60 protein-coding genes, 7 tRNA genes and 2 rRNA genes are annotated in these 56,155 nt (G+C 50.7%); 52 read left to right on the top strand and 17 right to left on the bottom strand.

From position 1 onward, the window contains the following. Positions 1-144 precede the first annotated feature (144 nt). From AWM70_RS03060 to AWM70_RS03100, 9 genes are all read left to right on the top strand, one after another. Positions 145-3,222 (top strand): 23S ribosomal RNA (locus AWM70_RS03060). Positions 3,223-3,432: 210 nt separating this feature from the next. Beyond that, positions 3,433-3,549, top strand: a 5S ribosomal RNA gene (rrf, locus tag AWM70_RS03065). A gap of 37 nt (positions 3,550-3,586) precedes the next feature. Next, a tRNA-Ile gene (locus AWM70_RS03070) sits at positions 3,587-3,663 on the top strand. A gap of 97 nt (positions 3,664-3,760) precedes the next feature. Continuing rightward, positions 3,761-3,836: transfer RNA gene (locus AWM70_RS03075), tRNA-Ala, on the top strand. Between the two features lie 17 nt (positions 3,837-3,853). Then, a tRNA-Met gene (locus AWM70_RS03080) sits at positions 3,854-3,927 on the top strand. A gap of 10 nt (positions 3,928-3,937) precedes the next feature. Beyond that, a tRNA-His gene (locus tag AWM70_RS03085) sits at positions 3,938-4,013 on the top strand. An 18-nt stretch (positions 4,014-4,031) separates the two neighbouring features. After that, positions 4,032-4,106: transfer RNA gene (locus AWM70_RS03090), tRNA-Gln, on the top strand. Positions 4,107-4,119: 13 nt separating this feature from the next. Beyond that, positions 4,120-4,192 (top strand) — tRNA-Lys (locus AWM70_RS03095). Positions 4,193-4,206: 14 nt separating this feature from the next. After that, positions 4,207-4,281, top strand: a tRNA-Gly gene (locus AWM70_RS03100). A 138-nt stretch (positions 4,282-4,419) separates the two neighbouring features. On the opposite strand, the gene AWM70_RS03105 is transcribed toward AWM70_RS03100, so the two are convergent. Then, positions 4,420-5,493, bottom strand: a complete 1,074-nt coding sequence (locus AWM70_RS03105; RefSeq protein ID WP_068694262.1) for a permease — start codon at positions 5,491-5,493, stop codon at positions 4,420-4,422. A gap of 179 nt (positions 5,494-5,672) precedes the next feature. Between AWM70_RS03105 and selD the strand changes: the two genes are divergently transcribed. Together selD and mnmH are read left to right on the top strand one after the other, a co-directional pair. Continuing rightward, entirely contained in the window at positions 5,673-6,722 is a 1,050-nt protein-coding gene (gene selD / locus AWM70_RS03110) for a selenide, water dikinase SelD (protein ID WP_068700323.1), read from the top strand. Between the two features lie 75 nt (positions 6,723-6,797). After that, entirely contained in the window at positions 6,798-7,835 is a 1,038-nt protein-coding gene (gene mnmH, locus AWM70_RS03115) for a tRNA 2-selenouridine(34) synthase MnmH (RefSeq protein WP_068694264.1), read from the top strand. Between the two features lie 75 nt (positions 7,836-7,910). Here the strand turns inward: mnmH and AWM70_RS03120 are convergent, their stop codons facing one another. After that, a complete protein-coding gene (locus AWM70_RS03120; protein ID WP_068694266.1) occupies positions 7,911-9,608 on the bottom strand; it encodes a M3 family oligoendopeptidase in 1,698 nt (565 codons plus the stop codon). Positions 9,609-9,835: 227 nt separating this feature from the next. Here AWM70_RS03120 and AWM70_RS03125 point away from each other — a divergent pair, with 227 nt between their 5' ends. Further along, a complete protein-coding gene (locus AWM70_RS03125; RefSeq protein ID WP_068694268.1) occupies positions 9,836-10,399 on the top strand; it encodes a DUF420 domain-containing protein in 564 nt (187 codons plus the stop codon). 94 nt (positions 10,400-10,493) lie between these two features. On the opposite strand, the gene AWM70_RS03130 is transcribed toward AWM70_RS03125, so the two are convergent. From AWM70_RS03130 to AWM70_RS03140, 3 genes are read right to left on the bottom strand one after another with little or no spacing between them, the layout of a single operon-like run. Then, positions 10,494-11,228 (bottom strand): 3-ketoacyl-ACP reductase, encoded by a 735-nt coding sequence (locus AWM70_RS03130; protein WP_237167816.1) that lies wholly within the window; start codon positions 11,226-11,228, stop codon positions 10,494-10,496. Positions 11,229-11,282: 54 nt separating this feature from the next. Then, on the bottom strand, positions 11,283-12,131 hold the full coding sequence (locus AWM70_RS03135; RefSeq protein WP_068694270.1) for a DegV family protein: 849 nt from the start codon (positions 12,129-12,131) through the stop codon (positions 11,283-11,285). 40 nt (positions 12,132-12,171) lie between these two features. Further along, the gene (locus AWM70_RS03140; RefSeq protein WP_068694272.1) at positions 12,172-12,600 is read right to left on the bottom strand and encodes a hypothetical protein; all 429 of its coding nucleotides are present in this window, start codon (positions 12,598-12,600) and stop codon (positions 12,172-12,174) included. A gap of 168 nt (positions 12,601-12,768) precedes the next feature. On the opposite strand from AWM70_RS03140, the gene AWM70_RS03145 reads away from it, so the two are divergent. After that, the gene (locus AWM70_RS03145) at positions 12,769-13,155 is read left to right on the top strand and encodes a DUF423 domain-containing protein (RefSeq protein ID WP_068694274.1); all 387 of its coding nucleotides are present in this window, start codon (positions 12,769-12,771) and stop codon (positions 13,153-13,155) included. 62 nt (positions 13,156-13,217) lie between these two features. Here AWM70_RS03145 and AWM70_RS03150 read toward each other — a convergent pair whose 3' ends face one another. After that, positions 13,218-13,601, bottom strand: a complete 384-nt coding sequence (locus AWM70_RS03150; RefSeq protein WP_169823394.1) for a hypothetical protein — start codon at positions 13,599-13,601, stop codon at positions 13,218-13,220. Between the two features lie 525 nt (positions 13,602-14,126). Here AWM70_RS03150 and AWM70_RS03155 point away from each other — a divergent pair. From AWM70_RS03155 to AWM70_RS03200, 10 genes are all read left to right on the top strand, one after another. Further along, positions 14,127-14,600, top strand: coding sequence for a Dps family protein (locus AWM70_RS03155; RefSeq protein WP_068694278.1), 474 nt, complete (start codon positions 14,127-14,129; stop codon positions 14,598-14,600). A 52-nt stretch (positions 14,601-14,652) separates the two neighbouring features. Next, the gene (locus AWM70_RS03160; RefSeq protein ID WP_068694280.1) at positions 14,653-15,243 is read left to right on the top strand and encodes a DUF1802 family protein; all 591 of its coding nucleotides are present in this window, start codon (positions 14,653-14,655) and stop codon (positions 15,241-15,243) included. 334 nt (positions 15,244-15,577) lie between these two features. Continuing rightward, positions 15,578-16,366 (top strand): Fe-S cluster assembly ATPase SufC, encoded by a 789-nt coding sequence (gene sufC / locus AWM70_RS03165; RefSeq protein ID WP_068694282.1) that lies wholly within the window; start codon positions 15,578-15,580, stop codon positions 16,364-16,366. A gap of 20 nt (positions 16,367-16,386) precedes the next feature. Further along, on the top strand, positions 16,387-17,685 hold the full coding sequence (sufD, locus tag AWM70_RS03170) for a Fe-S cluster assembly protein SufD (protein WP_068694284.1): 1,299 nt from the start codon (positions 16,387-16,389) through the stop codon (positions 17,683-17,685). Next, complete coding sequence (locus AWM70_RS03175) at positions 17,682-18,896, top strand: cysteine desulfurase (RefSeq protein ID WP_068694286.1); 1,215 nt, start codon at positions 17,682-17,684, stop codon at positions 18,894-18,896. The genes sufD and AWM70_RS03175 overlap by 4 nt, the downstream gene beginning before the upstream one ends. Continuing rightward, positions 18,896-19,309 (top strand): Fe-S cluster assembly sulfur transfer protein SufU, encoded by a 414-nt coding sequence (gene sufU / locus AWM70_RS03180; protein ID WP_068694288.1) that lies wholly within the window; start codon positions 18,896-18,898, stop codon positions 19,307-19,309. The genes AWM70_RS03175 and sufU overlap by 1 nt, the downstream gene beginning before the upstream one ends. 13 nt (positions 19,310-19,322) lie before the next feature. Continuing rightward, positions 19,323-20,720, top strand: a complete 1,398-nt coding sequence (gene sufB / locus AWM70_RS03185) for a Fe-S cluster assembly protein SufB (protein ID WP_068694290.1) — start codon at positions 19,323-19,325, stop codon at positions 20,718-20,720. 78 nt (positions 20,721-20,798) lie between these two features. Then, on the top strand, positions 20,799-21,245 hold the full coding sequence (locus AWM70_RS03190) for an ASCH domain-containing protein (protein WP_068694292.1): 447 nt from the start codon (positions 20,799-20,801) through the stop codon (positions 21,243-21,245). 220 nt (positions 21,246-21,465) lie between these two features. Next, entirely contained in the window at positions 21,466-21,750 is a 285-nt protein-coding gene (locus AWM70_RS03195; RefSeq protein WP_068694294.1) for an SDR family NAD(P)-dependent oxidoreductase, read from the top strand. Positions 21,751-21,892: 142 nt separating this feature from the next. Beyond that, the gene (locus AWM70_RS03200) at positions 21,893-22,420 is read left to right on the top strand and encodes a Rossmann-fold NAD(P)-binding domain-containing protein (RefSeq protein ID WP_068694296.1); all 528 of its coding nucleotides are present in this window, start codon (positions 21,893-21,895) and stop codon (positions 22,418-22,420) included. 22 nt (positions 22,421-22,442) lie between these two features. On the opposite strand, the gene AWM70_RS03205 is transcribed toward AWM70_RS03200, so the two are convergent. Both AWM70_RS03205 and AWM70_RS03210 read right to left on the bottom strand, forming a co-directional pair. Beyond that, complete coding sequence (locus AWM70_RS03205) at positions 22,443-22,934, bottom strand: ImmA/IrrE family metallo-endopeptidase (RefSeq protein WP_237167817.1); 492 nt, start codon at positions 22,932-22,934, stop codon at positions 22,443-22,445. 15 nt (positions 22,935-22,949) lie between these two features. Then, the gene (locus AWM70_RS03210; protein ID WP_068694298.1) at positions 22,950-23,390 is read right to left on the bottom strand and encodes a helix-turn-helix domain-containing protein; all 441 of its coding nucleotides are present in this window, start codon (positions 23,388-23,390) and stop codon (positions 22,950-22,952) included. 276 nt (positions 23,391-23,666) lie between these two features. Between AWM70_RS03210 and AWM70_RS03215 the strand changes: the two genes are divergently transcribed. The 19 genes from AWM70_RS03215 to AWM70_RS03300 all read left to right on the top strand — a co-directional run bounded on the left by AWM70_RS03215 (position 23,667) and on the right by AWM70_RS03300 (position 36,609). Beyond that, the gene (locus AWM70_RS03215; protein ID WP_237167818.1) at positions 23,667-24,185 is read left to right on the top strand and encodes a sigma factor-like helix-turn-helix DNA-binding protein; all 519 of its coding nucleotides are present in this window, start codon (positions 23,667-23,669) and stop codon (positions 24,183-24,185) included. Between the two features lie 234 nt (positions 24,186-24,419). Then, positions 24,420-24,917 carry a phage neck terminator protein gene (locus AWM70_RS03220; RefSeq protein WP_068694300.1) on the top strand — a complete coding sequence of 166 codons (498 nt, stop codon included), beginning with the start codon at positions 24,420-24,422 and terminating at the stop codon, positions 24,915-24,917. Then, the gene (locus AWM70_RS03225; RefSeq protein ID WP_068694303.1) at positions 24,904-25,908 is read left to right on the top strand and encodes a DUF3383 family protein; all 1,005 of its coding nucleotides are present in this window, start codon (positions 24,904-24,906) and stop codon (positions 25,906-25,908) included. The genes AWM70_RS03220 and AWM70_RS03225 overlap by 14 nt, the downstream gene beginning before the upstream one ends. 27 nt (positions 25,909-25,935) lie before the next feature. After that, on the top strand, positions 25,936-26,337 hold the full coding sequence (locus tag AWM70_RS03230) for a phage structural protein (RefSeq protein ID WP_068694305.1): 402 nt from the start codon (positions 25,936-25,938) through the stop codon (positions 26,335-26,337). Positions 26,338-26,428: 91 nt separating this feature from the next. Continuing rightward, entirely contained in the window at positions 26,429-26,731 is a 303-nt protein-coding gene (locus tag AWM70_RS03235; RefSeq protein ID WP_068694307.1) for a hypothetical protein, read from the top strand. Next, entirely contained in the window at positions 26,697-26,879 is a 183-nt protein-coding gene (locus AWM70_RS03240) for a hypothetical protein (protein ID WP_068694309.1), read from the top strand. Before AWM70_RS03235 ends, AWM70_RS03240 begins: the two co-directional genes overlap by 35 nt. 14 nt (positions 26,880-26,893) lie before the next feature. Beyond that, positions 26,894-29,017, top strand: a complete 2,124-nt coding sequence (locus AWM70_RS03245; RefSeq protein ID WP_068694311.1) for a phage tail tape measure protein — start codon at positions 26,894-26,896, stop codon at positions 29,015-29,017. After that, on the top strand, positions 29,017-29,565 hold the full coding sequence (locus AWM70_RS03250; RefSeq protein WP_068694313.1) for a phage baseplate protein: 549 nt from the start codon (positions 29,017-29,019) through the stop codon (positions 29,563-29,565). Before AWM70_RS03245 ends, AWM70_RS03250 begins: the two co-directional genes overlap by 1 nt. A 2-nt stretch (positions 29,566-29,567) precedes the next feature. Further along, positions 29,568-29,903 carry a phage baseplate plug family protein gene (locus AWM70_RS03255; protein ID WP_068694316.1) on the top strand — a complete coding sequence of 112 codons (336 nt, stop codon included), beginning with the start codon at positions 29,568-29,570 and terminating at the stop codon, positions 29,901-29,903. Then, the gene (locus AWM70_RS03260; RefSeq protein ID WP_237167819.1) at positions 29,890-30,696 is read left to right on the top strand and encodes a phage protein; all 807 of its coding nucleotides are present in this window, start codon (positions 29,890-29,892) and stop codon (positions 30,694-30,696) included. Before AWM70_RS03255 ends, AWM70_RS03260 begins: the two co-directional genes overlap by 14 nt. After that, positions 30,678-31,085 (top strand): Gp138 family membrane-puncturing spike protein, encoded by a 408-nt coding sequence (locus AWM70_RS03265; RefSeq protein WP_068694318.1) that lies wholly within the window; start codon positions 30,678-30,680, stop codon positions 31,083-31,085. Before AWM70_RS03260 ends, AWM70_RS03265 begins: the two co-directional genes overlap by 19 nt. Further along, positions 31,073-31,423: a contractile injection system sheath initiator gene (locus AWM70_RS03270; protein WP_068694320.1), complete on the top strand. Its 351-nt coding sequence runs from the start codon at positions 31,073-31,075 to the stop codon at positions 31,421-31,423. Before AWM70_RS03265 ends, AWM70_RS03270 begins: the two co-directional genes overlap by 13 nt. Beyond that, complete coding sequence (locus AWM70_RS03275; RefSeq protein WP_068694322.1) at positions 31,413-32,588, top strand: baseplate J/gp47 family protein; 1,176 nt, start codon at positions 31,413-31,415, stop codon at positions 32,586-32,588. The genes AWM70_RS03270 and AWM70_RS03275 overlap by 11 nt, the downstream gene beginning before the upstream one ends. Beyond that, positions 32,581-33,222: a hypothetical protein gene (locus tag AWM70_RS03280; RefSeq protein ID WP_068694324.1), complete on the top strand. Its 642-nt coding sequence runs from the start codon at positions 32,581-32,583 to the stop codon at positions 33,220-33,222. Before AWM70_RS03275 ends, AWM70_RS03280 begins: the two co-directional genes overlap by 8 nt. Positions 33,223-33,243: 21 nt before the next feature. Further along, positions 33,244-34,800: a phage tail protein gene (locus tag AWM70_RS03285; protein WP_068694326.1), complete on the top strand. Its 1,557-nt coding sequence runs from the start codon at positions 33,244-33,246 to the stop codon at positions 34,798-34,800. A gap of 14 nt (positions 34,801-34,814) precedes the next feature. Then, complete coding sequence (locus AWM70_RS03290) at positions 34,815-35,129, top strand: hypothetical protein (RefSeq protein WP_068694327.1); 315 nt, start codon at positions 34,815-34,817, stop codon at positions 35,127-35,129. Then, positions 35,122-35,235 (top strand): CD1375 family protein, encoded by a 114-nt coding sequence (locus AWM70_RS24080; protein ID WP_252100477.1) that lies wholly within the window; start codon positions 35,122-35,124, stop codon positions 35,233-35,235. The genes AWM70_RS03290 and AWM70_RS24080 overlap by 8 nt, the downstream gene beginning before the upstream one ends. Before the next feature lie 521 nt (positions 35,236-35,756). Continuing rightward, positions 35,757-35,981 carry a hypothetical protein gene (locus AWM70_RS03295; protein WP_068694328.1) on the top strand — a complete coding sequence of 75 codons (225 nt, stop codon included), beginning with the start codon at positions 35,757-35,759 and terminating at the stop codon, positions 35,979-35,981. A gap of 7 nt (positions 35,982-35,988) precedes the next feature. Continuing rightward, positions 35,989-36,609 carry a lysozyme gene (locus tag AWM70_RS03300; RefSeq protein ID WP_068694329.1) on the top strand — a complete coding sequence of 207 codons (621 nt, stop codon included), beginning with the start codon at positions 35,989-35,991 and terminating at the stop codon, positions 36,607-36,609. A gap of 114 nt (positions 36,610-36,723) precedes the next feature. On the opposite strand, the gene AWM70_RS03305 is transcribed toward AWM70_RS03300, so the two are convergent. After that, a complete protein-coding gene (locus AWM70_RS03305; protein WP_068694330.1) occupies positions 36,724-37,770 on the bottom strand; it encodes an HD-GYP domain-containing protein in 1,047 nt (348 codons plus the stop codon). 88 nt (positions 37,771-37,858) lie between these two features. After that, positions 37,859-38,584: a molybdenum cofactor biosynthesis protein gene (locus tag AWM70_RS03310; protein WP_068694331.1), complete on the bottom strand. Its 726-nt coding sequence runs from the start codon at positions 38,582-38,584 to the stop codon at positions 37,859-37,861. Positions 38,585-38,686: 102 nt separating this feature from the next. Here AWM70_RS03310 and AWM70_RS03315 point away from each other — a divergent pair, with 102 nt between their 5' ends. The 8 genes from AWM70_RS03315 (at position 38,687) to AWM70_RS03350 (ending at position 46,259) form a co-directional block, all read left to right on the top strand. Further along, complete coding sequence (locus AWM70_RS03315; protein WP_068694332.1) at positions 38,687-40,153, top strand: bifunctional metallophosphatase/5'-nucleotidase; 1,467 nt, start codon at positions 38,687-38,689, stop codon at positions 40,151-40,153. Between the two features lie 39 nt (positions 40,154-40,192). Further along, positions 40,193-41,023: an undecaprenyl-diphosphate phosphatase gene (locus tag AWM70_RS03320; RefSeq protein ID WP_068694333.1), complete on the top strand. Its 831-nt coding sequence runs from the start codon at positions 40,193-40,195 to the stop codon at positions 41,021-41,023. Between the two features lie 74 nt (positions 41,024-41,097). Then, positions 41,098-42,207 carry an HD-GYP domain-containing protein gene (locus AWM70_RS03325; protein WP_068694334.1) on the top strand — a complete coding sequence of 370 codons (1,110 nt, stop codon included), beginning with the start codon at positions 41,098-41,100 and terminating at the stop codon, positions 42,205-42,207. 170 nt (positions 42,208-42,377) lie between these two features. Beyond that, the gene (gene yfkAB / locus AWM70_RS03330) at positions 42,378-43,508 is read left to right on the top strand and encodes a radical SAM/CxCxxxxC motif protein YfkAB (protein WP_068700332.1); all 1,131 of its coding nucleotides are present in this window, start codon (positions 42,378-42,380) and stop codon (positions 43,506-43,508) included. 16 nt (positions 43,509-43,524) lie between these two features. Then, positions 43,525-44,892 (top strand): hemolysin family protein, encoded by a 1,368-nt coding sequence (locus tag AWM70_RS03335; protein ID WP_068694335.1) that lies wholly within the window; start codon positions 43,525-43,527, stop codon positions 44,890-44,892. Positions 44,893-45,148: 256 nt separating this feature from the next. Then, positions 45,149-45,367, top strand: a complete 219-nt coding sequence (locus AWM70_RS03340) for a spore coat associated protein CotJA (protein ID WP_068694336.1) — start codon at positions 45,149-45,151, stop codon at positions 45,365-45,367. A gap of 4 nt (positions 45,368-45,371) precedes the next feature. Continuing rightward, positions 45,372-45,641, top strand: a complete 270-nt coding sequence (locus AWM70_RS03345; protein ID WP_068694337.1) for a spore coat protein CotJB — start codon at positions 45,372-45,374, stop codon at positions 45,639-45,641. A gap of 48 nt (positions 45,642-45,689) precedes the next feature. Beyond that, the gene (locus AWM70_RS03350) at positions 45,690-46,259 is read left to right on the top strand and encodes a manganese catalase family protein (RefSeq protein ID WP_068694338.1); all 570 of its coding nucleotides are present in this window, start codon (positions 45,690-45,692) and stop codon (positions 46,257-46,259) included. Positions 46,260-46,354: 95 nt separating this feature from the next. On the opposite strand, the gene AWM70_RS03355 is transcribed toward AWM70_RS03350, so the two are convergent. Beyond that, positions 46,355-47,428: a GGDEF domain-containing protein gene (locus AWM70_RS03355; RefSeq protein WP_237167820.1), complete on the bottom strand. Its 1,074-nt coding sequence runs from the start codon at positions 47,426-47,428 to the stop codon at positions 46,355-46,357. 209 nt (positions 47,429-47,637) lie between these two features. Between AWM70_RS03355 and AWM70_RS03360 the strand changes: the two genes are divergently transcribed. Both AWM70_RS03360 and AWM70_RS03365 read left to right on the top strand, forming a co-directional pair. Continuing rightward, a complete protein-coding gene (locus AWM70_RS03360) occupies positions 47,638-48,348 on the top strand; it encodes a metallophosphoesterase family protein (protein ID WP_068694340.1) in 711 nt (236 codons plus the stop codon). Positions 48,349-48,459: 111 nt separating this feature from the next. Further along, positions 48,460-49,149, top strand: coding sequence for an HAD family hydrolase (locus AWM70_RS03365; protein WP_068694341.1), 690 nt, complete (start codon positions 48,460-48,462; stop codon positions 49,147-49,149). Between the two features lie 22 nt (positions 49,150-49,171). Here AWM70_RS03365 and AWM70_RS03370 read toward each other — a convergent pair whose 3' ends face one another. The 6 genes from AWM70_RS03370 to AWM70_RS03395 form a co-directional block, all read right to left on the bottom strand. After that, on the bottom strand, positions 49,172-50,296 hold the full coding sequence (locus AWM70_RS03370) for a YheC/YheD family endospore coat-associated protein (RefSeq protein WP_335582140.1): 1,125 nt from the start codon (positions 50,294-50,296) through the stop codon (positions 49,172-49,174). A gap of 22 nt (positions 50,297-50,318) precedes the next feature. After that, positions 50,319-50,807, bottom strand: coding sequence for a GNAT family N-acetyltransferase (locus tag AWM70_RS03375; protein ID WP_169823395.1), 489 nt, complete (start codon positions 50,805-50,807; stop codon positions 50,319-50,321). A gap of 38 nt (positions 50,808-50,845) precedes the next feature. Next, positions 50,846-51,961: a YheC/YheD family endospore coat-associated protein gene (locus tag AWM70_RS03380; RefSeq protein WP_206093415.1), complete on the bottom strand. Its 1,116-nt coding sequence runs from the start codon at positions 51,959-51,961 to the stop codon at positions 50,846-50,848. Continuing rightward, complete coding sequence (locus AWM70_RS03385; protein ID WP_068694344.1) at positions 51,958-53,337, bottom strand: YheC/YheD family endospore coat-associated protein; 1,380 nt, start codon at positions 53,335-53,337, stop codon at positions 51,958-51,960. The genes AWM70_RS03380 and AWM70_RS03385 overlap by 4 nt, the downstream gene beginning before the upstream one ends. A gap of 106 nt (positions 53,338-53,443) precedes the next feature. After that, the gene (locus tag AWM70_RS03390) at positions 53,444-54,586 is read right to left on the bottom strand and encodes a YheC/YheD family endospore coat-associated protein (protein WP_068694345.1); all 1,143 of its coding nucleotides are present in this window, start codon (positions 54,584-54,586) and stop codon (positions 53,444-53,446) included. Positions 54,587-54,628: 42 nt separating this feature from the next. Then, a complete protein-coding gene (locus AWM70_RS03395; RefSeq protein WP_335582141.1) occupies positions 54,629-55,966 on the bottom strand; it encodes a YheC/YheD family endospore coat-associated protein in 1,338 nt (445 codons plus the stop codon). Positions 55,967-56,155: the final 189 nt, after the last annotated feature.

Consider the following 56,155-nt stretch of genomic DNA (forward strand, 5'->3'; position numbering starts at 1 on the left):
TCAGTTTTGAGAGCTCAAACTCTCAAAAACCGCAGTTTTCCGAAACTGCTTTGATCCTTGAAAACTGGATAACGAAACAACAAATGCGAATTAGAACATTCTTTTTTAGCTGAAACTTGTGTCAAAAACAAGTGTTTAGTAGTTGGTTAAGCTACTAAGAGCACACGGAGGATGCCTAGGCGCTAGGAGCCGAAGAAGGACGTGGCGAACAACGATAAGGCCTCGGGGAGCTGTAAGCAAGCTTTGATCCGGGGATGTCCGAATGGGGAAACCCGGCTGGTGTAATAGCCAGTCACTCGTAACTGAATACATAGGTTGCGAAGAGGCAGACCAGGGGAACTGAAACATCTAAGTACCTTGAGGAAGAGAAAACAAGTAGTGATTCCGTCAGTAGCGGCGAGCGAACGCGGAAGAGCCTAAACCAAGAGGCTTGCCTCTTGGGGTTGTGGGACGTCTCACACGGAGTTACAAAGGAATAGGGTAGGCGAAGAGGTCTGGAAAGGCCCGCTAGAAGAGGTAAAAGCCCTGTAACCGAAAGTCTATTCCCTCCGAGACGGATCCCGAGTAGTGCGGGGCACGTGAAACCCCGTATGAATCTGCCAGGACCATCTGGTAAGGCTAAATACTCCCTAGTGACCGATAGTGAAGCAGTACCGTGAGGGAAAGGTGAAAAGCACCCCGGAAGGGGAGTGAAAGAGATCCTGAAACCGTGTGCTTACAAGAAGTCAGAGCCCTATGATATTTTCCTTCGGAAAAATCACGGGTGATGGCGTGCCTTTTGTAGAATGAACCGGCGAGTTACGTTCCCGTGCAAGGTTAAGGTGAGAAGCCGTAGCCGCAGCGAAAGCGAGTCTGAATAGGGCGAGTATAGTACGTGGGCGTAGACCCGAAACCGTGTGATCTACCCCTGTCCAGGGTGAAGGTGCGGTAACACGCACTGGAGGCCCGAACCCACGAACGTTGAAAAGTTCGGGGATGAGGTGGGGGTAGCGGAGAAATTCCAATCGAACTCGGAGATAGCTGGTTCTCCCCGAAATAGCTTTAGGGCTAGCCTCGGTGGTACAGTCGTGGAGGTAGAGCACTGATTGGGTGCGGGGCCCGCAAGGGTTACCAAGCTCAGTCAAACTCCGAATGCCATAGACTGATTAACCGGGAGTCAGACAGTGAGTGCTAAGATCCATTGTCAAAAGGGAAACAGCCCAGACCATCAGCTAAGGTCCCCAAGTGTGTGTTAAGTGGGAAAGGATGTGGAGTTGCACAGACAACCAGGATGTTGGCTTAGAAGCAGCCACCATTTAAAGAGTGCGTAATAGCTCACTGGTCGAGTGACTCTGCGCCGAAAATGTAACGGGGCTAAACACACCACCGAAGCTATGGCTTGAATCGACTTCACTGCTTCTTTGAGGCGGTGAGGCACCGAGACATTTTTGCCGAAAGCAGCATCTGAAATAATTCAGAGGTTTCGGCCAAATGCTCTAGGGGCTAGACACATCACTTCGAAGCTGGAGTGAAGTCGATTCAGGGGTAGGGGAGCGTTGTGTATGCGTTGAAGGTGTACCGTAAGGAGCGCTGGAGAGTACACAAGTGAGAATGCCGGTATGAGTAACGAAAAGATCAGTGAGAATCTGATCCGCCGAAAGCCTAAGGGTTCCTGAGGAAGGTTCGTCCGCTCAGGGTAAGTCGGGACCTAAGGCGAGGCCGACAGGCGTAGTCGAAGGACAACAGGTGGAAATTCCTGTACCACCGTAAACCGTTATGAGCGAGTGGGGTGACGCAGCAGGGTAGTGACGCGGACTGATGGATGTCCGTCCAAGCAGTGAGAGGGTAGCATAGGCAAATCCGTGCTACATAACCTTGGGCTGTGATGGGGAGCGAAAATTGCAGTAGCGAAGGTCATGATCTCACACTGCCAAGAAAAGCCTCTAGCCAGGTGAAGGTGCCCGTACCGCAAACCGACACAGGTAGGCGAGAAGAGAATTCTAAGGCGCGCGGAAGAACTCTCGTTAAGGAACTCGGCAAAATGACCCCGTAACTTCGGGAGAAGGGGTGCCTCGGTAGGGTGAATAGCCCGAGGGGGCCGCAGTGAAAAGGCCCAAGCGACTGTTTAGCAAAAACACAGGTCTGTGCGAAGCCGCAAGGCGAAGTATACGGGCTGACGCCTGCCCGGTGCTGGAAGGTTAAGGGGAGTGGTTAGGAGGTAACTCCGAAGCTATGAACTGAAGCCCCAGTAAACGGCGGCCGTAACTATAACGGTCCTAAGGTAGCGAAATTCCTTGTCAGGTAAATTCTGACCCGCACGAATGGCGTAACGACTTGGGCGCTGTCTCAACGAGAGATCCGGTGAAATTTTAATACCTGTGAAGATGCAGGTTACCCGCGACAAGACGGAAAGACCCCATGGAGCTTTACTGCAGCTTGATATTGGACTTTGATACGATTTGTACAGGATAGGTGGGAGCCTAGGAAGAGGGAGCGCAAGCTTCCTTGGAGGCGCCGTTGGGATACCACCCTGATCGTATCGGAGTTCTAACCTGGTACCGTGAACCGGTATGGGGACAGTGTCAGGTGGGCAGTTTGACTGGGGCGGTCGCCTCCTAAAGAGTAACGGAGGCGCCCCAAGGTTCCCTCAGAATGGTTGGAAATCATTCGAAGAGTGCAAAGGCAAAAGGGAGCTTGACTGCGAGACTGACAAGTCGAGCAGGGACGAAAGTCGGGCTTAGTGATCCGGTGGTACCGCATGGAAGGGCCATCGCTCAACGGATAAAAGCTACCCTGGGGATAACAGGCTTATCTCCCCCAAGAGTCCACATCGACGGGGAGGTTTGGCACCTCGATGTCGGCTCATCGCATCCTGGGGCTGAAGTAGGTCCCAAGGGTTGGGCTGTTCGCCCATTAAAGCGGTACGCGAGCTGGGTTCAGAACGTCGTGAGACAGTTCGGTCCCTATCTGTCGTGGGCGTAGGAAATTTGAGAGGAGCTGTCCTTAGTACGAGAGGACCGGGATGGACGCACCGCTGGTGCACCAGTTGTTCCGCCAGGAGCACAGCTGGGTAGCTAAGTGCGGAAGGGATAAGCGCTGAAAGCATCTAAGCGTGAAGCCCCCCTCAAGATGAGATTTCCCAGTATGTAAGACCCCTTGAAGACGACGAGGTAGATAGGCTGGGGGTGGAAGTGCAGCAATGCATGGAGCTGACCAGTACTAATCGGTCGAGGGCTTATCCAAAATGGACCCACCAAAGTGAAGAGACGCTGACGAAGCGAACTCCGAATGCTTTGGCGGGGACCCCGAGAACAACTAAATCGCAATTGATTGTTTCGTATCCAGTTTTCAGGTGATCAAACATCTGAACCGATTTTAAGCTGCATGTCCTTTCTAGGGTCTGATCTTTTGCTGAAGCGAAAGACGCGGAAGTGAAGCAGCGCAAAAATCATGTTTGGTGGCGATGGCGGAGGGGTTCCACACGTACCCATCCCGAACACGACCGTTAAGCCCTCCAGCGCCGATGGTACTTGGACCGCAGGGTCCTGGGAGAGTAGGACGCCGCCAAGCAATCCCTTAGGGGATTTTTTTATCCTTGTTATAGTTAGGGCCCTTAGCTCAGCTGGTTAGAGCGCACCCCTGATAAGGGTGAGGTCGGTGGTTCGAGTCCACTAGGGCCCACCATTTCCTAACTTTTAAAAGTTGAATTGTAGGTATGGCTTCTCCGAAAAACAATCGGAATCGTCATCAGAGCTGCACTTCACTTTTTGAGGTAAAATATGGGGCCATAGCTCAGCTGGGAGAGCGCCTGCCTTGCAAGCAGGAGGTCAGGAGTTCGATCCTCCTTGGCTCCACCATATTATTTATTTACTGACGCGGGGTGGAGCAGCCCGGTAGCTCGTCGGGCTCATAACCCGAAGGCCGCAGGTTCAAATCCTGCCCCCGCAATTGGTTTATGGCGGTCGTGGCGAAGGGGTTAACGCACCGGATTGTGGCTCCGGCATTCGTGGGTTCAAGTCCCATCGATCGCCCCATACATTTTCTTAAAGTGTTGGGGATTAGCCAAGCGGTAAGGCAACGGACTTTGACTCCGTCACGCATAGGTTCGAATCCTATATCCCCAGCCATTTTATTTCATGAGAGCCATTAGCTCAGTTGGTAGAGCACCTGACTTTTAATCAGGGTGTCGAAGGTTCGAGTCCTTCATGGCTCATCTTTATACATATTGCGGACGTGGCTCAGCGGTAGAGCATCGCCTTGCCAAGGCGAGGGTCGCGGGTTCGATTCCCGTCGTCCGCTCCAAATGAAATTAAACGCTTGCGAAATTCGCAGCGTTTTTTTGTTGTTTCATTATCATTAGACCAATTGACTGTCAAAAAGGAACTCTAAAAAAATCCTCTGCTCAATTCCCGAGCAGGGGATTTTTTGTTGCCTGAAGTTTTATAGAATCGCAATTGCCGCAAGTCCGGACAGTATACCTAACACGACGACGGCTGAGGCTACAAAAGCCAACACTTTTTTTGGATAGGATCTCGAAATCATCAGCATTGACGGAAGGCTTACCGCTGGCAGTGTGAGCAGCAGCGCTCCTGCCGGACCGGCGCCAAGGCCAAAGGACATAAAAGACTGAATAATAGGGATTTCAGCCGCAGTTGGGATGACGAACAGCATTCCCGCAATAGCAAACCCGATGATAGCCAGCAGGTGGTTGCCTTCGCTAAGCCCAACATGAGGGAACAGCCAGGCGCGGGCGGCGCCCAAGACCAGCACCATGACCAGATAAGCAGGCACGATGCTAAGCAGCATGCCGCCTAAGCTTTTTAACCAGCGCACCAGGAAAGGACCTTCTTCTTGTTTGACGGCCTCCTCCGTTGTTTCCAGGACCTCCTCCGGAATGGCGCTATTGCCGGCGAAACGGTTGGCGAAATAGCTGACTCCAAACGTAAGCAGAATACCAAAAACCAGCCGGAGTACGGTGAATTTCCAGGACAGCACAAACGTCATAAAGATTAACGTTGCCGGATTCAGAGTCGGATTGCCGAGCCAGAAAGCCAGGCTGGAGCCTACGGAGACATTCTTTTTCCGGAGTCCGACTGCAATCGGCGCTGCACAGCAGGTGCACATCATGCCAGGGAGGGAAGCGATACCACCCAGCGCGGTGCTTTTGAAGGTGGTTTTGCCGAGCACCTTAAGCAGCCACTGTGCCGGAATCAGCACTTGAACCAGCGAACCAAGCAGGATTCCCAGCACGGCGGCTTTCCAAACGGACTTGAAGTAGGCTGTCGCATAATCAACTGCTGCCGACCAGGATGGGGAAGGCGCGGTATCGGAGCCGCCAGTAAGAATGGAAGAGCCGATGGAATGTTCGGTGGCGGCTTTAAAAGCTTTTTCATAATAAGGCCACCATTTGACGTAAGATAAACCCGCCGCTGCTATCAGGATGAATAAAACTACGAAGATTGCAGCTTTAACATTCCTGTGAGGGGCCGGTGAAGAGCCTGTTAATTGAGACATAGGATTTGTTACCCCCGATTTCTGAATAAAATGACGTCAATATGATAGTATACCATAAATTATGCTGTTTTTACCTTGATTTTATTAGTGGTATACTGTTTGAGGAGTATTTCTCAATTGAACGCTCATTGGAATCACATTTTCCTAAATATTATGAAACGGAAAGGCAGATGATCGTGATGTCAACGAACCAACCTATAAAACTTACATCGTTATCTTCAAAAGGAGGCTGCGGCTGCAAAATAGGCCCAGCAGACTTAGCGCAGGTGCTGCGCAGTCTGCCTCCTGCGGTCCCCAATCCGTCTCTGCTGGTCGGACTGGATACAAGCGACGATGCGGGCGTGTACAAGCTGACAGATGAGCTGGCGCTCGTACAGACCGTCGATTTCTTTACACCGATCGTTGACGATCCTTATGACTTTGGACAAGTCGCGGCAACCAATGCGATCAGCGACATTTACGCGATGGGCGGCAAACCGCTCACGGCGCTTAATATTGTTGCTTTCCCCATCCATACGCTGGAGAAATCGGTGCTGACCGAAATTCTGCGCGGCGCCGGGGATAAACTGAAGGAAGCGGGGGTAACGCTGGTAGGCGGGCACTCCATCGACGATAAAGAGCCTAAATTTGGTCTGGCCGTAACCGGGCTTGTTCATCCGGACCGGGTGCGTACAAATGCCGGAGCCAAACCGGGGGACCGATTGATCCTGACCAAGCCGATCGGAGTCGGCATTTTGACCACTTCGATTAAAAAGGATCTGCTTAGTCCGGAGGAAGTGGCACGGGTTACTTCTGTCATGACTACCTTGAATAAAACAGCGGCGGAAATCATGGAGGATTATGAGGTCCATGCCTGCACGGACGTCACCGGATTCGGGCTGCTCGGCCATGCTTCCGAAATGGCTAAAGGCAGCGGTACGGGCATTGTCATCTACCAAGACCAAGTCCCTTTCCTGCCGCGTGTGCGCGAGCTTGCTGAATCGGGCAGCGTACCGGGAGGAACCAAAAACAACTTTGCCCATTTGGAAGGCTCCGTTACTTTCCCGGATGATCTGGATCAAATCGGCCAGTGGATGCTGTGCGATGCGGTCACGTCCGGCGGATTGCTCATTGCTGTTAACGGGGACCAGGCGGACCGGCTTTTGAAGCAGCTGGTGGACGCTGGAGTAGAAGCGGCTCTGATTGGCGAGGTCACTGCGGATCAGCCGGGGCATATCCAGGTTAAATAAGCTTGGAAGATAGGCAATGACAATTAAAGGATTCTAAGAACATGGATTCTAGACAGAAGCAGGGAGCGAGTAGATGTGTTCACAGATATAGAGGTTGAAGAGCTTCTTGCGAAGCAAAAGCAGCGGGTTATGACGCTGATCGATGTGCGTTCTCCATCCGAGTTTGAGGAATCGACGATTCCGGGGAGCTTGAATATTCCTTTTTTTAACGATGAGGAACGGGCGGAAATCGGAACTTTGTACAAGCAGGTTAGTGTAGAGGCAGCCAAAAAGCGGGGGCTTGCAATTATTTCAGCCAAACTTCCGGCTTTGATTGAGCAGTTCCAGGAGATTAAGGGGGATAAAGTGGTCTTCTGCTGGCGCGGCGGAATGCGCAGCCGGACAACCGCGACTCTGCTGTCGTTAATGGATGTTCATGTCCAGCGTCTAAGCGGAGGCATTCGTTCTTACCGGAAATGGGTGGTGGACGAGCTCAGCCGGTTTGAGGTGAAGCCGAAGGCGCTGGTACTGAACGGGTATACAGGAACAGGGAAAACCTATATTCTACGCAAGCTCAAAGCCGAACATTATCCGGTTCTTGATCTGGAGCAGATGGCCGGCCACCGCGGTTCGGTGTTTGGTCAGGTAGGCCTGGTCCCTCATAACCAGAAGACCTTTGATTCCCTGCTTCTGCAAGCCCTGCTTGAAGTGCAGGAGCAGCCTTATATGCTGCTTGAGGCGGAGAGCAAACGGATCGGGAAAGTAGCTATGCCGGATTTTCTAGTAAAAAGCAAAGAGGAAGGTATCCAGCTTTGGATTGACCTTCCTCTTGAAGAACGGGTGAAGCAAATTCTGGAGGATTATCATCCGGAGCTTCATCAGGAGGTTTGCCTGGCTGCCTTCCGCAGAATCAAGGAACGCATCCATACGCCGATCGCCAAACAAATCGAAACGGATCTGCTGTCCGGACGGTTTGGGGACGCGGCCGAGCAGCTGCTCATTCATTACTATGATCCTCGTTATGAACATACGGCCAAAGAAATTGAGCCGGAGAACCGGGTGATCGTTAAAGCGGCGAATGTAGAGGATGCATTGGCCCAAGTCAAACAATATATAGCCGAACACGTAGGTTAATCAAACGCACAAAGAAGGTCTCTGCATAAGCGGAGACCTTCTTTGTGTTAGCATGCGTCACTTGTCGTATTCAACTTACAGCGCTTTGTCGTCGACGCTGTTCAGCCAGCCTTCGATTTCGCCGATTACCGAAGCGATGGAGCCGTCTTCAAACGGCGATTTGAGTCCGGCCAGCTCGACCAGCTTGAGGAAGGACTGGCTGCCGCCGGCTTGGCAAAGCGTCAAATAATCTTTCCAAGCGGCTGCAAAATCCTCTCTGGAACGTTTCCAGAACTGGAAAGCGCACAGCTGGGCCAAGGTGTAGTCGATATAGTAGAACGGCGTGCTGTAGATATGGCCTTGCTTCTGCCAGAAGCCGCCCTGCTCCAGATAAGCGTTGCCGTCGTAATCGCGGTGCGGCAAATATTTTTTCTCGATCTCACGCCATGCCTGATTCCGTTCAGCCGGCGTTGCTTCCGGATTGCTATAGACGAAATGCTGGAATTCATCGACGGCCACACCGTAAGGAATGAACTGCAGACTTTCGGCGAGGTGATTAAAGCGGTATTTGTCCGCATCTTCCTCAAAGAACAGATCCATCCACGGCCAGGTGAAGAACTCCATGCTCATCGAATGAATTTCCGCCGCTTCGTAAGTAGGGAAGGCATATTCAGGCACGCTCAGGTTGCGGCTTTCATAAGCCTGGAACGCGTGGCCAACTTCATGGGTCAAGACGTCAATGTCGCCGGAAGTGCCGTTGAAGTTCGAGAAAATGAACGGGGCTTTGTATTCGCTGAAATAGGTGCAGTAGCCGCCGCCTTGTTTGCCTTTTTTGCTGACCAGATCCATCAGGTTGCTTTCGAGCATAAATGTAAAGAACTCGTCGACCTCTGGAGACAGCTCCTTGTACATTTTGGCGCCGCCAGCGATAATCCAGTCCGGATCGCCTTTAGGATCGGCATTGCCGGTTTTGAATTTCAGGTGCTCGTCATAAAGCTTCAGGCTGTTCAGGCCCAAACGTTCGGCTTGACGGTCTTTCAGCTTCTGAGAGGCAGGTACGATAGATTCCAGCACCTGCTTGCGGAAGTTTGCGACCATTTCCGGCGTATAGTCGGTACGCATCATGCGGTCATATCCAAGCCCCACGAAATTTTCGTAGCCCAGCTTCTTGGCGATACGGGTACGGACCTTGACGAGATCGTTGTAAATGCGGTCCAGCTCCTGGCTGTGCTCGGCCATAAAGCCGTAGCGGGCCTCCGAGGCGCGTCGGCGAAGATCGCGGTCCGTCGATTGCTCGAAAGGCACCAGCTGAGGCAGGGTTCTTTCTTCGCCTTCAAACGGAATTTTGGCGGAAGCGATCAGCTGTGAATATTCGGTTGTCAATTTGTTCTCAAGCTGCAGGTCTTCAATAATTTCAGGACTGAAGATACGCAGCGAAATTTCAGCGAGCTGAAACAGCTGGGTTCCCCATTCTTTCTCCAGGGCTGGACGATTGGCTGAATTTACGATCGCTCTGTAATATTCGGTTATGTATTCTTGGATAACCGGGCCGATTTCATCCATGTAATCCTGTTCGGCTTTGTAGAAAGCATCGGTCGTATCAATGGAGTGGCGGACGCCAACAAGCTGCTGCATAGTCTCGAATTCACTACGCAATTTGTTGATGGCGGCGATAGCCTTGCGTTCTTCATCAAGCGAAGTGGCTGCGTTCAACTGGGCCAGCAGATTGGTAAATTGCTGCTTGAGCTGCTCGGCGTCGGGACGTTCATAGCGGTAATCCTGGAACTTTAACATGATTCAGCACCCTTTCTTTACGATATAACTCCTATTATATATAATTGCACGAGCCAATGACTACTAAAGAATGATTATAGTTTGGCCCGGTTTAACACGCGGTATGAAGCCCTATACTGGAGATAACGTGCTTTTTGAAGAAAAGTCGCTGTTTTGTCACTTAACAACCCAATTGGAAGAGATATATAATTGACAGAGACAAGAACCTGAATAGGAGAGCTTTGAACATGAACAGTAAACCGGATCAATACAACTACAAGCCCACAAGCTCCAGAAACTTCACCGGGCTGATTATCACCGTATCGATTGTAGCGAATATCATTATTTTGCTTTTGTTCTTCTCCCCGCTGGGATATCAAGGGGCTGTCGATTTTGACATTACGATTTTCCCGAGACTGAATGCGATTTTCAACAGCTTTACGTTCATTTTTCTGATAGCAGCTTTAGTGGCGATTATGAAAAAGAACATCCGCGTGCATAAAGTATTTATTCTGCTCGCCTTTACGACAACCCTGCTGTTTCTCGTGTCCTACCTGACGTTTCACTATATTTCTCCGGACACGGCGAAATATGGAGGAGAGGGCATCATCCGTCCGATTTATTTCTTTATCCTGATTACTCACAGCTTCCTGGCCGCTATTGTAGTGCCGCTGGCCTTGTTTGCTCTTGTATGGGGCTGGACGATGCAGGTTGCGAAGCATAAAAAAATCGTCCGCTGGACGATGCCCATCTGGCTGTACGTCAGCTTGACGGGAGTTATCGTCTACCTGATGATGGCGCCGTATTATTAATAACCCGGCGGGACCGGGCAAGCTGTTTGAACAAAAGGAGCCGTACCTCTTCAAAGAGGCACGGCTCCTTTTGTGTATATCTGAATCAGCGGGCTTATTGTGGATTGCTCGTAAACAAGCTTGCTGTCTTGAGCAGCACTCTTGCCGGCAGCTTCAAAGCGCTGAGTACCACCTGGGCAACGTCTTCCGGCTGCATCATCCGGTCTTCCTCGCCGATCGGCAAATTATTTCTGGCCGCCAGATCGGTATTGACGGTGCTTGGATTCAGTCCAATCACCCGAATGTTGGATTTGCGGACTTCGTGCATCAAGGCTTCGGTCAGTCCAAGCACTCCGAATTTGGAAGCGCAGTAGGCAGAACCTGTAGCAAAGCCGCGTTCTCCGGCGGTGGAGGCGATGTTAATAATATCGCCGCTCTGTTTCTCAATCATAGCAGGAAGGGCTGCGCGTGTTACATAATAAGTGCCCATCAGGTTAACCCGAATGATCTGTTCCCATTCCTCGGGATCCATCTCCAGCACAGTGCCAAAGGTGGCTGTTCCGGCATTGTTGATCAGAATATCCGGGGTGCCGAGCTCAAGCTCGAGTGCTGCAATAGCGGCTTCAGCCTGATGACGGTCCGAAATATCGGCCGCACTGCTGGCGATTTGAATATCGTATGTGCTGGCCAGCTCTTCCTGAAGCTGCTTCAACTCATCCGCCTTACGGGAAATCAGTCCGAGATTGACGCCTTCAGCGGCCAATGCGAATGCGATGGCCCGGCCAATTCCTTTGGTTGCTCCTGTAATTACAGCGGTTTTCTTTTGTAAATTCGTTGTTTTCATACTCATAGCAGGTTCCTCCTTGGATTAAATAACAGGGTTCATCTGTTTCGGCAGATGGTGCTATTCTTTGAGATAAATGATACCGATAGTCTTTGGACCGCAGTGGCTGCAAATGACGCAGCCGGCTTCCGTGATAAAAACCTCCTGCGGCTGAATAGTTTCATTAAGTGTCGCACGGAGCTTCTCCGCATCCTCATGGGCCATCGTTTGGGTGACAAACAACGTCCCCCGGTCCATGTTCGCTTTGTTGCTCAAGGCGTTGGAAACCATCTGATCGAACGCTTTTTCACGGCTTCCGCGCACCTTGTAGGCCGGAGTCATTTTACCGTCGATGACTTTGATGACAGGGCGGATCTTCAGCAGGCTGGCCACAACATTTTGCATGCCGGAGCAGCGTCCGCCTTTATGAAGATAGTCGAGAGAATCAATCACAAATTCCGTATCGACCTTCGGCCGGATTTCAGCGAGCAGACTCAGAATCTGCTGGACGTTTTGCCCTGCTTCGGCAGCGCGTGCCGCTTTCAGCACCTGAATGCCGATTCCGGTGGACAAATTCAGGGAGTCAAACACCTCAACCCGCCCCTGTTCAAATTCTTTGGATGCGATAACGGCGTTCTGGTAGGTTGAGGAAAGCTCCGAAGACAAGCTGATATAAATAATCTGCTGGCCCTGCTCCACGTAAGGAGTAAATGCCTGAATGAAATCACTAGGCGAAGGGGCGGCGGTCAGCGGAAGTTTGCCGGTTTCAGAAACTTTGGCATAAAGCTCGGGAGGGGTCAACTCAATACCATCCCGGTAAGATTGGGATTCAAACGTTACATATAAAGGAACAATCCCGATCTCATAATGTTTGATCAGATCGGCAGACAAATCGCAGGTACTGTCTGCAAAAATTTTAATTGAATTCATTTCGGTAAGTCACCTTTCCTATCGGAATCAGTTGTCAGGGTTAGATCTGGCCGCCTCTTGCTGCAATGCCGATGATAAGCAGGATCATAAGCAGAAGTAAAGGCAGCAGCCCGAAGACCAGCCCAAGCACAGCGAATACCTTCTTGCGGTTTTTGAGCGCCAGCCCGATGATCGCTGTAATTATGCCAGCCAGATTCAGAAGGCCGCACGCCAGAAAGCCGTAGACGCCCGATACAAACAACTGCTGCTGCATGAGAATCTCTTCATTAAGTTTCTCAAGTCCGATCCGTCCAAACGCTGCGATGATTAAGGATAGACAAGCTGCGTAACCGAAGATCGCCAGCAACGCCAATAGAAACGAAGCGATGCCGGGACCGGAATGTTTGACTTTCGGCCTCTGCTCCTCCTGTGCTTCTGGATGTAGGGGGAAAGAATAACTCTCTTTCTCCTGGGAATTTTCATAATCCATTAGCCAATCTCCTTTGGTCATAAGTCTTATTCTTGTTCATTTTTCAATATTACGGAAGAAAAAGCAAGCCGGATTTAAGGCAATCCTTTGAACGACGTAGCAAACCGCGTTCTCCATCGGGTAAAATATATAAGTTGAAGATGATTAAATTTGAAGGGATGAAAAGCAATGTCGCGAACCTATACAGCGATCGGGGCTATTCTCGGACTGCTTGCCGTAGCTATCGGGGCCTTCGGCGCTCACGCTTTAAAGGATGTATTGGATGAAGAGGCCCGCAAGGTTTATGAGACAGGCGTGCAGTACCAAATGTATCATGCGCTGGCCCTTCTGCTAATTGCCGTATTAGCTCATACCTGGGGAGAATCAGCCAGCTTGCGCTGGGCTGCCCGTCTGTTTCTGATCGGTATTTTGTTATTTTCCGGAAGTTTGTATGTGCTCAGCATTTCGGGAGTTAAGGTGCTTGGAGCGATTACGCCGCTGGGCGGGGTAGCTTTTATAGCTGCATGGATTCTAGTCGTGGTATCGGCGTTAAGAAAAAAACGGCTTGATGATTAGTCTTGAACAACAGTAAGCGGACGTCCTGTTTGCACGGGGATGTCCGCTTACTGTTGTTCATCTTAAGCATCCAGAATATCTATAATCTCGTTAAGCTTGTAAGTATAGACTTGCTTCTCGTCAACATGATAAATGTTGATCAGCTCTTCTTTAGGCACATAATTCAAAATCCTGCATGGAATGCTCAGGCGTCCTTTGGGCGTCTGAATCAGCACCCGGACCAAACGATTGCTGGAAATATGCGACTGAATCCATTCACCAACCGGATTCCCGCCTGTACCGGTCAAATGGGCTGCTTCTTCTGTCTTCTTGGCAGAAGCGGCTGCTTTAGCCGGACCTGCTGCTTTGGAAGAAGTTTCATTGCCGGGAATTGCTGTTCTGTTCGCCTTGCTTTTAGCGGCGCGGGTTGCATCAATGATGCTGCCCAGCTCAATCCCTGATTTCACACGATAATCGGCTATCTCACCCTGATGATTATTCAGCAATTGGAGGAGAAGTTGAAGAGCTTGACCATTTGTGGGGCTCTTCACAAGGATTTCTACATTAAATAAAAAGCTGTTTTCTTCATTGTCTTTCATCGTACTGTTTCCCCCGTATTGCTTCATATTACAAATCTATCCGTCAAAGGCACCGACGGCATTCCTATAATACCATCAAACCTTCAGGAAACCTAGTATCGTGACTTATTAAATTCAAGATATTCCTGGAAAATAAGCGATGGCAAATGAGCCGAAAATCATAATGCATTTTGGAAATTAGAGGATTATACTGGGGATATAAATAAGGACAACCCGTCGGCTTTCCCTATGGACCCGCTTTCTGATTTGTTTCGTCCGGAGGGGCAGCGGGTAAAATATGGGCGGGATGGCAAGTTCATATTCTGCGGAAGCTAAACCTGATCCAGAATCAGGCGAAGAGCCGACGATTGTCATGGTTTTATTTTCAAAATACAAGGAAGGCGGGGATTTCAAATGGCTAAAACCGAATCCAAATCACAAGGCAAAACGAAAAGCAAAGCGCTTCAGCAAGTGTTGAACGAACAGGTGGCTAACCTGAATGTCCTTTACGTTAAAATTCATAATTTCCATTGGTACGTGAAAGGGGAGAATTTCTTCACCCTGCATGTGAAATTTGAAGAGCTGTATAATGAAGTCACCTTGAAAATGGACGAGATTGCTGAACGCCTGCTTACGCTGAAAGGTGCCCCTTCCGCAACTATGAAGGAGTACCTCGAAATCGCGACGATTCAGGAGGCGACAGGGAAAGAGGATCAGCGCGCCATGGTTCAGACCCTGATCGAGGACTTCGCTACTTTGACCGAATCGTTCCAGGAAGGCATCGATTTGGCGGAAGAAGCTGAAGATGATGCTACGGCGGACCTTCTGACCGGCTTTAAGGGAGAGTTCGAGAAACATATGTGGATGCTCCGTTCTTATCTGGGCTGAGGCAAACTGGCCGAAACGAGCATACTCGCTATAGATAAAGGGGCTGGATCAGGTGGGAGAGCATACAATTGCTTTAAAGGAATGGGCTTCTACGATCAGCGCCCTGCTGGAGGGGGAGCAGCTGATCCTTCTCCGGAAAGGCGGCATTCACGAGGAAACTCGTCATTTCGAGACGAGAAGCGATTCCTTCTACCTCTATCCTACGTATGAACATCAGCGCCGGGAGCTGCTGAAGCCGGAAGTCAGGCATTATGTGGATGATTCCTTGCGCGAGCTGGAGTCTCCGGGGCTTTTGACAGGGCAGACTTATCTGTATGCCTGGGCGGAAGTCGCTGATGACTTTCTGGTTACTTCGGAGCAGGAATTGTCCCGGCTGTATGATTTCCATATGTGGGAGGCAAACTTTGCGGAGGAGCGGCTGCGCTGGAAACGTCAAGATCCGCTGCATGTGTTGCTGCTAAGGGTGCACCGGCTGAACCGTCCGCTCCATGTGCCTGCTTTGCCGGAATATGGAGGATGCAAATCCTGGATTGAGCTTCAGGAGCTTCCACGTCCGGACAAGGACAATCTGACACCGGTGCTTTCTTTAACGGAATTTGCTGAAAAAGCTCGTGTGCTGCGCAGAGCGCTGCGCTCCTCATGATTAAGGCTTGGCCGTTCACCGGCCAAGCCTTGTTTTGATGACAGCCTATGCAAGCAGCGGTGATGCTGAAGGATGAAACAGGAATCCAAATGGCCAGAAAACGTGGATAAGAGCAGGATTTGACTTCCTGTTGAACATTTTATTGCCCGATTGCGTCAGCTTGTTTATTGCGATAGAATGTAATGAGAATCAATTGAGAATCAATAACTTTTCTTAGAATGATTCTAATTTGATACTTATTATGGTATGATTAAAGTCACTATAGGGAGGCGTCCCTGTCAAAATAACGTATACCCAATTTAAGTTTGTAAATAGATGAAGGGAGTCTCAAATTATGTCCACGAAGTTTGTCATTGAAGGTTTGAAAGCAACGATTGAAGGTAAGGAAATCCTGAAAGGGATCGACCTTGAAATTAAAGGCGGAGAAATTCATGCGATCATGGGCCCTAACGGTACCGGTAAAAGTACACTGGCATCCGCGCTTATGGGACATCCAAAATATGAAGTAACAGACGGAAACGTCACGTTGGACGGCGAAGACCTGCTGGATATGGCGGTTGACGAGCGTGCCCGCGCCGGCCTGTTCCTGGCTATGCAGTATCCGAGCGAAATTGCCGGCGTAACGAACTCCGACTTCCTGCGCAGCGCGATCAACGCACGCCGCGGCGAAGGCAACGAAATTTCCCTGATCAAATTTATCCGCCAGATGGAAGGCAAAATGAAGGAGCTCGAAATGAATCCCGAGTTTGCCCATCGTTACCTGAATGAAGGTTTCTCCGGCGGTGAGAAGAAACGGAACGAAATTTTGCAAATGATGATGCTGGATCCGAAGATTGTTGTCCTTGATGAAATTGACTCCGGTCTGGACATCGACGCTTTGCGTATCGTAGCAGAAGGCGTAAACGCTATGCGCAGCGAAGAACGCGGTTTCCTTGTAATTACTCACTATCAACGTTTGCTTAACTATATCAAACCAGACTTCGTACACGTAATGATGCAAGGACGCATCGTGAAATCCGGCGGTCCTGAGCTGGCAGAACGTCTGGAGCAGGACGGTTACGACTGGATCAAAGAAGAACTCGGCATCGTCGACGAAACTGTCGGCCAAGAGCAGGAAGCCTAAGAAACGGAGGAGGAGACAGTATGACTACATTAACCGTTCTTCCCGTTGAGGCTTCGGCCCTGAACGTTTTTTCCGAACGGAACAGCGAACCGGCCTGGCTGAAGGAGCGCAGACTGAAGGCTCTGGAACTGGCTGGACAGCTTGAGCTTCCGAAGCTTGAGAAGATGAAACTGGAGCGTTGGAATCTTAAAAACTTTGGTTCTCCGGCGACGGCGGGACAAACCGGCAGCGAGCTGCCTGCATATGTGTCCGGACTTGTGGACCCTTCGCAAAGCGAATCGCTGGTTGTACAGCGCAACGACGGCACCATTATCAGCCGTCTGTCCAAAGAGCTTGCCGATAAAGGTGTTATCTTTACCGACCTGCAGACAGCTGCGAAAGAACACGCTGATCTAGTACAGCAGCATCTGTCTTCCGTTGTTGCTGCTGACGAGAACCAGCTGACTGCTCTGCATAACGCCGTATGGAACGGCGGGGTATTCCTTTATGTGCCTCGCAACGTAGAAATTGAAGTGCCGCTTCAGGCGTTATTCCTCGTGGATGACACGAAATCGGTATTCGCCCCTCACGTCCTTGTGGTGGCTGACACGAACAGCCGTGTAACTTACGTAGACAACTATGTATCCGGCGAGCTGGACGAAGAGCTTGTGCATAACGGCATTGTCGAAGTGGTTGTCAAAGCCGGGGCGAAGGTTCAATACGCTACCGTTCACCATCTGAGCGGCAAAGTGACGGACTTAACTTACCGCCGTGCTGTTGTTGAGAACGACGGCAGCATCGAATGGATCGTTGGGGAAATGAACAACGGCGACTCTATGAGCGATACGAACAGCATTCTTAAAGGGAACGGCTCCCTGTCCGATGCCAAGATTATTGCGGTGGGCTCCGGTTCCCAGCGTTTGAACTACAGCACCAGAGCCACTCATTTTGGTAAAAGCTCCGAAAGCCAAATGATCACTCGTGCGGTTATGCGCGAGGAAGCAACAGCAATCATCAACGGCATTACCAAAATTGAACACGGCGCAACCAAAGCCAACGGAGAGCAGACGGAGAAAGTGCTGATGCTCAGCCCGAAAGCGCGCGGCGACGCCAACCCGATCCTCCTGATTGACGAAGACGACGTTAAAGCAGGCCATGCCGCTTCCGTTGGACAAGTGAATCCGGAGCAGATCTACTATTTGATGTCTCGCGGCATCTCCCGCGAGCAAGCGGAACGCCTGATCATCTACGGCTTCCTTGCACCTGTGGTTTCCGATATTCCGCTTGAGCAGCTCCAGCAGCAATTACAGGCTCTTGTGGAAAGGAAGCTGGGACAATGAATCCGCAACTGCTGAAAGAGCAATTTCCAATTTTGGATCAGGAGATAAACGGGCATCCGCTCGTTTATCTCGATAATGCGGCTACTTCGCAGAAACCCCGTGCGGTAATCGATGCGGTGAAGCAATATTACGAATGGGAGAACTCCAACGTACACCGCGGAGTTCATACGCTCGGAAGCCGCGCGACTGAAGCCTATGAAGGCGCGCGAGAGAAGGTGGCCCGGTTTATCGGGGCTTCCGATTCGGCGCAAATTATTTTTACCCGGGGAACAACAACGGCTCTGAATATTGTAGCTTCCTCGTATGGCCCGGCTAATGTGGGGGTAGGCGACGAGATTGTGATCACGGAAATGGAGCATCACAGCAACCTGATTCCGTGGCAGCAGCTCGCAATCCGCACGGGAGCCACACTGAAATACATTCCGATGCAGCCTGACGGCCATATTGAGCTGAAGGATGTCGAATCGACGATTACGCCGCAGACGAAGATTGTTGCGATCAACTATGTGTCCAACGTGCTTGGGGTGGTGAATCCGGTTAAAGAAATTGCCGCGATCGCCCACCGCCATGGCGCCATTATCGTTGTGGACGGCGCGCAGAGCACGCCGCATATGAAGATTGACGTGCAGGACCTGGATTGTGATTTCTATGCTTTATCCGGTCATAAAATGTGTGCCCCAACCGGAATTGGCGTATTATATGGCAAGAAGGAACTTCTTGAAGCGATGGAGCCGATCGAATTCGGCGGCGAAATGATCAACGACGTTGGTTTGTACGAATCGACATGGAAGGAGCTGCCTTGGAAGTTCGAAGGCGGTACGCCGATTATTGCCGGCGCTGTAGGTTTAGGCGCTGCCATTGACTTCCTTCAAGGCATCGGCATGGACGCCATTGCTGAACACGAACGCCAGCTGGCTGCTTACGCGATGGATCGTTTGTCCGCCATTGAAGGAATCACGCTGTATGGTCCAAAAGATCGCAAAGTTGGACTGGTGACGTTTAACCTGGGTGATATTCATCCGCATGATGTGGCAACCGTGCTTGATTCTTTTGGTATTGCCGTTCGTGCGGGCCATCACTGCTGCCAGCCTTTGATGCGTTGGCTGAAAGCTTCTGCGACGGCCAGAGCCAGCTTCTATCTGTATAATACGGAAGCGGATGTGGATCGTCTTGTGGATGGCTTAATCCAAACAAAGGAGTATTTCGAGTGATGCAACTAGACGACCTTTATCGCCGTGTCATTATGGATCATTATAAAAATCCGCGCAACCGCGGCTCATTCAGTGATGATGCCTTAACGGTCAACCTGAATAATCCGACCTGCGGGGACCGCATTTCCCTCCAGCTGATCGTGGAGGACGGCATCGTCAAGGACGCCCGCTATACAGGTGAAGGCTGCTCGATCAGCATGTCTTCCGCATCCATGATGACCGATGCCGTCAAAGGGAAAACTGTCAGCGAGGCTTTGGACTTGGCCGACCGCTTCTCGACCATGATGAAGGGCGGAGAAGCTGATTTTGACGAATATGAGGATCTCGAAGCCCTGTCCGGTGTCAATAAATTTCCAGCCCGCATTAAATGTGCGACGCTGGCTTGGAACGCCCTGAAGAAGGGTATCGAATAAGGAGGGTATAACCATGGCCAAGAAAGCGCCTGAAATGGAAGAATATAAATATGGTTTCCGTGACGAACATAAAGCGGTATTCCAGACCGGCAAAGGTTTGACGCCTGAAATCGTAACGGAAATCTCCCGGATCAAAAACGAACCGGAATGGATGCTGGAATACCGTCTCAAAGCATTAAAGCAGTTTGAGAAAATGCCGATGCCTAACTGGGGCGGCGATCTCAGCGAGCTGGATTTCAACGATATCCAGTATTATGTAAGACCATCTGAGAAGCAGGGCAAAACGTGGGAAGAAGTTCCGGCGGAAATTAAAGAAACCTTCGATAAACTGGGCATTCCGGAAGCCGAGCAGAAATTCCTTGCCGGTGTATCCGCTCAATACGAATCCGAGGTTGTTTATCACAATATGCAGGAAGATCTGGAGAAGCAGGGCGTTATCTTTATGGATACCGACACCGCTTTGAAAGAGCATCCGGAAATTTTCCGCGAATATTTCGGTACGATTGTTCCTCCGGCTGACAACAAATTTGCAGCCTTGAACAGCGCAGTATGGTCCGGCGGCAGCTTCATTTACGTACCTAAAGGCGTAAAATGCGAAATTCCGCTGCAGGCTTATTTCCGGATCAACTCGGAGAACATGGGGCAATTCGAACGCACGTTGATTATTGCCGACGAGGACAGCTTTGTGCATTACGTAGAGGGCTGTACAGCTCCGATCTACAGCACAAACTCCCTGCATAGTGCGGTGGTTGAGATCATCGTGAAGAAGAACGCCCGCGTTCGTTACACGACGATTCAGAACTGGGCTCCAAACATTTATAATCTGGTTACGAAACGTGCAGTTGCCGAAGAAAATGCCAATATGGAATGGGTCGACGGCAACATTGGTTCTAAGCTGACCATGAAATATCCGGCTGTTATTCTGAAAGGCCGCGGCGCGAAAGGCAGCGTGCTGTCCATCGCGGTTGCAGGCAAGAACCAGCACCAGGATGCCGGCGCGAAAATGATTCACCTCGCTCCGGATACAACGTCAACGATCGTGTCCAAATCGATCTCCAAACACGGCGGTAAAGTATCCTACCGCGGTCTGGCTTCCTTTGGCCGACAAGCAGAAGGTGCGAAATCCAACATCAAATGCGATACGCTGATTCTGGATAATGAGTCCACTTCCGATACGATTCCATACAACGAGATCATGAATGATAACGTTGTGCTAGAGCATGAAGCGACTGTATCCAAGGTGTCTGAAGATCAGCTCTTCTACCTGATGAGCCGCGGTTTGAGTGAAGCGGAAGCGACACAAATGATCGTTATGGGCTTTATCGAGCCATTTACGAAAGAACTTCCAATGGAATATGCAGTCGAAATGAACCGTCTCATCAAATTCGAGATGGAAGGCTCCATCGGTTAATATTCCAGGTTTAGAAGGCGAACTTTTGAAGTTCGTCTTCTTTTTTTAATCATTATTTTGTTAAAAGGATGAACGGATATGAATCATAAAGTGCAGCTATTTTGGCATGAATTTTGTACAGCAAGCAATCTAAAGAACGTGGAATTTAAAGATGCTTTTCAATTTGGAACCTCTGCAGATGAATTAGCGGAATTGGTTGTGAAAGGCAAGAAAACAGCGACAACTTCGGGTTTTGTGTTCTATGAGCTGGAACAAGCGGCATTACCTGAAGAAGGTGAATATTATATCGTGTTGGATGGTAGGGAAGAGCCGGTTGCGGTTATTCAGATTCAATCTGTTGATGTAGTTCCGATGGACGAGGTCACAGAGGAATTTGCCTTAGCAGAAGGTGAAGGGGATTATTCCTATTGGTGGGATGCCCATGAAAAGTTTTTTACTGAATTATTAAGAGAACATCATATGGAATTTTCACCCAACCTGTTAGTGGTCTGTGAACGATTCAAGAAAGTATATCCTAATACATAGACTGTCTGAGATTTGAGGTTTGATTAATAAGAAGACTTTTCTTTTGCAAGTAGAGCAAACTTGATAAGTGGAGAGAGTCTTTTTATAATCCAAATATAATGAACGTTCAATTTATTGATTTGTATATTAGAATGAACAATCATTCCATATCACTAAAAAATAAGGTTGAAGACAGAAAAAAAGATGCTGATAAAGAATAGGAAAATGGGAGGAACGCCAAATGAGCGGACCCAAAGCAACCAAAACAGTGATTATTACAGGGGCCAACTCAGGCCTGGGTTTTGAAGCGGCTAAACGAGTTGCGTTAAGCGATCCGGAAAGTCATGTAGTTATTGCGGGACGGAATAAGGAAAGAATCCGGAAAGCCAGCGCAATTTTAAATGCAGAAGTTGGTGAAGGGAGGTTCACACCGATGCAGCTGGATTTAGGCTCTTTAGCGTCGGTGAGGCAATTTGCGGCAGAACTGCCCGGACTCGGCTCGGCCTGCCGCCTCTATATGCACTGATTTGCAACGCAGGAGTCCAATATAAACAGCGGATTGAAACTTCAAGTGAGGGTATGAGGCTGCTTTTGCAATCAATTATTTAGGGCACTTTCTGCTTACAAACCTGCTCTTCGAACAGATGGGGAAGGGAGGGAGAGTGGTTGTGCTGTCCAGCAGCAGTCACGATGACCGGATTAAAACGCCGCTTCCTAAACCACAGTTAAGGCCTGCAGCAGAACTGGCTGATCCGGTGTGGGGGGAGCAAGAGGACGCAGCCGCCTTCCTAGGCAGGGCCTATACGACTTCCAAGCTATGTATCCTTATGTTCGCCTACAAGCTGGATCGAAGATTAAAGGCACAAGGCAGAGCGGATATAACCGTGAATGCTCTTGATCCAGGAGGAATGCTGACAGGAATGGTTAGCGAGTGGCCTCCTGCCGTACGGATGATGATGAAGCTGCTATGGCCGGTGTTAAGGCTCGCTCCTAATGCAAGCACACCTCAGGCCTCAGCCAAGGTATTGGCCGAGATGGTGACTTCCGAGAACTACCGGAATATATCGGGCAGATATTTTAGTATGATTGGCTCGTACCGGCGAGGGGCGAAAGAGAAGCAGACTTCTCCTATAAGTTATGACAATCGTGCGGCTTCGCAATTATGGGCGGAAAGCGAACAACTGACGATGAAATAGAAGGAGAAAAAAAAGGGGCTGATCAGCAGCCCCAAAAGGAGCGGTCATCTTTCCAGATTGCAGCCCACTTGTTTGTGTCATCCGCTTGATGCGGTACAAAGTAGGGATGCAGCCATTCCGGAATTCCGCAGCGCAGCAGGAAGAATTTAACCGTTTCTCCCTGCTCGGGTTTGGCATCGCCGATCAGCAGCTTGATGGCAAAACGGTTCGCTTCCTGTTCGATCCGGTCCACGGAAATCAGCGTATTTTTGCGCAGAAAGGGCGTATTCAGCTTCGCGTGCAGCAAACTGTGGCCGAGCTCATGGGCGGCGGTAAACGTGCGCTCGAATTCGTTCAGCTCCTCATTAATATGAATCATTGGGATGCGGTGGGCATTGCTGAAGTATCCCCAAATGTTTTTCCCCAGCCGCTCGTACAGAACCAGGATGTTCTTCTGCTCAGCAATGGCTAAGGGGTCGTTGGTTCCGCAGGTTTGGATCAGCTTTCTGATAAGACGTTCTTCGTCCATAGCCATAGGGTACCCCCGGTGTTATTTTCGATATTTGTTCGGTGTAAATTTCTTCTTCGCCATATATTTAGACAGCCTCAGCGTATTCTCCAGAGAGGCTTTCAACGCTTCACGGTCCTCGTCATCATCAAGCGGTTCGCCGAAATAAGCGAGCGGCACATCGCTTTCCAGTTCATCCAACATTTTCTGCAGCCGTATGGCAATATCCTTTTCCTCTTTAAAAGTTAGGGCGTAAGGATCATCGTTCCCGCCTAAAGACGGATCATCGGTTTTTCCAAGCAGGTAATCGGGTTTGGTTTGTAAAATATCCGCGAGTTTGTCCAGATCGGTGCTGGAAGGGATGACGCGGCCATTTTCGATATGACCGAAGTTGGATCTTCCCATATTTAGCTGCTGGGCGATTTCTAGCTGGGTGAATCCGAGCTGCTTGCGGCGTTCACGTATTCTTTCTCCAAGGGACATAGACAAGGCCTCCAAATTAGAAAAATAAAAACGGTATTTAAAATACTTGACGGTATTTATAATACCAAATATAATCAGCTTATCAACCAGAGAGGGGTGAAAAAGAAGATTTTGCTGAGATCTAAGAATTGAAAGAAACAACGTTTGGTTTTGTGGGTAATTATAATACTTTTATATAGTTTAATTTATTTTCAGGGTAACATCAATACTGTTTTTGATTTTATTTTTTTCGAAGTTTGAGTATTTAAATACCGTATTAAGCTGGGGGGAAAAGAAATGTCGGAAAAAATGTGGCTGGACATGCTGCCCTTGAAAACCTCATATGAGCAAACCCTGGAGTTGCTGGAACAATTAAGGCTGGAACGGGGGGCAGAACACCCCGATTATAAAATGCTGGGTGAGATGATATCGGATTGCCGGTATGTGCTGGAATGGCTGAACAGCGGACGCAGACCCGGAAATCGGCGCGGCATTGAAAGGAGGGCGGCTTACCAGCGGGAACAGCTGATGGATCCGATCAAGATGCAAATTTTCGTGAGTCCGCCCGCTGCCGGAAGCTCCAGCCGGATAACGGATTCGGAACGGGACAGGCTGGAACAAGCCCTTGCTTTGCTCAGCAGCCGGGAACAGGAATGTTATACGCTGGCTCACGGCTGTTGTTATTCGTTATCGGAAATAGCGGACATGCTGGGGATTTCGAAGAGCAGTGCTGCTTTATACGTGAGGCGGGCGCAAAAGAAAGTGACGGAATGGATCGGCCAGGAGGGGCAGGAAAGCAAGAAAAGCAGAAGTTAGGGCGTGAAGAACGGACGGACGAAATGGGATTAGACTTGTCACACGGGTGCCACCTAAAAGTGAAGGGTATTTTAAATACCTGGTAAAAGAGATGGATATTAAAAATATCGCCTGATAACAGCGATGAAGTTCTGAAGGGAGGTGAGGGGACTGAGCCTGATAGGATACAGCGGTTGAGGCCGGAGCTAAGGTGCCGAGGAGCATTCTGGAAGAAAAGGGGGCGTAACACTACCTGTGATTCCTGTAGAAAACATAAGGTCATTTATTGTGGACGAGGTGAGCGGTTATACGGGGCTGCCTTTCAAAGAGCAGGACGAACCGGATAATGGCGAAACGTCCTGGCTGGTATTTGATTTCAGCCGAATTATGGACAACCGGGGACATCCGGTTGTGGAATATGAGTCCGGCATCATGCGTGAAACGCAAACGGTAGAATTTACGGTCACCCTGTACGTTTATGGATCAAGTCATCTTGAACGGATTATCGGCAGCATGAAAGCGAGGGACTGGCTGGCCCACACCGGACGCGACGGGCTGAAAGAGAACTTGAATTGCGTGCTGGTGAATGCGGGTCCGGTAACCAACAGGGATTACAAGGAATACGAAGATGCGCCCTGGATCCGGCGGGAAGGTTTTGATGCGGTCTTCCGGACCGTCCAGGTAAGGGAAACGGAAGTCGAAACGATTGACACCGTAATTATCAAAGGAGCTGATCAGATTGTCTCAAATTAAAGACGTAAACGTTATTATTGATATTAAACGCCCAACGCCGCTTATCGGTTTTGGCAAACCGCTGATTCTGGGGACAAGCGCTGCAGGGCTTGATTATACCTCTTTTGCTTCACTGACGGAAGTAAGTGCGGTTTATCCGGCGGGAACAGAGGAATACAAAGCGGCGTCCGCTGTTTTTGCCCAGGTTAACCGGCCTGAAGAATTAGCGATCATGCAGCGCAAGACAGACGAACCATGGACCGATTTTATGGCCAAGGTTTTGGAGAAAGACTTCTACTTCCTGATCAGCACGAGCACCGCTGAGGAAGATGTGCTGGCGATCGCACAGGCTGTTGAGGAGCATGACAGCCGGCAATTTTTTACCCGTTCGTCGGATCTGGAGGCGGTCAAAGCGGTTCAGGCGAAAAAGTTCCTGAATACAACGGTCTTTTACCATACCGATGTGGACAGCTATCCGGAAGCGGCATTGATCGGCGAAGCCGGCTCCAAAGCGGTCGGTTCAATCACCTGGAAAGGCCAGCCACTTCAAGGCATAGAGCCTCTCGATATTACGGCGGACGAGCTTCGTGCCATCCATCAAGCAGGAGCAATTACTTTTGTAATCAAAGCCGGGGATGCGGTGACGAGTGAGGGGATGACTTCCGGCGGCGAATACATCGATATTGTCCACGCCAAACATTACGTGGTCTACAGTATCGAGTTTGAGGTGCAGAAGCTTTTTAACACCGCCTATGACCATAAAATTGCTTATGACAACACAGGCATCGCCCAAATCGAGGGAACCGTGCGCGGTGTGCTGCAGCGCTGCCTGACCCAAGGCATCATTGCCAAAGACGACAGCGGCAAAGGGTTGTACAGCACCAGCTTCCCGGGACGTGAAGCTTTGACCGCCGCGCAGCGGCAAACCCGCAAATACGACAGCGGCAGCTTCGAATTTGAACTGGCCGGGGCCGTTCATGAAGCTACGATTACAGGTTTGGTTACTTATTAATCCATATTTTTAAGGGGGATAACAACTATGTTTCATACTTATGATGCCAGCAACGTATCTGTAACGATTAACGACGTAATTTTGACCGGGTTCTCCGAGGATATGCTGGAATATGAAAAAGACGAAGATTCCTGGACAACCAAAGTTGGCTCGCAAGGAGACGTCGTGCGTTCCAAAATCAACAATTCGCTTGCAACCTTGACGGTTACTCTTCTGGCTACCAGCCCGCAGGTTCCGATGCTGGAAGCACTGGCGCAAAGCGGCGAAGACGCCAAGGTTTTTGTTTCGGTAAGCGGACCAGTCAATGAAACTATTACTGCTGATCAGGCTTTTGTGAAAAAGCCCGCCACACGGACCTACAACAATGAAGTTGCTGACCGTGTTTACGAGCTGCAGCTTGTCAATCCGACTTTGACTTCCAGCTTGTAATCTATCTATATATCGAGTGTCTGCTGTTGATCTCCAGAAAGCAGCAGACCTCTTGGTTACTATCATTCTACCCACGAAAGGGGTTCATTTTATGCCTGGCTTTAAACAAAAAGAATTTGTATCCCAATCCGGCCAAACCTATTTGTTTCAGCATCCCGGCGTCCGGGCCGTCTCCAAAATCAACGATGCCGCCAAAAACAAATTTGGGGTTGTATCCGAAGAACGCCTGTCCGAGGAGATTCTGAAATACGTGGTAGTTGAACCGAAGCGTAAAATCGACGACTTTGACGATTACCGGGAATACAGCGAAGTCGTTAATGCTGCTTATCTATTTATTTCCGGGCAAGAAGGTGAACGAGATGATCCATCCGAAGGAAGCCGAGCGGAGGGCTAAAGAACGCTGGCGTTACTGGCGTCTGCTGCTGTCTGATATCGGCATTACTTATTCCGATTTGCACCAGATGGATGAAGAGGACATCGCGGAGGCAAACGCGGCACTGGATCTTTATATCAAGCAGCAAAATAAATCCAGGCCAAAGTAAGGAGGTGTTCCGAATTGGTCAACAGGAAAAAAGCAAAAGCCCGCGAGATCGCTGAAGAAGCAGCTGCAGCGGCTAAGGCTGCAGAAGAAAAGGCCGCACTGGAGCAGGTACAGGCCAAGATGGAGGAAGAGAAAAATAAAAAAAGGGAAAAAGCCAATCAGCAGCTGCTTGCTTTCAGCAAAACCAGCATTCAAGCCATCATGGAGTTTGGCAAAACCTCTTATTCGGCTGCCTCCGAATTTGAAGCTTCCATGTCTAAAATCCAGAGGGCAACCGGATTAACCGATTCTCAGATGACAGCCACTAAAATGGCTGCAAAAGATTTGTATAAACAAAACCTGGGCGGAAGCTGGGACGAGCTTGGAGGCACGCTGACGGAAACGATCAAGCTGACGGATCAGCAGGGAACTGCACTGGAGCAGACGGCGAAAAACGCCCTGCTGTTAAAGGATTCGATCGGCGTAGATGTAACGGATTCCGTTAAATCGGCAGATGTGATGATGAAGCAGTTCGGCATTACCGGCAGTCAGGCTTTTGGACTGCTGGCTCAAGGCGCTTATGCCAAGCTAGATCCCAGTCAGCTGACTGGGGCAGCAGAAACCTATGCCGAAGATTTCAACAAGCTGGGCTTCAGCGCGAACCAGATGTTTGACCTCTTTGCTGCAGGAAGCCAAAAGGGCGAATACAGCCTGGACCAAATCGGCAAAACCTTTCAGCAGTTTGAGAAAATGGCCGGCAGCGGTTCAGCAAAAAGCGCGAATGCGCTTAAAAGCCTTGGACTCAACGCGCAGCAGGTTCAAAAGTCTATCGCGGCCGGCGGACCAAGCGCCAAAACTGCTTTTGATCAGGTTGCCGGGGCGATTGCCGGCATCACTGATCCCATCAAACAAAATGCAATCGCCACAGATTTGTTTGGTTCGGAATTTGGCGGCATGGAAGGTCAGATGGTGGCCGCGCTGGCAAGCGCACGCAGCCAGTTCGATCTGACCAAACAAACGATGGAGCAGCTGGATCGGCAGCGTATCAGCTCGCCTGGTGAAGCTTTCGAAGCCTTCAAAAAACAGATCGCAGCCGATGTCCTGATTCCGGTAGGGCAGCAGCTGTTGCCTGCTTTTAACCAATTCGGCACTTGGCTGACCAGCCATGAACCGCTGATTAAAAGCTTTGGAGCCGCTCTGGCTGATAATTTCGGAAAAGCGATCGGCAGTATTTCTTCAGCTTTGAGAACGGTGCTGCCTTATGCGGAAGCCTTCATTAATTACGCTGCGGATATGGCAAACAAGGTGATGCAGTGGAAGGGGGTTGTTCCGGTCGTTATGGGGGTAGTTGGAGACTTAGCGGCTTACAAGACCATGGTCACGACGATCACGGCTGTTACGCGAGTATGGGGCGCTGTCTCTGCTGTGTTGTCTGCCAATCCGATAACCTTAATTATCGCGGCTATTATAGGTTTAGGCGTAGGGCTGGTTGTTGCGTATCAGAAGATCGAATGGTTCCGGAACATGGTGGACGGGGTTTGGAACGCGATCCGAATCGGCGCATCGGCCACGATGGATTTTTTTACTGTGACGATTCCGAATGCTTTTAATAAGGGAATCAATTGGGCTATTGATCAAATTAACTTTCTGATTAACAAATATAATGATCTTGTGACCTTAGGCGGTCTTTTGGGGGATGGGCTGACGATTCCTACTATTACTCACATTGGTCTAAGTACATCTGAATCTGCCGGCAACGGCACCAGGGGAGGCGGAGCAGGTGGACATGGCGGAACCAGCGCCGTTCAGGGCAGTTATAAAACCGGACTTCCCTTCGTACCGTACAACGGTTTTGTTGCCGAACTGCACAAGGGAGAACGTGTCCTGACGGCGGAGGAAAATAAAGCCTACACGTACAACTCGACTTTAGCCGCTCCAGTCAAGGTAGTTCCCAGCTACGAGAGCCGTTCTGGCCTCGCCGGAACCGCCAAGGGATCTGGCGTGAACCCGGGCGCTATGAACATCAACCTGAAGGTGGACGTAAAAGGCGGTTCCCTGGACAGCCGGCAAACCGGTGAACTGACGGCCCAGTTCCGTCAAGCCATGCAGCAGGTCTTCCAGGAAACGATGCGCCGCGGGGGATTGGGGGGAGCGCTCTGATGGCCAAAATAGACGGCAGGTACATTCTGGTTGAGAAAGAAGACTTGACCTTTGACGTGGAAATTACCCAGCAGCCAGTCGAACGATCTATAGACCTGACGGACCACGTTCAACGCAAAGCCCGTTCTCTTTCGATAAGCGGTTTGGTAGTGGACGACCCGGCCGGGGGCTACAAGGCCGCTGAAATCCACCGGTACCTTGTGGAATGCCAGGAAGGCGGGAAAATCGTGGATTTTACCGGCAGGACTACCATTCACGGCCTTTTGTCCGGTTTGTCCACGAGCCGGGATTACACCGTGGCAGACGGGTTTACTTTTTCGGTGACGATCACGGAGGTATTGATTGCTAACGCTTCAAAGGGGGGAGCTGTCTCTGCCCAGCTAAAACCTCAGACCCAGGAGGTCAAAAGCGCCGGGTTTAAGCAGCCCAAGAACAACAAGAAGACGCCGGGCAACATCGTCAACTCTAACCTGGTTCAATCGCCCAAAATGGGAACAAATCAAGCACAGTCGCCAATGAAGAGCAGCAAGTGGGAGGAGGACAGCTGATTATGGAATATATCGATATCGAAAAAGAGCTCATCCCTTACCGCTTCGACATATCCATCCTCAATGAATTGTTTACGATGGAGGTTCACTACAACGATGATTACGATTTTTTTACAGTCGATTTAGAACGAGATGGTGAAGTTCTGGTGGCGGGCGAAAGGCTGGTCTACGGCCAGGCCTTGTTCCAGGGGGTGATGGACAACCGCTTTCCCAAGCTGACGATCGTCCCTTTTGACGAATCCGGCCAGCAGAATAACGTAAATGCAGCGACGCTCTCGGAGAGCGTTTTTTTATTTCTAATCGACGAAGCTGAAGGTGAAGCCGATGGTGATGCGTAATTTTGGGCGGGTAGCGGAGGTCATTGCCGGCGGCAAAACCTTTTCCATGAAAGAGTTTAATCTTGAAGCTTCGGTTCCCTTTGACTCGGATACGCTGCCTAATGAGTCGGAGATCAAGCTGTGGAACCTGTCGGAGGACTCTTTGAATCTATTCCGGAAGAAAAAGGATAATGATCCGCCTATCCCGCTTAGGTTGAACGCAGGTTACGAGGGGGATGTGGGCCTGCTGTTCAGCGGTTATATTTCCAGCGTACAGACGGTTTGGGACGGGGTGGATAAAGTTACCACAATTCACGTGCTGGACAGTCTGCGGAAGGACACCCAACAGGAGATCAGCTTTGCCAAGGGGACCTATGGGAGCGCGATCATCCGTCAGCTCGCTCAACAGGCGAACCTTCCGGTCGCCATGCTGAAGCTGGTCAGGGATTACCGTTATGAGGATGGGTATTCGGCCAGCGATACGCTGGTCTCGATGATCAGCCAAGTGGCCGAGGATTGCCAAACCAGGGCTTATATCAGCAAAGGCAAGCTGTATGTGCGCAGTTTGCGCGAGGGAGCATCCAATTTGATTCAGCTGGACAAAACCAATGGGATGATCGGGCTGCCCGAATATTTTGAGGAAAACGGCCTTAAAGGCTATCGCTTGAAACAGCAGCTGCAATACCGGGTAACGATTGGAACAGTCATGGAGTTATCGAGTTTTATTTTCCAAGGGAAACTTTATGTTCAGGGCGGGACCCATCGTATTAGCAGGAGCGGAGATTTTATGACGGAATGCGAGGCGGTATTGTGAACAATGATCCTTCGGGAGTTCTTTATCAAGCGGTCAGCGGACTGATGAATGCCAAACTTTCGCAGGTTCGTGTAGGATTGGCATGCAGGGTCGTCAGCTTCGATCCGTCTTCCTGTACAGCGGATATCCAGCCGCTGATCCGAACCGCCGGTAATGATCCGGCCATGATTCATAACGTTCCGGTTCTGGGCCAAAGACTGATGCTGGAAGGAACGGTGGAGGAGCTGGTTTATAAACCGCGGCTTAAGACGGGGGATTTGGTTTTTGCGGTCTGTGCTGACAGGGAGCTGAAAAATGCCCGCACCGGCCAAGTAGCCGCGCCCGATACGGGGAGACGGCACAGCGTTAACGATGCGGTGATCGTGGGGGTGTTCTCATGGAGTCTTTAAAGCTTGAAGCAGATGGAGACGTCAGCTTTGAGATCATCAGCGGCCAGGAGGAACTGGCCCAATGCTGCCGGATCGTGCTCGGAACCAAAACCGGTGAATGGTTCTTGAACCCGGACAGCGGATTGGATTACAGCTTGTTCTTGGGCAAAGACATCAACGAAACGCAGATGAATGACGCACTTAGTACAGCACTGCTGCAGGAGGAACGGATTACATCCGTGGAGTCCGTTTCTTTGTCTATCGACAGGAAAGCCCGGACCCTGACGGCTGGCTTTAAAGCCACGGGGATGGACGGGGCTGAGATTTTATTGGAGGAGGTGGAGGTAGGTGCTGGATAAAACGGGATTTAAGCGAAAAAGATTCAGCGATCTGTTCACCGACATGGAGAACAAGGCGCGTGAGGTATTCGGCGAAACGATGAATACGTCCGAGCGTTCGCCGCTCGGGATTATTTTGCGGATCTTCGCCTGGTTTCTGGCCAAAGTCTGGAGTACGGCAGAGGATGTGTATAACAGTGGTTATATCGGCACAGCAACGGGAGTCAATCTGGACCGCTTGGGGCCGTATGTGGGAATCAGCCGAATTTTGGAGCAGTTTGCATCGGGAATCGCTGTTCTTACCGGGACAGCCGGGCATTCGGAACCGGCAGGATTTCGGCTTGCCACAACGGGCGGAATACAATTCGAGACAACCGAGCGGTTGACCTTCGGGAACGATGGAACGGCGAGCGTCCACGTGCAGGCGATTGAGCCGGGACAAGACTCGAATATTGCGGCAGGTACCCTGACGGTGGTGGTGAATCCGAATCCGAATGTACTGACCGTTACCAATCTCGAAGCCTTTACCGGTGGACGGGAAAAAGAAACGGATGCCGAGTTCAGGACCCGGTTCCAGCAATCTGTGGCGGGCGGCGGCGCTGCGTCAGTAGATGCGCTTCGCGGGGCGCTATTGCGGCTCGAGGGGGTTCGGGCAGCGGCGGTGATCGAGAATAATACCATGGAACCTGACGCTGCGGGCAGGCCGCCAAAATCCTTCCAGGCTTACGTACTGGGCGGTGACGAACAAACGATAGCCGAGACAATTTTTGCAACGAAATCCGGGGGGATCGAAACGTTTGGCGACATCGAAAAGGAGGTCATGGACATTGCCGGTTACGGGCATGTAATCAAATTCAGCCGTTCGGAAGAGGTCGCCGTTCAGATTGAAATAGCTGTTGCCTCCAATGAAAGCTACCCAGCGGACGGTGATGACCAGATCAGGAAGGCGATTATCCGTTATATTGGCGGAGAAGATGAAGCGGGGAGTTATTATAACGGCTTGTCGATGGGAGCAGATGTCGTATATACCCGGCTGATCAGCGCGGTTTACAGCGTTCCGGGCGTGGAGGACGTTTCACTAAAGGTTGGAAAGGACGGCAGTATGGATACACAAAATGTGGTTATTGCTCCCTATCAGGTAGCCCAGACGAAAGCTGAATATATTGCGGTGAGCAGCCATGTTTAGTTACAAGGATATGATGAACCGGTTTGCCGATGTGTTTAACAAAGACCCCCATAGTAAGCTGGGCCGTCTAATAAGCATTCTTTATGGCAGTCTGCAGGATGCCCATACAGCGCTGGAGACAGTTCGGGAATGGCGGGCGATCAGCCAGGCGCAAGGAACAACCCTGGATATGATCGGTCAGAATATTGCCCAGCCTCGCGGCGCGGCGACCGATGAGGTTTATCGTGTGCTGATCCAGTCGAAGATCGCAAGGAACCTTTCCAAGACGGATGTAAATACGATTATTCAGGTCCTTGCCCTGGCGCTTAATTGCGATTATTCAGAGATCCATATCCAGGAGAAATATGACGATCCGCAGCAGTCGGAACCTGCGGCTGTATCTTTGGCCCGTCTGCCCGTTAAGCGGCTGAATGAAGTCGGCATGTCACCGGTTCAGTTCGGCCAAATCGTACAGAAGACGGTGGCGGCAGGCGTCCGGGTTGCGCTGATCGAATTGTCCGGGACATTCCGGTTATCCTCGCAGTATGCCGTTTTGGAAAGAAGCAGCCTGGGTTTGGCCGATCCGGACATGACTACAGGCGGTGCGCTTGGCGAGGTTTATGTGCCGGGCAACGATTATGTTTTACCTATTTAGTCTACTTTCAGGAGGGGTACTATGGCTTACGAAAAACAGGCGCCGGACTGGTCGGCAGCAGGTATTGAACCGCCACAATCTAAAAGAGATTCAGGGTGGCAGGTTGAGGATCGGCCCCCTGCAGCTTGGCTGAACTGGTTTATGAACCGAACCAGCGAGTCTTTGAAGGAGCTGCAGGGAAAGGCGGCAGAGAAGGCTTGGGTGGAGGATGAGCTTGGTGGGATTACAGTCCAGGACGCTTCTCTCACTCAAAAAGGTATCGTGCAGCTCTCCAGTGCAACCGATAGTGCGGCAGAGGATCGGGCAGCTACGGCAAAGGCGGTTAGAGACGCGGCAGTGCAATCCAAAGTCTACACCGATCAGCAGATGGCCTTGGTGACGGAAACCGGCGTTCCGAAGCTGGTCAGTTATCCGCTGCTGGTAACGGCCGTGGAAGAAGGCCAGACGGAGTTTGAGATTCCGCTGGATACGTTTGATGCTAACACGGACACGCTGCTGATCTCTATCAACCGGGCTGTGCTGGATGCTACTCAATACACCTTGACCAATACAGTGCGGGGGGAGGATGGCTCGGTGACGCAGCGGGCGATGCTCAACTTGGCGAGCGGTCTGAAGACTGGCTCTAAAGTAGCCATGGTCGTGCTTAAAAACGTGCCGCTCGGCCCGGAAGGCGCGATCAACGGCGCGGTGCTGGCCGAGGGAAGTATCCCAAGCAACAGGGTCAGCGGGTTTGATGCGCACTTGGCGGATAGTGTGTCACATGTCCACTATGGTCCAGACACGGGGACTGCAAATGCTAAAGTAGTAACTCTTAACCCGGCACCGGTTGCATATGTGGAAGGCTTGGCAGTTTCATTTAAAAACGCGGTTCAAAACACGGGGGCAGTTACGATCAATGTCAACGGGTTGGGCACTAAATCAATCCTGAAATCTAATGGATCTGCTCTATCGAGTGGGAATCTGAAAGTAAATAGCATATACACGCTACGATACAACGGAACGGTTTTTATCTTACAGGGTGAAGGGGGGGAATACGGAACGGCGGCGGCCGGTGATGTACGGTCTGGAAAAACAATCGGCACAGATGCAGGACTAGTTTCCGGGTCACTGGTCACCAGAGATTCAGGGGGAGCGGTGACGGTGGCGCCGGGAAGTAGTGTGCAAACATTGCAGGCTGGGATTTACGATCATGCGATTACGGTCAATGCGCCTACGGCTACACCTGGTAATAAAAAGATATTGTATGATTTCAATTATATAACTATGTCGGGAAGTGGTTGGAAGTCCGCTAAAAGAGTAATATGCGGTATTTCAGGTACTTATCGAATATCTATAACAGTGCAAACAAGCAATGCTGATTATCAAGCAAATGTGCGAATATATAAGAACGGAAATCCTTACGGTACATTACGGCTCTTTGGCTCATTTACTCCGATTACTTACACCGAAGACCTGGCTTTCGTCGCAGGAGATGTTATTGAGGTTATGTTGAGTCCAGATAATCTTGGTAATGCAACATTAACTGGCTGGACATTCGGTGTGGAGAATTTTGGAATGCTGGTCTACGATTATGCTTAAAGGAGGAAATGCATGTGATTATCGTTAAATATCAAAATGAAGAGGAAATGCAACAAATCATCGACGAGAAACAGGCTGCCGGGTATACCTTAATTGAGGTACAGAATATTACTGAGGGCAATTTTCTTGGATTTGAGGAACCAGGTTGGATACCAACAGAAACCCCACCCGATGTTACTAATCAAATCAAGGAGCTACAGAACGAAAACACTGATCTCAAATTGGCTATAGCTGAATTAGCAGAGACAAACGAGTCCGATAAAATTGATATGCAGCTTGCGCTGGCAGAACTGGCTGAACTCGTGGCTGGAGGTGATCAAGTTGGCTAAAATATATTTCGATCTGATCAAGATTAACATGAAGAAAATTGAAGACGTACCAGCGCGTTGGCGGTCTGATGTGCAAGCCATGCTCGACGCAGATGCAGCGCAGTAGGATGAAACTACGCAACAACAGCAGCGCCAATTGTGGCGTTTTTATTTTGCCCTCGGAACCGATCCGGGGGCTTTTTATATGGATAATGGCAATTAGATAGACAAGGGGAGACGGGATGCGGTGAGGGGAGCAGAGGTGTAAGACAATGCAAAGCTGCTGGTCGATATTCGGATCCAACTTGCACGGATCGCAATGACCATTAAAGTGGTTCCTACGTTTGCCACAGCGGAAGAAACGTTGCGTGTCCTGTCATACAAACCAATCAGCAAAGTCAACACACCATCGTCTGGATATCTGCAGTCGGCGAAGGAGGGGCGGCTGAGAAAATACTGAAAATGGGCAGCCGGTCAAAGCAATAGCGGAGTAGCACTTTAAATGGCAGAAATAGTCCTTAGCAGAACGAAAGCGCAGAATGGAAGACCTGCAAGGGTTTAAACGTACCTTCTACGGTACGATTATGATGAATAGGCGTTATTGCTGCGTTTGCTTTAGTGTCCTGGACTAAGATTGGGGAGGATATAATGAACATATCAAACGACATTTTAACCCTAGCCGCGCTTGTGACGGCTTATGTAGGAGTTGCCAAAGGTTTTGGTCTTAAAGATAGATGGATCAACCTTGCAGCCGTGCTCATCGCGGCTGTTTTTGTTTTGGTTCCGGATTGGATTCAGGGCAAAATGATCCTTATTTCTATCATTGGACTGAGCGCAACCGGAGCGTATCAATTTGCCAAAAATAAGGAGTAGATGAATAATGGTTCGACAAATCTCTCAGGCAGGCATTGATCTGATCAAGTCTTTTGAAGGCTGCCGGTTAACGGCATACAAGGCGGTTCCCGATGAAGCCTACTATACAATCGGTTATGGACACTGTGGTCCGGATGTGAAAGAGAAGATGACGATCACGCAGCAGCAGGCTGAAAGCTTGCTTGCCAGCGATTTGCTCAAATTCGAGGCTTATGTGAACGACCCTGCTTATGTACCGGTTACGGCGCAGCTTACGCAAAACCAATTTGATGCTTTGGTCAGCTTCTGCTACAACTGCGGTCCAGGCAATCTCAGCAATCTATGTAAGGGACGTACAATCGCTCAAATTGCTGAGAACATCACCAAATACAACAAATCAAGCGGCATGGTATTGACTGGCTTGGTGAAACGTAGATCTGCTGAACTGGATTTATTCTGTAAACGAGAGGCGGGGAAACCCTTGGATTTTAGTCAATATCAATGGGACATCCTGGCCCAAAACGTAAAGTCGCTGCTTAATCGCTCGGTGATTACGGATAAAGCATGGCTGGAGAAGATTGAGAACAAGACGCTTACGCATACGGAGCTTACCTGGTTGACCTTTGTTTTGGCCGTAAGGCCAAACTAATGGCTTTTTAGAAGCCGTAATGAATAATAAAAAACCAAAGACAAGGCTATGCCTTATCTTTGGTTCGTGATCTTTTTAAAAAAGCTAATAAAATATAAGCGGGTAAAGCTTATCTTACATAAACACTTCCTGAATCGCCGTCTCCGGCTCTTTGGCCAGGTCCGCAAACCGGGTTTCGGTCTTCACCAAAGGCCGGAAGAAATCGGAATGGTTGGTCATGACGATATGACCGGTTTCACCGGTAGTCAGCAGGACTTTTTTGCCGATGAAGTTGGGAATTAAATGCCGGATCAAAGCCTGCACGGCTTCGCCGCTTAATTGGCCAAAGCTGAGCTTGTACAGCTCCTGCAAGGTTGTCAGCTGTTCTTTCTTGGATTGGTAGACTCTCTTGGAGGTCATGGCGCTATATGTATCCGCTACTGCCGTTATACGGGCATAAGGGTGAATTTCTTCTTTGTATAAACCGTAAGGATAACCGGTACCGTCATCCCGTTCATGGTGTTGTCTTGCTACTAATGCCGCAGTTTCGTCACCTGTTGAGTTGAGGATCAATTCGTAACCATAATGGGTGTGTTTCTTGATAAATTCGAATTCCTCTTCAGTAAGCTTGCCGGGTTTGTTAAGGATGTGGGGAGGGATCATACATTTTCCCATATCATGCAAATAACCTGCTTTGCCTATTTTATAGGCTTCTTCTTGGTCGTAACCCATCCACACCGCGATGTAGAAAGAAAGAAGTCCGACCTGGAGCGAGTGGTTGTAGGTGTATTCGTCTTGGTGGTTAAACATCATCAGCAGGGAAACAACGTCTTTTTGAGCTGTCAGATCGTCCATGAGAGGTTTAAGAGTTTCATCAATACCTTCATCGCTGAATTTGCCATTTGCCAGAGATTCCAAAAAAAGCGTTTCAAAAACATCGATGGCGCCTTCGAATTTGGGTTTTAAATTCAGAAGGGAGGCTGACAGGGATTGATTCGGGGAGGAGGGGACATCTTTGATCGGTGGTTCAACGTCTACGTAATCGATGCCATGCTGAACAAGCTTCACGATGGCTTCATCGGTTAGCGAGGCTCCCCGTTGAAGAACAAACACACCAAAGCTGTTAAAAATATCCTCCGTCACCCGATCACCAGGACGAAGTTCCATAACATGCATTCGCACAGGACCATCCACCTTCTACTAAAGTATTATATACCTTAATATATCAGGCAATATATGGATTGACAATCCTATTCACGGTTCGACAGAATCAGTTCTTTTCAGATATAGGGTTCCATGGTCCTTGCTGTGCGCCTTTCCATTCAGAGCCGTCGTCCCATATTTCTTTTTTCCAAATCGGGACTATTCGCTTGAGCTGCTCGATCGCATAACGGCTGGCTTCATAGCAGCTTTCGCGATGCGGAGCCGACACGGCGATCACGACACTGGCTTCGGCGATATCGACTTTGCCGGTCCGGTGGCTGATTGCGCACAAAGCTCCCGGCCATTTCAGGCCGATTTCAGCCCCAATCCATTGCAGTTTCTTGAGCGCCATAGGAGCATACGCTTCATATTCCAGATAAACGGTACGTTTGCCTGCGGTCATTTCCCGGGTTGTTCCGACAAATACCAAAGATGCCCCGTGGTCCGGGTGAATAACGCGCTGGGTGATTTCCTCTACATTTAAAGGAAGCGAAGTCAAATGATATAAGCCGTCTGCGCTTTGTATGGAATCTGCGGAAGGCTCTCCGCCTGAAACTGGCGGGATCAGGGCGATCTCGTCATTCAGGGTAATGGGCGCTTCATCTGCTGCATATTCATGATTTACGGCCAGGAAAGCTTGGGCGATTTGGCTGGAGGCCTGCGGATAAAGCTCTGTCAGGAGCGATTTTAATTCTGCCGCGGTAACGGAAACTTTTTCTCCCAGTTCTACGTTAATAAAAGTCGAGCCTATGGCCTCTGCAAGACCGGCGAAAAGTTGGATCCGAAGGTTCATATTCTAATCTCCTCAAATTTCTCTTATTATATAAGTATAATATATCATAAGAGAAGTAGTGGATGACCGGCAACCGGTACCGAAAGGAGAGCGAATAACGGGATGCAGCAACATACAGAATCAGAACAGCTGATGATACTTCACACTAACGATATCCACAGCCATTTCGGTGCAATGGTGCAGCTCTCCGAGATGATCGAAGCGGAGCGTCAGATTTGGCGGGACGATCTTCTGCTGCTGGACATCGGCGACCATATGGACCGGGCCGCAGTGGAAACGGAAGGCACGCTTGGCCAGGCCAATGTCGACGTGCTGAATCTGACCGGGTATGATGCCGTGACCATCGGTAATAACGAAGGGCTTACTTTTACGCCAGAGCTGCTGGAGCAGGCTTATGCAGGGCTGCAGTGTCCCGTGGTTTGCTGCAATATCAAAGAGACTTCAACCGGGGCAGCGCCTGGGTGGATGAAAGAACATCATATTGTCGTGAAAGCGGGCTTTACCATCGGTTTAATCGGGGCCACCGCCGCTTTCTCCGAGTTCTACCGAATTCTGGGCTGGGAAGCTCTCGATCCCATTGAGTCCATACGATCGCAGGTTGAGCAGATCCGCGGTCAGGTCGATTTTGTAATCCTGATGTCCCATTTGGGACTGCGAATGGATGAGCAGCTGGCGGAGGAGGTCCGGGGAATCGATCTGATTTTGGGAGGACATTCCCATCATTTGCTGGAAGAACCTCTATATATTAAGGAAACTTGTCTGGCAGCAGCGGAGAAATACGGCCATTACCTGGGCAGAATCCTGATCGGGCGGAACCCTGCAGGTCAAACCTCTGTGCAAGAGGGAGGGGTTCTGAAAGTGGATCCGCCTGCGGTTGGCCGGGAGGGCGAGAGGGAGCCGCTCAACAAGGTTGGTGAAGCCATCGCCATTCATGCCAGACATGCGGCCGAGCAGTTGAAGCGTACCGTAGCTATTACGCAGCAGGTTCTTCCGGTGCAGTACGACGGCGAGTCTCCTTTTGCCAATCTGCTGGCTCAATCCGTCCGCCGCTTCACAGGCAGCCAGATCGCGATCGTCAATTCAGGCCAGCTTCTGGGCGAGCTGCCGGATGGGGAAATCTCCGAGGGGGTGCTCCATGCCTTATGCCCTTCGCCTATCAATCCCTGCCGTATGAAGCTGAAAGGGGCGTACATTCTCCAAAGCCTGGAGGAATCGCTGATTCCGGAGACAACAGCCAGGCCGATTTACGGATTCGGGTTCCGCGGCAAGGTGCTGGGGTCTCTGTGCGTCGATGGCATGGAGATTGAATACGATCCTTCCCGCGCCCCCTTTAGTCGAATAAGCAAGGCTACTATCGAGGGGGTTCCGATTGTCCCTGAAATCGAGTATGATGTAGGAACATTGGACATGTTCACCTTTGGCATAGGGTATAAATCCCTTTCGTTTGGTACAGAGAAGGTGTTTATCCTGCCCGAATTCTTAAGAGATCTGCTCCGCCTGGAACTGCAAACACCAGGGGCTGTCGAGCAGAGCTTATCATCCAGATGGCACAAGCAGCCTGAGCATTAATCGGCAAAATCATTAAATAAGATAAACCAGGAGGAAAACATGGATATTATTGTTGCCATTATTTTAGGCATAGTCGAAGGGATTACGGAATTTATCCCGGTCTCTTCCACAGGACATATGATCCTGACATCAAGATTAATGGGGTACGACGACCAATCCTCCGTGATGAATTCATTTGAAATTGTGATTCAGCTGGGGGCCATTCTGGCGATTGCCTGGGTCTACCGGTACCGGATTTTGAATTTGCTGGGCCTGCAGAAGGATAGCCAAACCTCCAGAGCAATCGGCAAACCGGCCGGGAAATTAAACCTGATCCACGTGCTGCTTGGCATCGTGCCGGCACTGGCTATCGGGTACATATTCAAGGATCATATCAAAAGTTTGTTCAGCGCTTCTACCGTGCTGTGGGCGCTTGTTGTCGGCGGCCTTTTTATGATCTTTGCGGAATGGTATAACAAGCGGTTCGCCCGCGTTTCGGCTGAAGACATTGATCAAATCAGCTATACGCAAGCTTTTCTGATCGGGCTGTTCCAATGTATCTCCGTGCTCTGGCCCGGCTTCTCCCGCTCTGGCTCCACCATTTCGGGGGGCATGATCGCAGGGGTAAGCTACCGGGCATCGGCCGATTTCTCTTTCCTGATTGCGGTTCCGATCATGATTGCCGTTTCGGGATACGAGCTGCTGGATTCCTATAAGGATCTGAACTCGGACACGCTGCTGGCCTTTGCTATCGGCTTCGTCGTTTCGTTTATCGTTGCCTATCTGGTTGTGCTTGCTTTCTTGAAACTGATTCAAAAGGTTAAACTACGGCATTTCGCTTATTACCGTTTCGTGCTGGCCGCTTTATTCTGGATCTTCATCATGAACTAAACAGCCTGGTATTTATAACCTGAATAAGAGACCAAGCATCTCCAACATAACGTACAGATACGGAGTGGGGCACGTTGCGTTTACTTCCAGTTAAGTCGCTGCAGCCGGGAATGAGACTAGCTCAAAAGATTTACAATGACGATGGGCTGATCCTGCTGTCGGATGAGGTCGAGCTGACGGCTTCTCTGATCAAAAGGCTTTCATCGCTGGGAATAGATTTTGTTTATATCTCGGATCCAAGAACCCAAGATATTCAGATTCCTGAGCTTATTTCGGCAGAAACGGAGCGGATGGCGATTCAGGAGCTCCGGACGAATTTTCTTAAAATTTCCAATCATTCATTAAAAGGCCTGGTTTATCCTTATTTGGGCAAAGCTTTTCTGAATGTGGTGGAGTCCATTATGAAGGACCTGGGCAGCAGGGATAACGTGCTGATCATGCTGGGAAATATTCATACGGCCGACCACACGCTGTTCCGTCATTCGCTAAATGTTTGTATCTACACGCTTATGTTGGGCAAGGCTTTTGGCTACAGCCAGCGGGAGCTGACCGTTTTGGGACTTGGGGCTGTTCTCCACGATATCGGAAAAGTCAAAATTGACCCGGCGATTCTGCACAAGCCCGAGCGGCTTAGCCAGGTTGAATTTGAGGTGATGAAGCAGCATGCCGAAATCGGCTACAGGATGCTCAAGGATGAGCCGGGAATTCCGCTTCAGGCGGCGCACTGCGCTTATCAGCATCACGAGCGGATAGACGGCAGCGGTTATCCCCGCGGCTTGATGGGCAGCGACATCCATGAGTATGCCCAGTGGATCAGCATTGCGGACTCTTATGATGCGATGACTTCTCAGCGGGTTTATAACCAGGCGCTGCTGCCTCACCAGGCTGTAGAAATTTTATACGCAGGCTGCGGAACTTTATATGACAAACAAAAGCTGGAGATCTTCCGCGATCATGTTGCGATTTACCCGCTTGGCATGACGGTCGTGCTGAATACCGGGGAAGTGGGCGTCGTATCGCGAATCCATCCTTTTGCTCCGCAGAGGCCCGTTGTTCGGGTGCTGTATGGTCCGGGGCACGAGGAGCTGCAGACGCCTTATGAACTTGATCTGATGAAGAAGCTGAATCTTGTCATTACCGGCATCGATAATGAATCGGCCCTGCCCAAACTTGAACAGGTTTAACTGGAGACAGACTCGTCCATGCCGGACGGGTCTGTTTGTTAATCCGGCATGGAATGTGCGGAGAAAAGGCATTTCATGGTATGATAGGACGTATACAAAAAAACATCGGTCAAAGCTATTGCACAGCAATGATCAGGTTAATAATAGGATAAGGTGAGTAAATCATGAATATGAGTAGCATTTCGCAAGGTGAACCGCAGGCCATTTCTCCGGTCAATGATCCCTGGGATCCGATCCGGTCTCTGCGCAAATTCGGCCGGCACCGGCTGACCAGCGTGGAGATGACTGTCACTAACCTTTGTAATATGCGTTGCGAGCATTGTGCGGTCGGCGACAGTCTTGTGCTGAAGGAGCCCGAACAAATCCCGCTGGATCTGATGCTGAGAAGGCTGGAAGAGGTCGAGCATTTGGAGACCATCAGCATTACTGGAGGCGAACCTTCCTTCCGTTTGAAGACGGTGGAGGAGAAGATCATTCCTCTCCTGAAATATGCCAAAGAACGGGGAATTCGTTCCCAAATCAACTCCAACCTCACTTTGGACTACGGGCGGTATGAGAAATTGCTGCCTTATTTGGACGTTATGCATATTTCTTTCAATTACACGGATGTGAAGGACTTCCATGAGGTGGGCTTTGCGCGAAGCGGGCATCCGGTCAGCCTGGAGGCCGCTTCCAGGATGTATGACGCTATGATTAACAATGCCTACAGATTAAGTCAGGACGGTATGTTTATTTCGGCGGAATCCATGATAAACTATCGTACACACCGGAAATTGCCGGAAATCCACCGGCTGATTCTGGAGATGGGCTGTAAGCGCCATGAAGTGCATCCGATGTATGCCGCCGATTTTGCAGAAGGTTTGCCGGTCTTGTCTTTGGAGGACATGCGGGCGGCGATTCATCAGCTGCTTGACGCGCGCGACCCTGAGGTTTGGATGCTGTTTGGCACCCTGCCGTTTTTTGCCTGCAGCTTTAATTCGGAGGATCAGGAGCTGGTGTCCCGGCTGCGGAAGGAAAAAAAGGTGACGGTTCGCAACGATCCGGACGGACGCAACCGGGTAAATGTAAATCTGTTTACCGGCGACGTCTTTGTGACCGATTTTGCGGCCATTCCTTCTTTCGGCAATATTGCGGATCAAAAGCTGGACGATATTTTCGAGCGCTGGCTGACCGAACATCCATTATCAGGAAGCGTGAACTGCTTCTGCGAGTCGGCCAATTGCTGCGGGCCTAATCTTCTGGTAGCAGACATGTATTATAAAGATACCGATTTCAAATCGCGCAAAGCGATTACTTTATAGAAATGAGGCGTTGGTTTTGCCCAGTCACACGGAATTCGAAATAGGCAAACTTTTTTTGAATTTACTGCTCGTTTTTGTTCTGGTTTTTCTGAACGGCGTATTTGTGGCCGCTGAATTTTCCCTGGTTAAAATGAGACAGTCCAGACTGACCCAGCTCGTGAGTGAAGGAAACCGGCGGGCCGGTTATGCCTTGAAGGTGAACCAAAGGCTGGACGCGTATTTGTCCGCAACCCAGCTGGGAATTACTTTGGCTTCCCTGGGTCTCGGCTGGGTGGGAGAGCCGGCGGTGTCCGAACTGCTGATTGAGCCGCTGATGCACCGGTTGGGAGTTACAGACAGTACCTTGATCAAAACGGTTTCGGTGGCTGTCGGATTTTTTGTGATCACCTTCCTGCATATCGTGCTCGGCGAACTGGCTCCAAAGTCGCTGGCCATCCAGAAGACGGAAGGCACTACGCTTTGGTTATCCGCGCCGCTAATGTATTTCTATAAGCTGTTTATGCCGGTGATCTGGCTGCTGAATACGGCAGCCAACGGCATCCTCAAGCTGATTGGCGTGGAGCCGGCCAGCGAGCTTGATGCGGCTCATTCGGAAGAGGAAATCCGCATTCTGATGAATCAAAGCGCCAAGAGCGGCGCTATCGACAAAGATGAAATGAAACTGATGGATAACATCTTTGATTTCTCGGATTTGCTGGCTCGTGAAATTATGCTTCCCCGTACGGATATGGACTGTCTGTATACCAACTTATCCTGGGAAGAAAATCTGAAAATTGTCGCGGAAACCAGGCATTCCCGTTACCCGGTTGCCCGCGAGGATAAAGACCAGATTATCGGTTTTGTACATATAACGGACATGCTGCTGCCCGATCCCGGAAGAAACAAAAATCTGGAGGCGATCATTCGCCCGATTCTGAATGTACCGGAATCTATGGAGATCAGTCATGTGCTGCGCCTCATGCAGACCCGTCATTCCCAAATGACGCTCGTTGTCGATGAATATGGAGGAACGGCGGGGCTGCTGACGGCCGAAGAGATTTTAGAAGAAATCGTCGGCGATTTGCATGATGAATTCGAGGACGAACGTCCTGAGGTAGAAATTCTGAAGGATGGCGTCTATTCTGTCGATGGCCGGTTGCTCATCGAGGAAGTGAACGATCTTACGGGAACGGATATCGAAGACGAAGAAGTGGATTCCATTGGCGGCTGGCTGTTCAAAGAGCTCGAAGGCGCCCCGCTCAAAGGGAAGAAGATCGAGCACGACAATGTGGTGTTCGAAGTGGCGGAAGCCGCCAGACTGCGGATTACGCGCGTCAATATTTATCGTTTGGAGAAACCTGCCGAGGATCAGGAAGCCGGTTCCGGCTCTCTAGAAGAAACATAAGCTTTTATCAGACCATGCATAGCATAGCTTTACTGACAAGAAACCCGGAAGGACCGCAGCTGCTGCGGCTTTCCGGGTTTTCTGCATGTGCTGGGGAGGACCGGCTTAGAGGCCGCGGATTGAAATTTTTTGGGAATAATCAACCTGGTCGAGTTCATTTTCTAGGCGTTTGTCATATGTTAGGAGTAGGTGATCTGCGATTTAGGCTTATTTATGTCGGTCTGAATATGCAAAACAACCGAAGGAGGTTTAAATTTTGGAATTCTCTCAGGTGCGAGTGTTTCATCCCTTTGTTGGGCCATTTGATCCTTGTCCTCCAATCTTAACCAAAACCTTCCAGACGCCGCCGCAGTTGTTCATTCCTTTCCAGCCGCCAAATCTGCCGCAATTTAGTCCACAAGAAGCTTTGTTTAAAGGCACCTTGTGGCCGGCTCTTTACAGCCCTTACGAATCCAGATGGGGAAAGGGGCAATAAGCAGATGGAACCGCAAAAACCTTGTGAGCCCGAGTTCTATGAGCTGCTGGAGCAGCTTCAGGCGCTTGATTTTGTGCTGGTGGAGCTAAATTTGTACCTCGACACCCACCCGGATGACCTGCAGGCCATCAAGCAATTTAATGTGCTGACCCAGGAACGTACGCAGCTGGCTAATGTCTTCCAGGAGAAATACGGACCGCTTCAAGGGTTCGGACGCGCCTACAGCCGTTATCCGTTTGAATGGCCGCAAGTACCGTGGCCGTGGCAGGTGTAAAGCCTGCCTCTGCGGCCGGCTATTTTATTTTTAGGAGGGGTCGTTTGAATGTGGGTTTATGAGAAGAAACTGCAGTATCCGGTCCGGGTAAGCAAATGTGATCCCCGAATGGCGAAGCTGCTGCTTGAGCAGTACGGAGGAGCAGACGGAGAGTTAGCCGCAGCCTTGAGGTACCTGAACCAGCGTTATACAATTCCCGACAAAGTCATTGGACTGCTCAATGACATAGGAACTGAAGAATTTGCCCATCTGGAAATGATTGCCACAATGGTATATAAGCTGACCAAAGATGCAACCGTCGAACAGCTGAAAGCAGCGGGACTTGATCCGCATTACGTCAATCACGACAGCGCTTTGTATTATCAAAACGCGGCAGGTGTCCCTTGGACGGCTACTTACATTCAAGCCAAAGGGGACCCGATTGCGGACCTTTATGAAGATATCGCGGCGGAGGAGAAGGCCCGTGCTACATACCAATGGCTGATCGATATGACCGACGATGTCGACATCCAGGACGGCCTGAAGTTCCTGCGTGAGCGTGAAATCGTGCATTCCCTCCGCTTCAGGGAAGCGGTGGAGATATTGAAGGATGACCGGGGAGCGAAAAAGATTTTCTGATCTCTTGAGTAACGGGGCAATCGAAGGGTTGAAATCAAGATTGGATTTTTTAAAAAAAGGGACGCTCCAAATCCGGAGTGGTCCCTTTGTTTCGTTTACATGGCGATTTGATTTTTACCGGAGCGTTTGGCCTGATAGAGCAGGGAATCGGTCTCTTCAAACAGACTTTCCCGGGAAATACCACGGCTGTAGCTTTTTAGTCCTATGCTGACGGTTACCGCTTTCCCGCCAAGTTCTTTGAAGTCTGTAGAGGATATTTTGCTGCGAATGGCTTCCAGCATCGTGTAAGCTTCGTCCAGCTCTTTGCCGTAGAGAAGCAGGGCGAATTCCTCGCCCCCATAACGGAAGGCCCGGTCGCCCGGCTCCAGATTCTCGCGGATGATCCTGGAGACATTAAGAAGAATAAGATCTCCGGCCCGGTGGCCGTATTGGTCGTTGACCATTTTAAAATTATCGATGTCCAGCAGCGCCAGGTGAAAACCCTCGCCTTGATGCCCATGCTCTAGTGCGGTGTCAAAAAAATGCTGAAACGTGCTGTGATTATAAAGTCCGGTTTGTGCGTCTTTCCTCGACTGCCTCATAATATGCCGTTTCTCTTTCTGGGCCAACTCCAGGTCCTTGACGAGCTCTCGTCCGCTGATGATGATGATGGTTGAGACCAGGGTGCTTACAAACAAAAATAGAGGGACCGCAATCACATCATAACCTGTCAGAAATGTGCGGAACCAGGCATCCCCGTAATACATTCCTAGGAATACGCCGGTTTGCAGAACGGAAGTAAACAGCGTCAAATCGATCCGGAAAAAAATCGTCGAAGCGATTATAGGCAGCAGCAGCAGCGCGGTAATGATCCGGATATCCATGTTCAAATGGATGATCTCCAAAGACAGGACTGCGCCTGCTCCAAATAAACTGAAAAAGGTGTATTTGGGTGCCCATTTGTGAATCATCTCCGCAATAACAACCGCCGTCCCCATCATGAGGGTAGGATACAATAAGATATCCATATAGAAGTCGCGAATTGTAATGTCGTAGGGTAAAAACCAGTAAGCAAACAGCTGAGCCGCATCGTGAAGGACAATGATAATCCAGTAGATCCTCAGAAACCAACGAATCCAGATGCTTTGTCTGTGCAGGGAGAGGGCGGATGGGGTAAAAAATTCGGACATGTTCAAGGGTTTCACCACACAAATAGGATGTCGGACAAGCAGCTAACAGATTCATTGTAAATTAATCCCTCCTGCCTGCCAACAAGTTTTACGGCATTTTCGGATTCATGTCTTGTTTGCTAGACTCCAGGGTTTGCCTTTATGATAGAAGTCGAAGAAGAGAAATGAGAGAATTCGGAGCACATCAGGGACTTACAGGAGGAACGGTTATGGACAGGATTATTGCCGTCAGCGATATTCACGGGGAACTGGACAAGCTGACCAGGCTGCTTAAGGCGGCCGATTACAAGCCGGATAAAGATCAGCTCGTGCTGCTTGGGGATTATATCGACCGGGGGCCGGATTCCAGGCAGGTGCTCGATTTGGTCATCAGTCTCCGGAAACAAGGGGCATGGGTGCTGAAAGGCAATCATGAAGATTTGATGATTCAGGCGTTGACCACCAAGGAAGAACAGGCTTGGAACCGCTGGGTGGTGCGCAATGGCGGGGATCGAACCCTGCTGAGCTACGGATTGTTTGAGCGCGATATTGAGGCCAGGGGAACGGGCGATGCTTTCCGTATGCCGGTCATGTATTCACCGGAGCTGTGGAAACATCTTGAATTTGTACAGAGTCTGGACCATTATATCGAAACCGACGATTTTATTTTTGTTCATGGGGGCGTGGACCCTGAGCAGGAACTGGACCAGACGCCTCCCTACACGCTGATGTGGATACGGACTCCGTTCCATAACGGATATGCCGGGGAGAAAAAGGTGGTGTTCGGCCACACGCCGACCAGCGTCCTTCATGGGGACCCGGCTAACAATCATGTGTATTACGGGGAGAATAATATTATCGGCATCGACGGCGGGGCTGTATTCGGCGGACAGCTTAATGCGCTGGATGTCACGAACGGAATCGTTTATTATGTGCGATGAACGCTCAGCATTGTTTTGCAATGAGCGGCCGACTATTTTATGATCAGGAAAGAAGCAGAGACGAATGATAAAAATCCGCATGCAGCGGATGCCAGGAGGAGACAGGAAATCATGGAAACCAGCCGACAGCTGACTAAACCGCAAGCGATCGTATTTGATATGGACGGGACATTGTTTAAGACGGAAACCCTGCTGATTCCCGCTTATCACAACGTATTTAACCAGCTGCGCGAAGAGGGGCTGTATACGGGAGAGACGCCACCGGAACATCTGATGCTTGGCAGCCTGGGGATGCTGCTTGAAGATATTTGGAAGACGGTTATGCCCCATGAGCAGGTTCATGTTCACCGCAGGGCCGATGAGCTGCTGCTGAAATTTGAGCTTCAAGGGCTGCAGGAGGCGACTTCGGAGCTGTATCCGTCCGTCCCCGAGACGCTTCAGGAACTGCATAACCGCGGTGTGAAGCTGTTTGTGGCCAGCAACGGACTGGAGCATTATGTCAAAGGGGTGGCTGATGTTCATCAGATTGCGCCCTTGTTTGACGGTCTATACAGTGCCGGTGAATATGCAACGTTATCCAAAGTGGATCTGCTTCGCCGGCTGATGGAGGATCACGGATTGGAGCGAATCTGGATGGTCGGAGACCGCTCCTCGGATGTAGAAGCCGGCCGGAAAAACGGGCAGACCGTGATCGGCTGCGCTTATGCCGGGTTTGGCAAAGAAGATGAACTGAAAGGTTCGGACGTGCTGATTACCGATTTCAGCCAGCTGCTGACCTTATACGAGCAGGCGGAAAAATAACAGCCAAAACGCAAACAGACCCTCAATCAGAAGGGTCTGTTTTTTTGGCTTTCTGTCGGTATGACCATAAAGCGTATTCCAGCGGCTTCAGAATAGCGTTGCGGTACGCCTCCTTGTCGCCGCTTCGGGCAAATACTTCCCGGGCCGGTTTGGGATTGACCTCCAGCACGTAAATACGGCCGCTGCGGTCAATTGCCAAATCCAGCGCCAGCTCGCATAAAGGCCCGTAAAACCCATCCAGATAAGACGCAATGCCCAAGCCGACTTTCTCGGCTTCGGCGCGGACTTCAAATACTTTCTGCTCGGCATGGATCCATTTCCTGAGCAGCGTATTCATCTCCGCAGCATGGCCTCCGCCATGCAGGTTGGAGGTTACGCTCCGTGCCGGGCCAATCCGCCCTGCACAGCCGGTTACCGACCAGACGCCGCTGCCATTTTTCTGGACGAGCATCCGGTAGTCGTGTACACGTCCGTTAGGCAGCATAATGTCGATGCCCTCCTGTACAAGAAAGGAGGTGCCTTTTTTCCAGTTCAGCAAATAGGGACCCATACGGGAGAGATGCAGCTTCTGGGGCGGAACGATAGCCCGCTGCCGGTTGCGCCCCTGGATTCTGTACATCTGCGAGCCCAGCTTCTCCACACAGAGGATTCCCCGGCCGCCGGTGCCCTGGATCGGCTTAATATAGATACGGTTATTTCGCTTGAGCATTGCATATACATCCGATAGTGAACCGAAGTATGCCGTGTCAGGCAGATAGTTCTTGAACTCGGGCCTGCGGGACAACACTTGGTAAATTGTCCATTTATCCCTTAAGGGTTTGTTTAAGAAATGCAGGTGTCCGTAACGTCTGCGGAAGACGCGGAGCTGCTCGAAACGTTTGCTTCTTTGAATCCGGCAGCGGTCAAAGATCATATCGGGAAAAGGCCGCCAGGAACGCGACCATTTTCCCTGGACCGGATCGAATACCATCGCTTGGATCATGTTTTTCTCCGCATTGACGTCGGAAGGGGTGAATACAATGACCTTCAGGCCGATTCTGTGCCCTTCCTGGGTCATACGTTCGTAGATTTTCCGTTCTTCAAGCTGCTTTCTGTCATTCAGATACAGCGTCAAAATGCCGAGTACAGGCTGCGGCAAAATATTCACCTTCTTTATTTGGGAAGTTGGCTTACCGGCTGCCGGAGCGTTCTTCAAGGTCCCTGGGCTTCCCTGACAAAAGAAGCGTTGGTTTACCGGTTGGACCTGCGGTCATCCCGCCGGCTGACAATCCGGCTTTGAAGCACATTTTGAGGCTGGCCAGGTTATCCAGGGCCACCTTGCAATTAAGCTGACCCATTTGCTCCAGCTGCGCTTTCATCAGCAGGGTGCCTATGCCTCTGCCGCGATAAAGCGGGTGTACCACGACTGCGCTCAGGTCTTTGCCGTAGCCTGCCGTACAAAGTACGCCAGCAAGGCGGCGGCCGTCTTCTGTCCACACCGCAGCCTGCATAATCCCGGTGCCGGGTTCGGCTAAGGATTGCGGGGTCAGGCGGAGTATAGAACGGTAAGCCTCCGCCGTAATCCGCTTGGATCCATATTTCCGGACGAAAGCTAGCAGGGTGCTGTGATACCTTTCCCAGGAAGCAAGCTCTTCCGGTTTAACGGAGGATATTTGCATCAGATCGCCTCCTTGTTTGGACATTTCATGGAGGGGCGTTACCCTTTCTTTGATTTTGAAAGGTAGCTGCTGTAATGAAACAGCCGCTGCAGCGATTTCTGCCGGATCTGCGGTTCATCGAATTTCATCGGTTTGGAATTGGCTTCAAAGAACCAGAGCTTTCCGTCTGCATCCACGCCCAAATCCATGGACATCTCCCCAAGCGGGTGCCCGCAGCCTTTCTCAATCTGGCGGGCAATCACAATCGCGGAGGTCCGCGTCAATTCCAGCAGCTCGTCGGTTTTCTCGCTGCCGAAAGTAGGCAGCAGCATTTCCCTCGGGTTCTCCACGCTGCCGCCCTGCGGGACGTGGGTGGTGATTCTTCTGCGTCCGGCAAGCCTTGCTCCAATGCCGGTTACGGACCAGAAGCCGCGGCTCGTCTTCTGAACCAGGACCCGCAGGTCAAAGCGGCGTCCCTGATAGCTGGCCAGCTTGATTTCCTGCTGCATGATGTAAGGCGTCTTGTCGGTTTCCAGGCGAATCCTGCGCCAGAGCAGCGGGAATTTGCCTGTTTTATAGACCACATTCCGGTTCGGTGCTTGAACAATCAGCTTGTAAGGCTTTTTATCCTGGGAGTCATAAGTCAGCTTCATGATGCCTTTGCCGGCTTTGCCGCTTTCGGGCTTCAGATAGAGCTGAGGACATTCTGCCAGCATATTCGCCAGAGAAGAACGGGTGCTGAGTCGTTTGGTTGCAGGCACAAACCCGGAAGTCTGCTTGGATTTCCTCAGCCAGCCGAACAGCTTCCATTTATTGAAGAAAAAAGGGTTAAACAGCTGAATTTGCGGGTGGTTTAAGCAGGCGCTGATTTTCCGCTGAATGACGCCTTTCTTCTCTTCTTCCCGGTTGGGGATACGGTTATAAATGATATCCGGCAGCGGGAACCACTGCTGAATCCACTGTTTGCCCTCCGCTTGGTAGGTGTAGCCCTGAACCTGGCCAGCGGCCAGCTTGAGGTCGCGAGTAGTCAGGACATACACCTGATAACCCAGCTCCTTTCCGGTTTTGAGAATGTCCCGGAAATTGGCATGGTTGCCGGCGAATTTCCGGGCCGGGTCAGCGACGGTGAGAACCGCAATCACCGGTTTGCGGTCATCCTGGCTGGTGATGCTCATGCTTCCTCCCTCCTCCGGAATTTGCTGAGGTACATGCAGTGATCAAGAATGTGCTGGATGGAGGCGCGGCCTTCTACTTTCAGCTGGGGATGTTTAAAGATGGAACGGCCAGGTTTGGCATTGGCTTCAAACATCCAGATATTCTCGTCTTTATCGATGCCGAGATCAAAACCAAGCTCGCCGATCAAATGCTCATGATGCCGTTCGATGCTTTCAGCCAGCGTAACGGCGACTTGTTTGGCCCGCCGCAGCACCTCTTCGCCTTTGGCGCCAAACGCCCGCGTCAAAGCCTGCTGCGGTGTCAACAAGGAACCGCCGTTTTTGATGTGGGTGGTGACGCTGCCTTTACCGGCCTTCTTGGCTCCGATTCCGACTACGGCCCATTGATTGCGGCCGTTCTTGTGCATGTGGAAGCGGAAATCGATCGGACATCCATCGACCTCGATCAGCCGGATTCCCTGCTGGACGACATAGCTGCGAAGGCCGTGGCCGTGACGGCGCTGCAGCGTTCGCATCAGAGCGCCGAAGCTGCCGAATTTCTGCAGCGCATTGCCTGATTTCTTCCGGTACCGGACAAAATAACCGCTTTGCGGGACATAAGAGATCCGATAAATGCCATTGCCGAGACTGCCGCCGCTGGGTTTGTAATAAACAATAGAGTGCCGCTCCAGCATATCCTTGATTTGGTCGCCGGTAGGATTAATGATGGATTCCGGCACATATCTATTTACGGCGGCGTCATGCTCAAGCAGCCGGTAAATATCGGATTTGTTGAAGAAACTCCAGTTAAAGAACGGGATTCTTCTGCGGATGAACCGCTCCCGCAGCTGATGAATCGAGGTTGTAGTCTCCGCTCTCCGGCTCGGCAGACGATTATAAACGACGTCAGGCAGCGGAACGCGCTGACGGTAGAAGCTGCCTGATTCATTCAGGAAAAAGCCGTTGACTGTTTCGTCCTGCCAGTTGATGTCCCGGGGGGTGAAGGCGAAGATATAACACATCCTGCTCCCCTCCCGCAGCAGCGACTTGATGAATCCGGTCCGGGAACCAAACGGCTGCTGGGCAGAGGAGGTAGGTCCGTCAGAAAGAACGCCGATGAGGGGACCGATCTGCACCTCGTCGTTTTGATTCAGACTGCGCAGGAAGATAGAGCCGGTTTTGGGAACCCGGATCCCCCGTCTGACCCCGGAAGCTAGATAAAGGTGATTGCCGGGCTTGCGGATCGGCTTGACGGATGCATAAATCCGGTCAGCGCCCAGCCGCAGATTCACCTTCTTTTTACCGCTCAGTTTGAGCTTTTTGAGCAGAGAGCCCGATACATAAACGATGCTTTGGGGCTGCTGGGTAAAGTGCACATTGCAGAAAGTCAAACTCATGGGTTATCCTCCTAAGAGTTTTGCAGCGCGAAGCGCATGATTCATGAACACGCGCCGCAAATAATCTTCAGTTGAAGCGGAAGCTGCCAGACGGAACTCCGCCGCTTCAGCTGGTTTCAGGTTGCTTCAGCAAATAACAAGCATATAACACGGGATTCTCCACGGCTTTTCTGGCTCTGCTGCTGTCTCCAATCCAGCAGAAGGCGCTGCGGCCGGGCTTTGAATTTACTTCCAGCAGCCAGATCCGGGCTTCTGTATCGATGCCGTAATCAAGGCCTAGCTCTGCCAATCTGCCAAATCGTTCTTCCAGATAAGGAGGAATGACCGCGGATAATTGGCGAAGGCGGGCCAGCACCGTCCGGGCAGCCGCAGGCCCGAATTCACGGCTGAGCAGCTGACTGGCCCTGCAGGCTTTGCCGCCTCCATGCAAATTGGAGGTCAGGGAACCTGCTTTGCCTACCCGGGCGGCCATGCCGGTCATCGACCACTTTCCTTCCTGGTCTTTCTGCATCAGCACCCGGATGTCAAAGGGTTCGCCGGCCCGTGTAGAAAGCTGCAGCTTTGGCTGCACAAGAAAGGGTTTGCCCTTGCGCAGCGACTCGAGATAGCGGGCAGTATCCCGCGCTGAAATAAATCTGTGCTGGAAGACGGCATTGCTGACGTCGCGTCCGGTCAGCAGGTAGACGCGGTGTCCGCTGTTTTTGCGTTCCTTGAGATGAAGCGCCAGTTTGCCATGGGTTCCAAACTGGGGTTTCAGAAATAGTTCCCCTTGCCAGCGGCTCATCAGCTCCCTTAATTGCCCGAAGCTTTTGTATTTATGGGTTTCGGGCAGATAAGGAGAGATCTCTTGATTTTGTCTAAGGGCTTCATAGACGATCCATTTGCCGGCGGTTCCCCTTCCGAGAAGACGGAACCTGTGTTTCTCGGCGAGCTTAGCAAGCTGCCTTCGTTTCTCCCACTTCTGTGAGCCTGAGCTGAAGAAGCGGTCGTAAACCACATCCGGAAGCGGAAAGCTTTGATGCACCCAGCTCCCGTTTCGGAAGGTATAGCCTGTGATCTGGTCTTCTTCCATTTCGGCTTGGGGCGTGAAGGCAAAAGCGGTCAATCCATGACCAGACGCAGCAAGGCAAAGCCTCCGGGCAAAACCGGCTTCGGCGAAAGGAGCCGGACCGTCCGGAGTGGCCGCAACCAGGATGCCGAGGATGCCTTTTCTTTTGGAGGGTGGTGTAGACTGACTTTTAGGTTCCATACAGAGGCTCCTTTCATGGCCGGTGGTATCCCGCAGCATCCTTCAATAACCTGACAAGTAGCTGGCGTAATCGAGCAGCCGCCGGACGGATGGACGGATTTTATTGTCGCCAAGAGGCGTATTGTCATTTTTGGAGGGTTTGGAATTGACCTCAAGCAGCCAGATCCGGCCCGATTGGTCCATGGCCAAATCAATGCCCAGCTCGCCGAAATGGGCTGGAGATTGATCATCCATGCCTTGGGCGATTTCAAGGGCGGCTTTATTCAGCCTGACTCCGGCTTTTTGTTTAATGGCCGTTGGCAGGGAGCTGCGGTCAACCGCTTCCTTTACGGTCGATAACGTCCCGCCCCGGGCCAGATTGGATACAAAATGCTGAGACCCGGCAATACGGGCGACCACCGAGGTGACAGCCCATTGACCGTGGCTGTTCTTCTGCACCAGTGCCCGGAAATCAACAGGTCGTTTGGCGACTTCAATCAGTTGGAGTCCCTGCTGAATCTGATAGCGGGTCGACTTCATTTTGCCGGTTAAAGCGTTGTGCAGTTTGGTCAGGTTATCATGATTTTGTTTGCGGATCCCGTACTCTTGGGTGGTTTGAGATATAAAAGAGCCTCCCGGCATGCGCTGGATCCGGATAATGCCTTTGCCGAGGCTGCCTTTGACCGGCTTCAGGAAAACAACGGGATATTTCGAAAGCATGCTCTTCAAGCTGGCCAAACCACGGTGAAGATGGGATTCCGGAAGATAGCGGACAAGCCGCCCATCCTTTTGCAAAGCATCAAAGACCTCGGTTTTGTCGAGATATTTTTCGTTAAAAAAATGGCTTCGGTAGCGGCTTTTGACCTCACGCATAAAGTGCTGGACACTCGGCTTGTTCTCAAGCTTCCGGGAAGTCAGACGATTGTAATAAACGTCGGCAACCGGAAACTCCGCTGTCCGCCAGGTTTTGTCAAGCAGCCATCCTCGAATGCTGGAGACACCCTGCTCGATGCCCTCGGGAGTGATGAAGTAAACAAACGCTCCCTGCTTCTGGCCTGCGGCGGTCATCTCCCGGCAGAAGGCGGTGATTTGGCCGAAGGGACGCTCCGGATTGCCCGGATAATCCCGGCTGATCAGCACGCCAATGACCGGACCCAAATGCAGGGTTCTGGAATTCGGCGTGTATACAAGGCGCAGGACGGTTTGCGGAGGGAGGCCCATTTTTCCGGCCAGATAAGGACTGATGCGCAAGGTGCTTGTTTTGCTTTGCGGGATAACTCTGACGTAGTGCTCAAAGGAGCCGAACAACATCCGGATGGGGGTCTGGGAAGGGATTTTCATCCGTTTTGCCACTGCTGCCCCAAGCACAATGTCGCTGTCTCCGAGTACGCCCGGATTCATGATTCTAATGGGTAGTTTTATGGAGGGCATTTGACGTTCTCCTTCCAACCTGAGGCTGGTCACTTTAAACTGTTGGCACGACCTGCATGATTGCATGTATTTCATCATATGAGGACATTTTTACCTTGGTGATTAGCCTGGGGCAGGAATTTGCCCGGGCTTTTTGCTTCGGATTGGCGGGTAGGGTAT

Source organism: Paenibacillus yonginensis (assembly GCF_001685395.1).
Classification (GTDB): Bacteria; Bacillota; Bacilli; order Paenibacillales; family Paenibacillaceae; genus Fontibacillus; species Fontibacillus yonginensis.

Excerpts from the sequence above, each read along its gene's own strand:
- AWM70_RS03105 (WP_068694262.1), bottom strand. The coding sequence starts at position 5,493 with ATGTCTCAATTAACAGGCTCTTCACCGGCCCCTCACAGGAATGTTAAA.
- selD (WP_068700323.1), top strand. The coding sequence starts at position 5,673 with ATGTCAACGAACCAACCTATAAAACTTACATCGTTATCTTCAAAAGGA.
- AWM70_RS03120 (WP_068694266.1), bottom strand. The coding sequence starts at position 9,608 with ATGTTAAAGTTCCAGGATTACCGCTATGAACGTCCCGACGCCGAGCAG.
- AWM70_RS03125 (WP_068694268.1), top strand. The coding sequence starts at position 9,836 with ATGAACAGTAAACCGGATCAATACAACTACAAGCCCACAAGCTCCAGA.
- AWM70_RS03130 (WP_237167816.1), bottom strand. The coding sequence starts at position 11,228 with ATGAGTATGAAAACAACGAATTTACAAAAGAAAACCGCTGTAATTACA.
- AWM70_RS03135 (WP_068694270.1), bottom strand. The coding sequence starts at position 12,131 with ATGAATTCAATTAAAATTTTTGCAGACAGTACCTGCGATTTGTCTGCC.
- AWM70_RS03140 (WP_068694272.1), bottom strand. The coding sequence starts at position 12,600 with ATGGATTATGAAAATTCCCAGGAGAAAGAGAGTTATTCTTTCCCCCTA.
- AWM70_RS03145 (WP_068694274.1), top strand. The coding sequence starts at position 12,769 with ATGTCGCGAACCTATACAGCGATCGGGGCTATTCTCGGACTGCTTGCC.
- AWM70_RS03155 (WP_068694278.1), top strand. The coding sequence starts at position 14,127 with ATGGCTAAAACCGAATCCAAATCACAAGGCAAAACGAAAAGCAAAGCG.
- sufC (WP_068694282.1), top strand. The coding sequence starts at position 15,578 with ATGTCCACGAAGTTTGTCATTGAAGGTTTGAAAGCAACGATTGAAGGT.
- sufD (WP_068694284.1), top strand. The coding sequence starts at position 16,387 with ATGACTACATTAACCGTTCTTCCCGTTGAGGCTTCGGCCCTGAACGTT.
- AWM70_RS03175 (WP_068694286.1), top strand. The coding sequence starts at position 17,682 with ATGAATCCGCAACTGCTGAAAGAGCAATTTCCAATTTTGGATCAGGAG.
- sufU (WP_068694288.1), top strand. The coding sequence starts at position 18,896 with ATGCAACTAGACGACCTTTATCGCCGTGTCATTATGGATCATTATAAA.
- sufB (WP_068694290.1), top strand. The coding sequence starts at position 19,323 with ATGGCCAAGAAAGCGCCTGAAATGGAAGAATATAAATATGGTTTCCGT.
- AWM70_RS03190 (WP_068694292.1), top strand. The coding sequence starts at position 20,799 with ATGAATCATAAAGTGCAGCTATTTTGGCATGAATTTTGTACAGCAAGC.
- AWM70_RS03195 (WP_068694294.1), top strand. The coding sequence starts at position 21,466 with ATGAGCGGACCCAAAGCAACCAAAACAGTGATTATTACAGGGGCCAAC.
- AWM70_RS03205 (WP_237167817.1), bottom strand. The coding sequence starts at position 22,934 with ATGGCTATGGACGAAGAACGTCTTATCAGAAAGCTGATCCAAACCTGC.
- AWM70_RS03210 (WP_068694298.1), bottom strand. The coding sequence starts at position 23,390 with ATGTCCCTTGGAGAAAGAATACGTGAACGCCGCAAGCAGCTCGGATTC.
- AWM70_RS03215 (WP_237167818.1), top strand. The coding sequence starts at position 23,667 with ATGTCGGAAAAAATGTGGCTGGACATGCTGCCCTTGAAAACCTCATAT.
- AWM70_RS03230 (WP_068694305.1), top strand. The coding sequence starts at position 25,936 with ATGTTTCATACTTATGATGCCAGCAACGTATCTGTAACGATTAACGAC.
- AWM70_RS03235 (WP_068694307.1), top strand. The coding sequence starts at position 26,429 with ATGCCTGGCTTTAAACAAAAAGAATTTGTATCCCAATCCGGCCAAACC.
- AWM70_RS03240 (WP_068694309.1), top strand. The coding sequence starts at position 26,697 with ATGATCCATCCGAAGGAAGCCGAGCGGAGGGCTAAAGAACGCTGGCGT.
- AWM70_RS03250 (WP_068694313.1), top strand. The coding sequence starts at position 29,017 with ATGGCCAAAATAGACGGCAGGTACATTCTGGTTGAGAAAGAAGACTTG.
- AWM70_RS03255 (WP_068694316.1), top strand. The coding sequence starts at position 29,568 with ATGGAATATATCGATATCGAAAAAGAGCTCATCCCTTACCGCTTCGAC.
- AWM70_RS03260 (WP_237167819.1), top strand. The coding sequence starts at position 29,890 with ATGGTGATGCGTAATTTTGGGCGGGTAGCGGAGGTCATTGCCGGCGGC.
- AWM70_RS03265 (WP_068694318.1), top strand. The coding sequence starts at position 30,678 with ATGCGAGGCGGTATTGTGAACAATGATCCTTCGGGAGTTCTTTATCAA.
- AWM70_RS03270 (WP_068694320.1), top strand. The coding sequence starts at position 31,073 with ATGGAGTCTTTAAAGCTTGAAGCAGATGGAGACGTCAGCTTTGAGATC.
- AWM70_RS03280 (WP_068694324.1), top strand. The coding sequence starts at position 32,581 with ATGTTTAGTTACAAGGATATGATGAACCGGTTTGCCGATGTGTTTAAC.
- AWM70_RS03285 (WP_068694326.1), top strand. The coding sequence starts at position 33,244 with ATGGCTTACGAAAAACAGGCGCCGGACTGGTCGGCAGCAGGTATTGAA.
- AWM70_RS03295 (WP_068694328.1), top strand. The coding sequence starts at position 35,757 with ATGAACATATCAAACGACATTTTAACCCTAGCCGCGCTTGTGACGGCT.
- AWM70_RS03300 (WP_068694329.1), top strand. The coding sequence starts at position 35,989 with ATGGTTCGACAAATCTCTCAGGCAGGCATTGATCTGATCAAGTCTTTT.
- AWM70_RS03310 (WP_068694331.1), bottom strand. The coding sequence starts at position 38,584 with ATGAACCTTCGGATCCAACTTTTCGCCGGTCTTGCAGAGGCCATAGGC.
- AWM70_RS03315 (WP_068694332.1), top strand. The coding sequence starts at position 38,687 with ATGCAGCAACATACAGAATCAGAACAGCTGATGATACTTCACACTAAC.
- AWM70_RS03320 (WP_068694333.1), top strand. The coding sequence starts at position 40,193 with ATGGATATTATTGTTGCCATTATTTTAGGCATAGTCGAAGGGATTACG.
- yfkAB (WP_068700332.1), top strand. The coding sequence starts at position 42,378 with ATGAGTAGCATTTCGCAAGGTGAACCGCAGGCCATTTCTCCGGTCAAT.
- AWM70_RS03345 (WP_068694337.1), top strand. The coding sequence starts at position 45,372 with ATGGAACCGCAAAAACCTTGTGAGCCCGAGTTCTATGAGCTGCTGGAG.
- AWM70_RS03350 (WP_068694338.1), top strand. The coding sequence starts at position 45,690 with ATGTGGGTTTATGAGAAGAAACTGCAGTATCCGGTCCGGGTAAGCAAA.
- AWM70_RS03355 (WP_237167820.1), bottom strand. The coding sequence starts at position 47,428 with ATGTCCGAATTTTTTACCCCATCCGCCCTCTCCCTGCACAGACAAAGC.
- AWM70_RS03360 (WP_068694340.1), top strand. The coding sequence starts at position 47,638 with ATGGACAGGATTATTGCCGTCAGCGATATTCACGGGGAACTGGACAAG.
- AWM70_RS03365 (WP_068694341.1), top strand. The coding sequence starts at position 48,460 with ATGGAAACCAGCCGACAGCTGACTAAACCGCAAGCGATCGTATTTGAT.
- AWM70_RS03375 (WP_169823395.1), bottom strand. The coding sequence starts at position 50,807 with ATGCAAATATCCTCCGTTAAACCGGAAGAGCTTGCTTCCTGGGAAAGG.
- AWM70_RS03380 (WP_206093415.1), bottom strand. The coding sequence starts at position 51,961 with ATGAGCATCACCAGCCAGGATGACCGCAAACCGGTGATTGCGGTTCTC.
- AWM70_RS03385 (WP_068694344.1), bottom strand. The coding sequence starts at position 53,337 with ATGAGTTTGACTTTCTGCAATGTGCACTTTACCCAGCAGCCCCAAAGC.
- AWM70_RS03390 (WP_068694345.1), bottom strand. The coding sequence starts at position 54,586 with ATGGAACCTAAAAGTCAGTCTACACCACCCTCCAAAAGAAAAGGCATC.
- AWM70_RS03395 (WP_335582141.1), bottom strand. The coding sequence starts at position 55,966 with ATGAATCCGGGCGTACTCGGAGACAGCGACATTGTGCTTGGGGCAGCA.